50 protein-coding genes, 1 tRNA gene, 1 pseudogene and 1 riboswitch (1 of these 53 running past the window's edge) are annotated in these 57,671 nt (G+C 47.1%); of the genes and pseudogenes, 28 read left to right on the plus strand and 24 right to left on the minus strand.

The annotated features are described in order from the left end of the window. From BLQ17_RS16785 to BLQ17_RS16825, 9 genes are all read left to right on the plus strand, one after another. Positions 1 to 159 (plus strand): ATP-binding protein (locus BLQ17_RS16785; protein ID WP_176761282.1); only part of this gene is annotated, 159 nt, incomplete at its 5' end. A gap of 194 nt (positions 160 to 353) precedes the next feature. Further along, positions 354 to 704, plus strand: coding sequence for a PaaI family thioesterase (locus tag BLQ17_RS16790; RefSeq protein ID WP_092224944.1), 351 nt, complete (start codon positions 354 to 356; stop codon positions 702 to 704). Positions 705 to 1,022: 318 nt separating this feature from the next. Beyond that, entirely contained in the window at positions 1,023 to 2,108 is a 1,086-nt protein-coding gene (gene rsgA / locus BLQ17_RS16795) for a ribosome small subunit-dependent GTPase A (RefSeq protein ID WP_092224946.1), read from the plus strand. An 83-nt stretch (positions 2,109 to 2,191) separates the two neighbouring features. After that, a complete protein-coding gene (locus tag BLQ17_RS16800; RefSeq protein WP_092224948.1) occupies positions 2,192 to 2,995 on the plus strand; it encodes a tetratricopeptide repeat protein in 804 nt (267 codons plus the stop codon). Positions 2,996 to 3,069: 74 nt separating this feature from the next. Beyond that, complete coding sequence (locus tag BLQ17_RS16805) at positions 3,070 to 3,459, plus strand: hypothetical protein (RefSeq protein ID WP_092224950.1); 390 nt, start codon at positions 3,070 to 3,072, stop codon at positions 3,457 to 3,459. A 370-nt stretch (positions 3,460 to 3,829) separates the two neighbouring features. Further along, complete coding sequence (locus BLQ17_RS16810) at positions 3,830 to 5,029, plus strand: phospholipase D family protein (RefSeq protein WP_092224952.1); 1,200 nt, start codon at positions 3,830 to 3,832, stop codon at positions 5,027 to 5,029. 85 nt (positions 5,030 to 5,114) lie between these two features. Then, a complete protein-coding gene (locus BLQ17_RS16815; RefSeq protein WP_092225043.1) occupies positions 5,115 to 5,582 on the plus strand; it encodes a DUF1643 domain-containing protein in 468 nt (155 codons plus the stop codon). Positions 5,583 to 5,716: 134 nt separating this feature from the next. Then, positions 5,717 to 6,076 carry a DUF6157 family protein gene (locus BLQ17_RS16820; RefSeq protein WP_092224954.1) on the plus strand — a complete coding sequence of 120 codons (360 nt, stop codon included), beginning with the start codon at positions 5,717 to 5,719 and terminating at the stop codon, positions 6,074 to 6,076. Between the two features lie 64 nt (positions 6,077 to 6,140). After that, positions 6,141 to 6,743 carry a PIN domain-containing protein gene (locus tag BLQ17_RS16825; RefSeq protein WP_092224956.1) on the plus strand — a complete coding sequence of 201 codons (603 nt, stop codon included), beginning with the start codon at positions 6,141 to 6,143 and terminating at the stop codon, positions 6,741 to 6,743. A 579-nt stretch (positions 6,744 to 7,322) separates the two neighbouring features. Here the strand turns inward: BLQ17_RS16825 and BLQ17_RS16830 are convergent. After that, on the minus strand, positions 7,323 to 7,688 hold the full coding sequence (locus BLQ17_RS16830) for a cupin domain-containing protein (protein ID WP_092224958.1): 366 nt from the start codon (positions 7,686 to 7,688) through the stop codon (positions 7,323 to 7,325). 646 nt (positions 7,689 to 8,334) lie between these two features. Here BLQ17_RS16830 and BLQ17_RS16835 point away from each other — a divergent pair. Beyond that, positions 8,335 to 8,562: a hypothetical protein gene (locus BLQ17_RS16835; RefSeq protein ID WP_092224960.1), complete on the plus strand. Its 228-nt coding sequence runs from the start codon at positions 8,335 to 8,337 to the stop codon at positions 8,560 to 8,562. 33 nt (positions 8,563 to 8,595) lie between these two features. Here BLQ17_RS16835 and BLQ17_RS16840 read toward each other — a convergent pair whose 3' ends face one another. The 5 genes from BLQ17_RS16840 to BLQ17_RS16860 are packed head-to-tail and all read right to left on the minus strand — an operon-like array spanning position 8,596 to position 18,398. Further along, complete coding sequence (locus BLQ17_RS16840) at positions 8,596 to 9,714, minus strand: DNA cytosine methyltransferase (RefSeq protein ID WP_092224962.1); 1,119 nt, start codon at positions 9,712 to 9,714, stop codon at positions 8,596 to 8,598. A gap of 4 nt (positions 9,715 to 9,718) precedes the next feature. Beyond that, a complete protein-coding gene (locus BLQ17_RS23555) occupies positions 9,719 to 10,126 on the minus strand; it encodes a very short patch repair endonuclease (RefSeq protein ID WP_092224963.1) in 408 nt (135 codons plus the stop codon). A gap of 10 nt (positions 10,127 to 10,136) precedes the next feature. Next, positions 10,137 to 15,179 carry an FtsK/SpoIIIE domain-containing protein gene (locus BLQ17_RS16850; RefSeq protein WP_176761283.1) on the minus strand — a complete coding sequence of 1,681 codons (5,043 nt, stop codon included), beginning with the start codon at positions 15,177 to 15,179 and terminating at the stop codon, positions 10,137 to 10,139. Position 15,180: 1 nt separating this feature from the next. Then, positions 15,181 to 16,521 carry a hypothetical protein gene (locus BLQ17_RS16855; protein WP_092224966.1) on the minus strand — a complete coding sequence of 447 codons (1,341 nt, stop codon included), beginning with the start codon at positions 16,519 to 16,521 and terminating at the stop codon, positions 15,181 to 15,183. Next, positions 16,518 to 18,398 carry a hypothetical protein gene (locus BLQ17_RS16860; RefSeq protein WP_092224968.1) on the minus strand — a complete coding sequence of 627 codons (1,881 nt, stop codon included), beginning with the start codon at positions 18,396 to 18,398 and terminating at the stop codon, positions 16,518 to 16,520. Before BLQ17_RS16860 ends, BLQ17_RS16855 begins: the two co-directional genes overlap by 4 nt. Positions 18,399 to 19,039: 641 nt before the next feature. Between BLQ17_RS16860 and BLQ17_RS16865 the strand changes: the two genes are divergently transcribed. Next, the gene (locus BLQ17_RS16865; RefSeq protein ID WP_092224970.1) at positions 19,040 to 19,426 is read left to right on the plus strand and encodes a PaaI family thioesterase; all 387 of its coding nucleotides are present in this window, start codon (positions 19,040 to 19,042) and stop codon (positions 19,424 to 19,426) included. A 102-nt stretch (positions 19,427 to 19,528) separates the two neighbouring features. Here BLQ17_RS16865 and BLQ17_RS16870 read toward each other — a convergent pair. Then, positions 19,529 to 19,604: transfer RNA gene (locus tag BLQ17_RS16870), tRNA-Thr, on the minus strand. Positions 19,605 to 19,798: 194 nt separating this feature from the next. Here BLQ17_RS16870 and BLQ17_RS16875 point away from each other — a divergent pair. Both BLQ17_RS16875 and BLQ17_RS23445 read left to right on the plus strand, forming a co-directional pair. Beyond that, positions 19,799 to 21,238: a hypothetical protein gene (locus BLQ17_RS16875; RefSeq protein ID WP_092224972.1), complete on the plus strand. Its 1,440-nt coding sequence runs from the start codon at positions 19,799 to 19,801 to the stop codon at positions 21,236 to 21,238. A gap of 102 nt (positions 21,239 to 21,340) precedes the next feature. Continuing rightward, entirely contained in the window at positions 21,341 to 21,994 is a 654-nt protein-coding gene (locus BLQ17_RS23445; protein ID WP_092224974.1) for a septal ring lytic transglycosylase RlpA family protein, read from the plus strand. Between the two features lie 16 nt (positions 21,995 to 22,010). Here BLQ17_RS23445 and BLQ17_RS16885 read toward each other — a convergent pair whose 3' ends face one another. From BLQ17_RS16885 to BLQ17_RS16935, 11 genes and pseudogenes are all read right to left on the minus strand, one after another. After that, positions 22,011 to 22,667, minus strand: coding sequence for a phosphoribosylanthranilate isomerase (locus BLQ17_RS16885; RefSeq protein ID WP_092224976.1), 657 nt, complete (start codon positions 22,665 to 22,667; stop codon positions 22,011 to 22,013). Positions 22,668 to 22,683: 16 nt separating this feature from the next. After that, the gene (gene trpC, locus BLQ17_RS16890) at positions 22,684 to 23,460 is read right to left on the minus strand and encodes an indole-3-glycerol phosphate synthase TrpC (protein ID WP_092224978.1); all 777 of its coding nucleotides are present in this window, start codon (positions 23,458 to 23,460) and stop codon (positions 22,684 to 22,686) included. A gap of 21 nt (positions 23,461 to 23,481) precedes the next feature. Then, positions 23,482 to 24,525, minus strand: a complete 1,044-nt coding sequence (trpD, locus tag BLQ17_RS16895) for an anthranilate phosphoribosyltransferase (RefSeq protein WP_092224980.1) — start codon at positions 24,523 to 24,525, stop codon at positions 23,482 to 23,484. Positions 24,526 to 24,598: 73 nt separating this feature from the next. Beyond that, entirely contained in the window at positions 24,599 to 25,204 is a 606-nt protein-coding gene (locus tag BLQ17_RS16900) for an anthranilate synthase component II (RefSeq protein ID WP_092224982.1), read from the minus strand. 2 nt (positions 25,205 to 25,206) lie between these two features. Then, entirely contained in the window at positions 25,207 to 26,667 is a 1,461-nt protein-coding gene (gene trpE / locus BLQ17_RS16905) for an anthranilate synthase component I (protein WP_245695209.1), read from the minus strand. Between the two features lie 270 nt (positions 26,668 to 26,937). After that, complete coding sequence (gene rpsT / locus BLQ17_RS16910; protein ID WP_092224986.1) at positions 26,938 to 27,210, minus strand: 30S ribosomal protein S20; 273 nt, start codon at positions 27,208 to 27,210, stop codon at positions 26,938 to 26,940. Between the two features lie 300 nt (positions 27,211 to 27,510). Next, the gene (locus BLQ17_RS16915; RefSeq protein WP_092224988.1) at positions 27,511 to 29,700 is read right to left on the minus strand and encodes a peptidase U32 family protein; all 2,190 of its coding nucleotides are present in this window, start codon (positions 29,698 to 29,700) and stop codon (positions 27,511 to 27,513) included. Next, positions 29,700 to 30,236, minus strand: a complete 537-nt coding sequence (gene pyrR / locus BLQ17_RS16920) for a bifunctional pyr operon transcriptional regulator/uracil phosphoribosyltransferase PyrR (RefSeq protein ID WP_245695210.1) — start codon at positions 30,234 to 30,236, stop codon at positions 29,700 to 29,702. The genes BLQ17_RS16915 and pyrR overlap by 1 nt, the downstream gene beginning before the upstream one ends. Continuing rightward, positions 30,233 to 30,814, minus strand: coding sequence for a phosphoribosylglycinamide formyltransferase (gene purN / locus BLQ17_RS16925; protein ID WP_092224990.1), 582 nt, complete (start codon positions 30,812 to 30,814; stop codon positions 30,233 to 30,235). Before purN ends, pyrR begins: the two co-directional genes overlap by 4 nt. 48 nt (positions 30,815 to 30,862) lie before the next feature. Then, positions 30,863 to 31,438 (minus strand): annotated as a pseudogene (locus BLQ17_RS16930) (IMP cyclohydrolase); the annotation flags it as partial. A gap of 18 nt (positions 31,439 to 31,456) precedes the next feature. Further along, a complete protein-coding gene (locus BLQ17_RS16935; protein ID WP_092224994.1) occupies positions 31,457 to 31,858 on the minus strand; it encodes an RNA-binding S4 domain-containing protein in 402 nt (133 codons plus the stop codon). 191 nt (positions 31,859 to 32,049) lie between these two features. On the opposite strand from BLQ17_RS16935, the gene folE2 reads away from it, so the two are divergent. Then, positions 32,050 to 32,850 (plus strand): GTP cyclohydrolase FolE2, encoded by an 801-nt coding sequence (gene folE2 / locus BLQ17_RS16940; protein WP_281180551.1) that lies wholly within the window; start codon positions 32,050 to 32,052, stop codon positions 32,848 to 32,850. 38 nt (positions 32,851 to 32,888) lie between these two features. Here the strand turns inward: folE2 and BLQ17_RS16945 are convergent, their stop codons facing one another. The 3 genes from BLQ17_RS16945 to gpmI form a co-directional block, all read right to left on the minus strand. Beyond that, positions 32,889 to 33,116: a hypothetical protein gene (locus BLQ17_RS16945; protein ID WP_143005536.1), complete on the minus strand. Its 228-nt coding sequence runs from the start codon at positions 33,114 to 33,116 to the stop codon at positions 32,889 to 32,891. 72 nt (positions 33,117 to 33,188) lie between these two features. Beyond that, positions 33,189 to 33,737: a dual-action ribosomal maturation protein DarP gene (locus tag BLQ17_RS16950; protein ID WP_092225000.1), complete on the minus strand. Its 549-nt coding sequence runs from the start codon at positions 33,735 to 33,737 to the stop codon at positions 33,189 to 33,191. 19 nt (positions 33,738 to 33,756) lie between these two features. Then, the gene (gpmI, locus tag BLQ17_RS16955) at positions 33,757 to 35,394 is read right to left on the minus strand and encodes a 2,3-bisphosphoglycerate-independent phosphoglycerate mutase (protein WP_092225002.1); all 1,638 of its coding nucleotides are present in this window, start codon (positions 35,392 to 35,394) and stop codon (positions 33,757 to 33,759) included. A 176-nt stretch (positions 35,395 to 35,570) separates the two neighbouring features. On the opposite strand from gpmI, the gene BLQ17_RS16960 reads away from it, so the two are divergent. From BLQ17_RS16960 to BLQ17_RS16980, 5 genes are all read left to right on the plus strand, one after another. Then, positions 35,571 to 36,176 (plus strand): hypothetical protein, encoded by a 606-nt coding sequence (locus BLQ17_RS16960; protein WP_092225004.1) that lies wholly within the window; start codon positions 35,571 to 35,573, stop codon positions 36,174 to 36,176. Further along, positions 36,169 to 37,443 carry a molybdopterin molybdotransferase MoeA gene (locus tag BLQ17_RS16965; protein WP_092225006.1) on the plus strand — a complete coding sequence of 425 codons (1,275 nt, stop codon included), beginning with the start codon at positions 36,169 to 36,171 and terminating at the stop codon, positions 37,441 to 37,443. The genes BLQ17_RS16960 and BLQ17_RS16965 overlap by 8 nt, the downstream gene beginning before the upstream one ends. Beyond that, positions 37,440 to 39,365 carry a molybdopterin biosynthesis protein gene (locus BLQ17_RS16970; protein WP_092225008.1) on the plus strand — a complete coding sequence of 642 codons (1,926 nt, stop codon included), beginning with the start codon at positions 37,440 to 37,442 and terminating at the stop codon, positions 39,363 to 39,365. Before BLQ17_RS16965 ends, BLQ17_RS16970 begins: the two co-directional genes overlap by 4 nt. Before the next feature lie 67 nt (positions 39,366 to 39,432). After that, a complete protein-coding gene (locus BLQ17_RS16975) occupies positions 39,433 to 41,160 on the plus strand; it encodes an aldehyde ferredoxin oxidoreductase family protein (RefSeq protein WP_092225010.1) in 1,728 nt (575 codons plus the stop codon). A gap of 174 nt (positions 41,161 to 41,334) precedes the next feature. Then, positions 41,335 to 41,568: a MoaD/ThiS family protein gene (locus BLQ17_RS16980; protein ID WP_245695211.1), complete on the plus strand. Its 234-nt coding sequence runs from the start codon at positions 41,335 to 41,337 to the stop codon at positions 41,566 to 41,568. Positions 41,569 to 41,632: 64 nt separating this feature from the next. On the opposite strand, the gene BLQ17_RS16985 is transcribed toward BLQ17_RS16980, so the two are convergent. Next, on the minus strand, positions 41,633 to 42,238 hold the full coding sequence (locus BLQ17_RS16985; RefSeq protein ID WP_092225012.1) for a DNA-3-methyladenine glycosylase I: 606 nt from the start codon (positions 42,236 to 42,238) through the stop codon (positions 41,633 to 41,635). 263 nt (positions 42,239 to 42,501) lie between these two features. Between BLQ17_RS16985 and BLQ17_RS16990 the strand changes: the two genes are divergently transcribed. From BLQ17_RS16990 to BLQ17_RS17000, 3 genes are all read left to right on the plus strand, one after another. Next, on the plus strand, positions 42,502 to 43,395 hold the full coding sequence (locus BLQ17_RS16990) for a GGDEF domain-containing protein (protein WP_092225014.1): 894 nt from the start codon (positions 42,502 to 42,504) through the stop codon (positions 43,393 to 43,395). A 209-nt stretch (positions 43,396 to 43,604) separates the two neighbouring features. Continuing rightward, positions 43,605 to 43,877, plus strand: a complete 273-nt coding sequence (locus BLQ17_RS16995; RefSeq protein WP_092225015.1) for an acylphosphatase — start codon at positions 43,605 to 43,607, stop codon at positions 43,875 to 43,877. Positions 43,878 to 43,883: 6 nt separating this feature from the next. Continuing rightward, the gene (locus BLQ17_RS17000) at positions 43,884 to 45,530 is read left to right on the plus strand and encodes an ABC transporter ATP-binding protein (protein ID WP_092225017.1); all 1,647 of its coding nucleotides are present in this window, start codon (positions 43,884 to 43,886) and stop codon (positions 45,528 to 45,530) included. A gap of 34 nt (positions 45,531 to 45,564) precedes the next feature. Here BLQ17_RS17000 and thiC read toward each other — a convergent pair whose 3' ends face one another. Further along, positions 45,565 to 46,902 carry a phosphomethylpyrimidine synthase ThiC gene (gene thiC / locus BLQ17_RS17005; RefSeq protein WP_092225019.1) on the minus strand — a complete coding sequence of 446 codons (1,338 nt, stop codon included), beginning with the start codon at positions 46,900 to 46,902 and terminating at the stop codon, positions 45,565 to 45,567. 93 nt (positions 46,903 to 46,995) lie between these two features. Continuing rightward, positions 46,996 to 47,210, minus strand: a riboswitch (cobalamin riboswitch). A gap of 145 nt (positions 47,211 to 47,355) precedes the next feature. Between thiC and uvrC the strand changes: the two genes are divergently transcribed. From uvrC to BLQ17_RS17030, 5 genes are all read left to right on the plus strand, one after another. Beyond that, the gene (gene uvrC, locus BLQ17_RS17010) at positions 47,356 to 49,164 is read left to right on the plus strand and encodes an excinuclease ABC subunit UvrC (RefSeq protein WP_092225021.1); all 1,809 of its coding nucleotides are present in this window, start codon (positions 47,356 to 47,358) and stop codon (positions 49,162 to 49,164) included. 220 nt (positions 49,165 to 49,384) lie between these two features. Beyond that, on the plus strand, positions 49,385 to 50,917 hold the full coding sequence (amaB, locus tag BLQ17_RS17015; protein ID WP_092225023.1) for an L-piperidine-6-carboxylate dehydrogenase: 1,533 nt from the start codon (positions 49,385 to 49,387) through the stop codon (positions 50,915 to 50,917). A 24-nt stretch (positions 50,918 to 50,941) separates the two neighbouring features. Beyond that, the gene (lat, locus tag BLQ17_RS17020; protein ID WP_092225025.1) at positions 50,942 to 52,252 is read left to right on the plus strand and encodes an L-lysine 6-transaminase; all 1,311 of its coding nucleotides are present in this window, start codon (positions 50,942 to 50,944) and stop codon (positions 52,250 to 52,252) included. 578 nt (positions 52,253 to 52,830) lie between these two features. Next, positions 52,831 to 53,601 (plus strand): class I SAM-dependent methyltransferase, encoded by a 771-nt coding sequence (locus tag BLQ17_RS17025; RefSeq protein ID WP_245695212.1) that lies wholly within the window; start codon positions 52,831 to 52,833, stop codon positions 53,599 to 53,601. Positions 53,602 to 53,767: 166 nt separating this feature from the next. Beyond that, the gene (locus BLQ17_RS17030) at positions 53,768 to 55,780 is read left to right on the plus strand and encodes a monovalent cation:proton antiporter family protein (protein ID WP_092225027.1); all 2,013 of its coding nucleotides are present in this window, start codon (positions 53,768 to 53,770) and stop codon (positions 55,778 to 55,780) included. Between the two features lie 7 nt (positions 55,781 to 55,787). Here the strand turns inward: BLQ17_RS17030 and BLQ17_RS17035 are convergent, their stop codons facing one another. Next, a complete protein-coding gene (locus tag BLQ17_RS17035) occupies positions 55,788 to 56,552 on the minus strand; it encodes a 16S rRNA (uracil(1498)-N(3))-methyltransferase (RefSeq protein ID WP_092225029.1) in 765 nt (254 codons plus the stop codon). Between the two features lie 105 nt (positions 56,553 to 56,657). Between BLQ17_RS17035 and BLQ17_RS17040 the strand changes: the two genes are divergently transcribed. After that, on the plus strand, positions 56,658 to 57,671 hold the 5' portion of the coding sequence (locus BLQ17_RS17040; RefSeq protein WP_092225031.1) for a 3-deoxy-D-manno-octulosonic acid transferase. 285 nt of this gene lie beyond the right edge of the window; the window shows 1,014 of its 1,299 coding nt (coding positions 1-1,014); its start codon is at positions 56,658 to 56,660; its stop codon lies beyond the right edge, outside the window.

The raw sequence follows: 57,671 nt of genomic DNA on the forward strand, positions 1-57,671 counted from the left end.
CGAACCTCGATCATCGTGACCACAAATCTCAGCTTTAGAGAGTGGTCACAGGTTTTTGGGGATGCGAAGATGACGACTGCACTACTTGATCGTTTGACACATCATTGCGACATCGTAGAAACCGGCAATGAGAGTTATCGGCTGAAAAATAGAAAATAAGTTCATCATTTACTATCCGCCCCAGTTGAGTTCTGCCGCTCCGACGAGCATTTTGGTGGGCCCATTCTCGCGCCAGAACTCAATTGGGGCTACCTTGAGATGAAAGCTTTAAAATAACAGGATTAATGGAACCCCCTTTTTACTTTTTGGGGGTCATTTTTGGACGCTGACAGGGGGTCAATTTTGAATGCTGATTGACAATATTTGCTCAATATTTAGGTATCCAACTCGTTGAGGCTGGAAGAGGCCACTGCAAAGTCTGTCTGCCACTTAAAAAACATTTTCTGAATGCTGCTAACGTTGTTCACGGTGGTGTGATTTTCGCGTTAGCCGATGTGCCCTTCGCAATTGCATTAAATAGTCATGGAAAGTTGGCATTGGCAATAAATGCTCATATTTCTTTTTTAAAGAGTAAATCTGATGGCACTCTCTACGCAGAAGCCAAAGAGATTAACGAACCGCATCGATTAGGTGCTTATGATGTTCTGGTGGAAAAAGGAGAAGTAATCGCCAAGTTTAGTGGAATGGTCTACCGGAAAAAATAACGTATTCTCTTAAACAACAATATCTACTGTCCTATAGCTGTCCTGGAAGCAAAACAGCCACTCAGAGAAAAGTCTCTAAGTGGCTGTTTTTATTGGAGCCAGCAAGCGGGATCGAACCGCTGGCCTGCGCTTTGCGAGAGAATAGCACCGTCAAGATTAAAAGACTTGTCAGGCAAGGTGGAAAGTTGTTAATACGATCTCAGGACCGAGAAAATTACCCTGACTACGAGGCTGAGGAAGACTTCTATCTGATCGGTCGGGTTATATGGCTAGGCCATGAGGTGAAATGAAGCATTTTTTCAATCTTTCTGCATCGCTATGGATAATGAATCGAATAATTTAGAAAAAATTGGCTTTGACAAGTGGTTGCTGGAACGAGTTCCTGCTGAAAGCCTCGAACAATTCGAAATAGCAAGAGTGGTCGCTGTTCACAAAGATAGCTATACCATAAGCAATGGAGAAGTTGAGGTTTTATCGGAGTTGATAGGTAAAATATTATTTAGTGCTAACTCACCAGTTGAATATCCAGCGGTGGGAGATTGGGTTCTTGCCAATTTTTATGACAACAATACATTCGCAATAATCCACAAAATCTTGCCTCGCAAGTCTTTATTAAAAAGAAAAACACCAGGAAAAAAAGTCGACTTTCAGTTAATTGCCGCAAATATCGATGTTGCATTTATTGTCCAGTCTCTAAATGAAAATTTCAACCTCCGGCGCCTGGAACGTTATTTGGTGATGGCTAACGAGAGTCAAATTCAACCAATTGTACTTTTGAGTAAGAGTGATCTGCTTGATAACGAAGTTATAACAGGGATAACAGAAGATATTAATAAGATTATGCCAAACTTACGAGTTATCCCTTTTAGCAATAAAAATGATTCCTGTTTAGACAATGTAAAAGGAATTATGCAAGCAGGTCTAACATATTGCCTACTGGGATCATCTGGAGTAGGCAAAACAACCTTAATCAACAATTTATTAGGTGAAGAAAAATATATTACTAAAACAGTTAGTAAAAAAGAGAGTAAAGGAAAACATGCTACAACGCATAGGCAACTGATCAAACTGGATTCTGGAGCACTAGTAGTAGACACACCAGGAATGCGTGAACTCGGAAATTTATCGGTAGCTTCAGGACTTGAAGAAACTTTTTCCGATATTTTCGAACTTTCAGAAAAATGTCGGTTTAGGAATTGTAAGCATGTTAACGAAAAAGGATGCGCAGTATTAAATGCTGTGGAAGATGGACAACTATCTGCGAAGAGGTACCAGAATTATATAAAAATGACTAAAGAATCTACTTTCAATGAAATGTCATATTTTGAAAAAAAGAAAAAAAATAAACAGTTTGGAAAATTCGTTAAAACTGTCATGAAACATAAGAAAAGTCGTGGATATTAATTTGGTCGGTAAACAGTAGCTTTTAGTCCACGGATTTCACAAAAACACATAGTAATTTTTAGCCATATATTAAAATATATTGTATGCTTAAGATAGATAAAATACATAAAAACGAGTGGTGTTTTTCTGAGCCATATGACAGCAGAAGCTCATTTGAAGAGTTTGAAGTTGTATTGGAATTAATGGATGCTGGAAAATTAGAGCAATCAGAGAAAAAACTAAAACATTTTATAAAAAAACACCCTTATCACATTGATGCATGGCATCATCTTTCTCTCATATATGCATGGCAGGGTTTTGAACTCGAAGCATACCTAGCAGCCAGGGAAGCAGTCAGAATCGGTGTTGAAGCACTACCAACAACATTCAAATGGAAATCAAGCAAAATAGAATGGGGACATTTAGAAAATAGACCTTTCTTAAGAGCATGTCATCACTTAGGCTTAATTCTTCATGAGAGAAAAGAAACTGAAAAGGCGATTGAAATATTTGAAAAAATATTATCTGTATGTCCGAACGACAATATCGGCATAAGGCTTTATTTGCCCTTACTTTGGTTTGAATCCAACGATATAGACTCAATAATAAGCCATTGTAAAAAACATAACGATACATACATGCCAGAAATAGCTTACAATCTTCCTTTAGCCTTAATGATGAAGGGTGATTTTGAGGCTGCAGAATCCCTCATTAAAGAAGCAATTGATAATTTGCCCTTAGTTGCAAAGGAGCTTCTTAAAAAAAGACATACCAAACCTAAGAGTAACGCTTTTGGAGGTATCACGCTAGGGGGTACCGATCAAGCTTATGAATACTGGAAAAACTATGGTTTGTTTTGGAAAGGTAAAAAAGAATATTTAGAATTTATTAAGAAAATAAAGGTGTAACCAAACGCTCCAGAAGTGCTCGCTGAAGCTCGTCGGCGAACTTATCGTTAGAAAATCAGAAAGGACAATTCTCTATGATCAATATTGCTTGGCATGAATTAATATCTTGGGCACTAGTAATAATTAGTAGCACTCTTTTCATTGTCGAAAAACGTTCAAACAGTCAAACAAAAAATTTCATGATGTTACAGGGGCTTTTACAAGCTTGCAGAAAAAAGGTTATGTTATATGCTCATTTACAAGGTGAAATTCAATCACATGGCCCTGAAAATATACCGAAAAGAGAATATGCTCTATTGGTTAAAACATTATATTCAGATCATGAATCACTGATGCAAAACATTATGGGGTGCATGCGCGCAATAGAGCCTAAAAAAGGTGAGTCGTTCAACGTTGATGAGTTTTTGAATAGATCTAGTTATATTCCTACAACTGAGAATGTAAGTAACCACGAACAGCAATAAGCAAAAATATATAAGAAAAATATTTGGGAGCAATCTTTCACCATCTCTGAAGTTCGCCGTTGAACTCTACGTATGACTATGATGCAGAGGAAGACTTCTATCTGATCGGCCGGGTGATCTGGCTGGGGCATGAGGTTAAATAGAACAACGAGATAACAATTAGCCAAGAAAACAAACTAAGTGTAATTTGTTTTTTTCATCAATTGCAGGATTTCTGGAAATGCTCACACCTAACATATTAAAAAAAACTGGGAAGTCTATAATCAATGAAGTATATTAAATAATATTATTATAAAATTATACACAATTAATCCATAAACAATTATCCGCTTAAGATTTCCTGCAAACTAAAAGTTATGCAATAGAAAACATGAAAATAATAACTAATCCAATTGAAATTGATCAGGCTTTAGTTGGTATGATTAAAAAATATAAAAACTACTTCATAGCTACCGCCTGGGCATCATTAGGATCAAAAGCTTCATTAGCATTATTAAAAAACCGAAATCGTATAAAAAAAATGGTTGTAGGCATTCACTTTTATCAAACACACCCTAACTTCATAAAGGAATTTATAAACAGCGAAAGCGTAAAGTTCATACTAAAAACAAGCGGAGTATATCACCCTAAAGCTTACCTTTTCTATAATTCACCAGAGGATTGGGAATGTATTATAGGTAGTGCGAATTTCACCGAGTCCGCACTATCAAAAAACTCAGAAATAGTTGTTCATTTAAAAAGTTCCGATCCTTACGCTACATCTGTCTACGAAACTCTTACAGCAACTATTAATAACTATTGGGAAAAATCCGAGTCAGTCGATAAAAATTTTTACAAAAATTATATTAATGTCTGGAAAAAGAATCAAAAAAAAGTCAAAAAACTTTCTGAACAATACGGAAGAAATAACAGCAATAAGCCACTTGTTAAATCAAAATTATTCACACTGACATGGGACAAATATTTTAAACAAATCAAGAATGATAAGTTTCATTCCTTCAAAGGAAGAATTGAATTACTCGATACAGTTCAAAGTTACTTTGAACATGAGAAACATTTCTATAAATTCGAGAAAATTCAAAGAAGAGAAGTAGCTGGCATAGCAACTTCCAATCAAAGTGAATCTGCCATAGAATGGGGTTGGTTTGGAAGTATGATTGGTTCAGGTAAATTCCAAAATAGAATTAACAGTAATAATGTTTACATATCCGATGCACTTGATTGCATCCCACTACACGGGGAAATTGATAAAACTAATTACAATTGCTTTGTTAATTATTTTAACCAAGCCTTCCCTGATGGTGGCTCAGGTGTCGCAATAGCCAGCAGGTTACTAGCTATGAAAAGGCCAGACTATTTTGTATGCATAGACAAACAAAACCGTACTAAATTATGTGATGAATTTGGTTTACCCAAGTCTGTATCATTCGAATCGTATTGGGATGATATTATAGAGCGCATATTAGACTCTATTTGGTGGAACTCAAAAAAACCATCAAACACATTACAAGCTAAAGCTTGGAACGGTAGAGTCGCTATGCTGGATGCTATATTTTACGAAGAAAAATAAGCATAATTATACATTAAACAGGAACTCGCCAAAGCTCGCCAGTCACTTCAAATTAAATACCAACAAAAAACAGAGAGAGTTAAAATTGAAAAATACTGCAAAATTATCGGAATGTAGAACATATCGTTATGCTTTGTGGCGCACTTGGGACAATTCAAAACCTCAAGTTATGTTTGTCGGTCTGAACCCTTCCACAGCAGATGAAACAACAGATGATCCAACATTAACCAGATGTATTAATTACGCTCAATCATGGGGCTATGGTGGTGTTTTTATGGCTAACTTGTTCGCCTTTCGTGCCACTAACCCTTTAGACATGAAAGCAGCATACGATCCTGTTGGCCCTGAAAACAACAAATGGCTTAAACACTTAGCAAAGGATGCAGCACTTGTTGTAGCTGCATGGGGTAATGATGGCTCTTATTTGGATCGTTCTAAACAAGTATTAGAACTAATACCACATATGCACTGTCTAAAGTTAAATAAATCTGGAGAGCCTGCACATCCACTGTATCTGGCTGCTAATATACATCCTGTGCCAATGGGCATTTAACAAGTCTCTAAAAAAAGCCGCCGAAAACCGCGTCTCTTTTTTTTTTGCTAGGGCATTAAGATATACTTATTTTTGCAACAAATGTCAGTCTTTTTAATATTTACCTAAAAGCAACAAGCTATCCGCCCAAAATTATGGAACAGCTGATAACAATTTCTGAAGATTCGCCCACCACTACAAGTATAATCCCAGAAAACGACGGTACCCTTCCCTACCTTAAATATGAGATACTTATAAGCAATCCATACTGCTATACAGAATTAGAATTTTTCAAAGAAGTTCATCATGTAAAGAGAAACAAGCCACACCTGAAGATCGATAGCTATCGTCTTAGGCGTATGCATTTACCGAAAAGATTTGGATGGGGTGTCCACATCAACGAGCAAAAGAAAATTGCTATTATTCCTTGTGAATCAGCACAGTATCAAAAATTATTGGAAGATGAATCGGTAAAGAAGCTAGGGGCGTATCGAAACCAGAAGAGAGAGAATTAACGACTTGTGCTATTAATAAAACGTTATGATGTGCAACACACCTGATCCCCTATAAGGAGCCAAATTGTCTACCAATTACGTGTTGATCGATCTGGAAAACGTCCAGCCTAAAAACTTGAATATCCTTCTAAATCACCCTTTTAAGATTTTTGTATTTGTTGGAGAGAACCAAGCCAAGATACCATTTGATTTAGCCTCTGTAATGCAAGAGTTTGGAGGTAACGCCCGATACCTAAAGATATCTGGTAATGGAAAAAATTCTCTGGATTTTCATCTAGCTTACTATCTTGGGAAACTTTCCACAGAAGACCCTGCCGGCTACTACCATATAATTTCCAAAGACACAGGATTTGATCCTTTAGTAAAACATCTCAAAAAAAACAAGATAAGGATCCATAGACATAGCGATCTTGCAGAGATCCCCCTTTTGCGCATTTCAAACACTACAAACATCGATGAGAAGATCGATGCAGTTATCAAGAATCTTGCTGGAAGAGGTCAATCTAGACCTAGGAAAATTAGGACTCTTTCGAACACAATAAACTCGCTATTTTCTGAAAAATTAAATGATCCTGATATGAAGATGTTTATCAAGACGCTCATTACCAGAAAATACGTCGCAATCGATGGGGAAAAAGTATCTTATCACCTTTCTAAAATCGATTAAAAGTATTTTTTCATTTTTCAATTTATTAATCCGAAGGGTAATTGGCGAACATTCTGGAACAGCCTGATCTATAACTTTAGACGGAATCTCAGACAGATAGGTTCAAGGGCACTGAACCCTATCTGACGTACTGATCAAAGTCATCTCTCTCTTTAAAAACGGCTGCAATAACTCTCATCTTTCAGCTAGTCGATCCTCCAAGAACTATGCTGAGCACTCGATTCTGCTCCAATCAGCCCCAAAATATTAAATCGAAGAGCATTTTGAAAGAAAAAATGGGATACATAGCACCAAAAGCAACGCAATATCAACCACATGATGCCGCAACAACCTATCCTATTAGCCTAGCTGGATTAATAGTAGCTTGATCAAATCGAGTAGCCTGGGGGACTCTCTCCCTCAGGCTTTCTAAGATTCAGACGTGAATCACTCGACTCATATAGCTTCTTCACTAAACTCTTTTTAATATCTCCCCTGAGGAATCCGCTTTCTCAAAAAAACTACGACTTGGTGTCCCCATTTTTCAACCTATTTTAGGGGAGGGAGAAGTTGTACCCAAAAGATTAATTTCAGTCCATGTTAGTCCTTGAACTGGATGTGCAAGCTATGCAGATCAGTATTACCGAGAACTTCAACTTCATGGGTCACTCCATTGCTCCACACCAGTTTTCCGGCTGGAATACTTTTCTCAACTACTTTGCCATCAGGGGTGGTGACCTTTATTTTACAGGCGCTGAAAAAATAGGCGATATAAGCTTTATGGGAATGCATAGGAGCTAACGCTCCAGGGTGGCGTATATTTTCGACTACTTTTACTCTTTCGTTATCGAGCAGGACTTTTGCTATATTGTTGTCTTGTTCGCTAGCAGCTCCAGTATTAGGTAACAGAATAAAACCTAAAGCCATTAACGATATGCCTACAAATATTATAACGATGTTTTTCATATTTTCGCCTCGTATCTGTTTAGTCTCGCAAGTTATTTTTTACCGCTTATAGAGGAATTTAGGGCCTTTCAATAGAAGAATCATTCTTCAGAGACCCAGGATTGAGTAATTTCAGAATCTCAGCACAGCTCATAGAAACCCTCCTCTATTCATAGGTAAGTTATCGAGTTACACAAAAACTGATTTACTACCGAAGTAACAATACGTTAATTGAGTATAGCACACTATCAAGTGGTATTTTCAATACAATACTACTGTGATCATTTATCCATGAACATTGTGTCTTGATAGTCGATTCTGCTCCAATCTCGCCCAAAATTATCATCCCACACAACAGGCGAAAGCCTTCTGCAACAATTGAGAAATTTTCTCAACACATTGATATTTAATGATATTAATTCTCACATGCACCCTTTTCATTGACAGCCCCATACCGCAGGTGTAGCCTAGACCCCTGACAATGTTTAAGTAAATTGAAGTATAGCTTCTTGTTCAACGCACTCGGGACCGCACACTATGACTCCGGAGCAGCTAGAAGACCTCTTTGAAGAATGGAGTCTATACAGTTCCAAACAGCAGAGAGCTATCTTAGCTGACTTTCTGGAACTGAAGGATTAATTCATTTACGTTTAAAGGAGACTGCCTTATGGCTCTAATCAGGAAACTTGACAAGATCGAACTGGAAAAAGATATTAAGCACTCCGAAGTAGATTCGACTTTTACCATAATCAAAAATCAGGACGGAAAGTTCCTTCAAATCGATACTTATGGTTCAAAAAAACGCCAAATTCGTGGTAAAAAAAGTCAATCAATTCGTTTTTCGGCAGAGGCTATAGAACAGTTGAAAGAAATTATAGAAAAATATAAATTTTGACAGACAGTCAGCATATATAAATAATACCATCTGCTATGTTAGAATTAGCATTATCTGATTAGCAACAGCTTTTGCCAGTAAAGGAGGTACGGCATTGGCGACCTGTTGCTGCTGAGATCCAATTCTACCTTTAAAAACAAAATGATCAGGAAACGACTGGAGGCGCGCTGCTTCCCTGACCGAAAGTCCACGGTGCTCGCGGGGATGAATTAACATGCTTTTCCTGAAGTGGGTTATTGTTACTGAAGGTAAATCTTCCTTTAGTCTAAGGTAAATCCAGCTGTGACAGCGGTTCTTATCTTTATAATTACCCATCAATTCATCAGGAATGTCCCTCCAATTTCCGCCTGGAGGAATATGTTTATATCTTTGCAGTATCAAGTCACTGTTACGTGTAACTAGATTGTTCGAAACTCTGCCGTTCGTTTTGGACCTCATCACCTCCTGATACGAATTTTCAGGTTCTGTATTTGCATAGCTTAATTCATCAACAGACGCACCATTGCTCAGAACAGGCAGATCGGAGATTGCATCCCATACAGTTGTTGTTTTAATTCCACCATCTTTTTCTATAAACGGTTCAGGAAACTTAATCTCAAGGTTTGAGTTCTTCCTCACACCTATAAGAAATATCCTATTCCGACTCTGCGGGACACCAAAATTTATTGCATTTAATACTTTAGAATCACAATAATAACCAATTTCATCAAAAGTAACTTTAATATCCTTCAAAACACTACCGCCGGCAAATCGCTCAAGATCACCGACATTTTCCATAACAAACACCTTTGGCTGATAATGCTCAACCAAATCTGCATAATAAAAGAATAAAGAGTTTAGTGGGTTGTCTTTTGTAGCGGTTTGGCGATTAGCTCTCGTAAACCCTTGACAAGGGGGGCCGCCTATAATCACGTCAACCTCATTAATCCCAATACTTTCCAATCGGCTAATTACTTTCTCTGGCTCTCTTAAATCTTCTTGAATGATTTCGGTCTTGCAGCCTTCACTGTTAAAGGAATGGTTCGCCCGCTGAGTCTCCACAGCATTCTTATCTTTTTCTACAGAAGCAACAACATGGAACCCTGCCTGAATGAAACCTTCAGACAAACCTCCTGCGCCAGAAAACAAATCTAAAACTCTTGGTTTACTCATTGACTTACTTCATCCTCTCACGAATAATTTGGGTCAAAGTCTCAATACTTTTGGTTTCACACTCCCAAATTATGATCACTCTCCACCCTTGTGTTTCCAATTCTCTTTTATTTATTTTAAATCTTTTTACATTATTTAGCAGCTTATTTTCCCAATAATCTGTATTCGTCTTTGGTTTTGCAGCCCTTTTACACTCTAAATGCTGGTGCCAAAAACATCCATGGCAAAAAATTACAATTTTATGCTTAGGTAGTACAATATCCGGCGTACCCGGCAGATCCCTGCGATGTAAACGAAACCTATACCCCATCCTATGTAACAATGATCTGACAATCATTTCCGGTTTAGTATTTTTAGACCTAATCCGGCTCATGTTCCAGCTACGCTTGTCTTTTGATAGATGATCTGCCATATTTTCACTACTAGGAGCTCATAGCACATTGAACTCTTATCGTTCTGCCGGCACCATCTTTATACAAAGCATCTCCTGCACCAATCAGTGCTTCTGCTCCGTCACTATCAAGAATTACTCTAGAATCAGTGACAGTTTTCACCTTGAGAGCAATGGTTGCTGGCAAGTTAGCTTTAATTGTAGAACTGACAATCTCAGCTAATGGTTTTTGAGTAGCAATAATCACATGAATCCCGGCAGCTCTTGCTTTAGCACATAATCTCTTTACTAATTTCTCAATTGCTTTTTTATCATCATTATCTGCTACCAAATCTGCGTATTCGTCTAAAACAACTATCCATCTAGGCATTAGCTCTGGTGATTTTTTATTAAAATCGCTTATGTTTTTTGCTGCTTTTCCTGTTAATGTCTTCTGAGCGCGGAATTTTTTATACCTTATTTCCATTTCACTAACGCATTCTTCCAGCAACTCTATAGCATCTTCGGGCTCACTCTTTACATCATCAGGGACATGTTCATAATCCTCAAAGTCAATTAGTTCATTACCTTTTGGATCTATTAGTTTAATTACTAGTTCCTCACTGCTATATAATTGTATTGCACTGTTTAAAATTGTTTCTAGAGTGACAGACTTACCAGAGCCAGTGGTACCTCCAATTAAAAGATGGGGAGACGATGATGAAGAAAATGTTATACATTGTAACTTGCCGGAAATATCTACACCAAATGGCAGTGAAAATGATTCTTCATCTTTTTTGAAATTTTCCAATATATGATTGAGAGTAACTGGAACACGATATTCATATTTTTTGGGAGCTTCTAGCCAAATTTTACCAGTATCTGAAAAAATTCTTATTTTTTCAGCTTCGGGTAGTTCTAACGCTATCTTTAGCTCTTCATCAGCGTTTCGTATGCTTTTCAATTTGGTTGAGCTGGCTGGTTTTAGTAGCATACGCATGAAAGCAGGTCCTTCGAGAAACCATTCACTTTCAGAACCAGGATCAAGCATATTTATGTTAAGATTATGAAATTTATCGAGAATTCTTTGATAAACTTCTTTCCTGTATTCTATAGGTATCCGGTCATACCCCGCAGTTTTCTCACTCAGATTCGTCCTTTCTGGCTCTGTGGATTCGCCTTTATTTTTAGTGAAAATGTTCTGATCCGCCGGGGGGTGAGAAACACTTCCATTATCTATGCATAAGCTGGTATTACCAACAGTTGCGTATGATTTTTCTTTAGAGCTTTCATTACACAAACTCTTTACAATAGTTTCAAAACTTGTTGTTATGACTTTCTCCGTTCCCAAATCGCTGATAGAATCCTCTTCTTCATTCACAGAATGACAAAAAACTAAAGGCTTGGATTTTACAACATCAAAATGCCCTAAGCTAATTAATTCCCGTATCTCCCCAGGAAGCCTTCTTGCTCCCATCGATCCGTCTATTGTAAGAGATGGTGAGTTTTCAATAGCCTGCAACAGGTTCTCCCGCCAAATCCTTCCATCATAATTTTGCTCTTCTTTTGAAGCAAAAACTTGTTGAATTAATTTTAGAGTGTTGTTTACTTGAAATAATCCTTTCTCAATTAAATTTTTATCACCAAATTTTGATTCAACAACAGTTAGTTCCAGCGTTATTTTTTGTGCATCATCTTCTGGCTGACAGATCTTGATCCACAAAAGATCCGCCCTTTTCTGTTGAGTTGCGCCACCAAACCATTTAAGTTGCTGATCAAGAGCAATCCAAGCATGTAAAATTATTTTTTGTTTTCCACTTCCTGAAAGATTTTCCTCGGCATATCTCTTTGAACAAATTAAACCGAGCAATTCATTTAAAGTCCAGCCTCCACCCAATGACTTCAAAACAACTCCCGGGGCCAACAAACAACTCTCATCGTAAATTTGCTTAGATAATGTAGATACGTCTTTTCCAATTATTTTACCTGCAAAAATATCTTTTATTTTTTTTTCTAATCTGGGAATTACAAAATGTTCTCCCATTTTCGATGATATAATCAAATTGTACAGGCCATTCTTGCCTATATTATCTCTAAACGTAATAACATCTGGTTTTTCAGGTAATGATTCAATATGCTGACGGGATATATATGAATCAAGTGTAATTACCCATAATGAAAGACTATGTAGTATAGAAAAAAGCTCCTCTGATTTTTTTACCTCAACCCTCAATCTAAAGTGCTCAATATCATCTTTACTATTTGAAAGCGCCATAGACAGTTTAAACATCACGCTCAGGCTAGACCATTGAAATAAGGCCTGATCATCATACTCAGGAAGCAAGTCAATTTGAACATTTACAGCGCCTCTTTGTGAAGGAACCATTCTCACAGGTCTGCTTATTGTGGGTTCGTAACTTTCAAAAGATCTATCTTCAAATGATTCTTCACTAAATATTTTTGGATATATATGCAAATTTTTTTCAAAAATATTTGGAACTAGAGCGATATCAGTTTTTAATAACTTTACCTCTTCCGGCAAATCATTTTGCTCCTTCCAAGGGTAAACATTTAGTTCAACTCTCGGAAACAATTGATATTCATCGTGAGCATCCAGCAACTTGTAACAATCAGGGCCCAAAAATTCAGTCCCTTTAAGCACTTCCTCTGGAGCACACACATGCAGTCTAACATTTAACAGACCAGAATTTTTATATTTCTTAAAAAGCTTAATGATAAACCTTTCAATGAAATTTGATTTACCATACTGCAAAATTAGAATATCAAGCCCGCTCTTCTTATAAGGATGAAACTCCAGATAACGATGACATTCAAGCGTCATTGCCTCAATGGCTTCTTCATCCACTAAAGACAGCCAATCTTCTTTTGGGGCTCCCTGCTTTGAAATCAGTCGATATTCTTCAACCCATCCATATTCCTCTACTGACTTAAAGAATTTTTCATCTTTTCCAATATAATAGGGAGGATGCTGGTGCGGTGACAAGTCATTAAGGTAATTAAAGAAATACTCTTCATTTTGCCCTGATAATTTAAGATCAGAGTTCATTGCAAGCAGAATAGTTTTTTCCATTAACTGCAGATATGCTCCGATCCACCTTGCCCGAAACGGGTGCAGAGGAAGCAAACAAACAGCGTCATCTTTTTTTATTGCATCAAACTGCATAAAAACATCAAATTCAGCAACAGATGTTCCCTGCAATTCAAACTCTTTTACTGCAAGTGCCAAGGACTCGTCCTGCCACCTTTTAAAAAAATCAATACATAAGCTACTGGATACTCCTAGTTCCCTTGTCTCTAAAATAAAACTTTTGCGCAACTCATACCAGTTCCTGCTCGCGCCAAATAAAGATTTCTCATCTAGTTTATAATCAACAATAAAATCAGATGCTGCTTCTGCATATTTGGCAAAAAATTCTTCAAAGCTATCCCGTCCCGGAATAGACATGGTTACTACTGAGTGATATTCTTCGGTTGAAATATAGATAAGCCAAAAAATTAAAGCCTTAATTCCTTTTGGGGCCCAATTTACATATTTAATATCTTCAACGACATATTCTTCAGTATTTGATTCTTTCTGTATTTCTAAAACAAGAGGCAAAGAGGGCCATAGTTCATCAATTTTTTCTTCGGACACTTCTATTTTGTTGACCCATTCCCTGAGTTTTTCAACACTAAATTCAAAATTATCAGTCAGCTCCGGCTGAATTTCCAGTTTACATTCGTCCGGGCTCTCTTCTACCAGGGAAAGCAGCAAATCTTTATGCAGAAAAGAAAATAGTTTTACAGTCTTCGGCAGTTCATCTCCTATAGTATTTCCAAGTTTAAGAAACAGCTTATAATTGTTGTCTCCCCCAAGAGGAAGCTGATAGACCTCCTCTAAAAACCATTGCAAAAATTTATCAACAATTGAAGCTCTTGAGGCCAGTCTCACAACCCGTTTTAAAGTTTTCTCTTCAATTAGATCCTGTAGTGCAAAGCCGCTTCCCTCAAACGGCTCATTCTCCAAAAACATCCTTGCTGCAGCAGATCTATTTCTATCAAGACCATCTTCAATATCTAACGAATCAAAAATATCGACTGCTTCAGGATCTCTGCTATCTAATATTTCAGTTCTAATTTGCGCTCCAAGTTTCAAAGCTTTTTTGTTCTCTAAAACTTGTGAAAAAATTGTCCAAGGTATCTTCTTTAGGAGCGTTTTTTCTTCTAGCACACAGTAGTCATGGCAAAGTTTTCGCCAAGCCTGATTCTCAATAGTAGTATATTCAGTACCTGTATTGACATTTACAAAAGCATGGTTTTTCGTTTTTTGCGCTATTTTCTCCCTATCAACTTCTTGATTGTTTTGTTTCAAAAACGCTGCTGCATAATAGTTTTTTTTCAGTCTATTCGGTATAATCGAAATTAATTCTTCAGCTCCCTCTTCGTCCTGAAACAAGTCCAGCTCAGGCAGGTTTTTCAAAGCTGCTTTTAGAGCATCCTTTTCTGCAACTAACTGTTTACCTGATAAGCTTTTTACAGTTGAATTCACAAATGAGGCTATACCTCTAACAGAGAGCGGAACTACCTTTTCATGAAGATTCTGAACGACTAAATTAATGGATGAAACCAGGGTATCTGGCAAGCTATTTCCAGGGTTACAGATGTTCCAGCTAATTTTTATAAGATTTTTTAATCCAAAATTTTCATGCAGATATAACAAGTCTCTATCTTTTATAGAATCTATTTGACCAAAACTCTGACGATCCGACTGTTCACCTAACACAAACAACAGATATTTGTTCGAATCATCACTATTTCTAAATGTTGTTGGCTTCGTGTTGCTGTCTAGAATCAAATCATTTTCTATCGATTGTTCCAAAAGTCTACTCGGTTCCCGCGATGGTATAACAGAAATTAGCGGACCTTTCATGGGATCCCTGCCATCGACTTCATGAAGCTCATTTAGAGATTTGATAGCTGATACGACTTCCTCTGTAGAAAAGCCTTCGACCAAAATTATTTGCTTTCTATCTTCTTTTGAAAAATTTTGAAGACTTCTTAAAGCAATCAATCGACCAATTATTTCTGATATCATATTAGAATCCATATCTCACAAATACTGTCATATCACTGTAATCATGAAGGAACCCAAGCCTCTTCAGATGATCCGAAAAAAATTTAGAATTATCGTCAAAGATCGATCCATCAAGTCTACTTAAAAGCTGAGCTTTTTGAGCAGAATGAATATCAATTACAAGCCCCCATGTATCGTAAAGCCAGCTACAAAAATTTTTGTATGTTAATTCTTTACCTCCGCCTGTTGCAGCTAAAACTAACGCTTCAATTATTGAATCTTTCAGCACATAATGACGAACACCAGTATGGGCATTAAGAAGTCCTACTGCAGAAGCGGTTCTAGTGTAATAGGCAGCAAAATGCTCTTTTAGAGTTTTCCTCGGATTTTTATAATCTTCGTCATCATCTTTTCGAAACAGCTCCTCATCAATTTGTAATAAAGCCTGCAGTATTAAACTTTGTGCGTTATCAAGCGATTTTTTGGATTGATTTCTTAATTGTCCAGGTTTGAATCCGCAGTCAACAAGTACAATGGGACCATTTCCATTTCCAATTCGATTGAATGCTCGCCCATGCTGTAGACGTAGCATAGCAAACGGAAGAAAATAAAGAAGAGCATCAATTTTTGTTGTCCTGGGAGCCTCATCATGGGAAAGTATATTAAAAGCACACTGCCTTATATTCTCCTCGTACTTGTCACCAATGATAAATGAGTGGTTTTTCTCTTTTTCATTTACTTGCAAACTCTGGTCATCCCCTTTTGCTAAATCATGATTTGCAAGTTCCCCTACAATGGTCGTTAGAGCATCTAATCCATCTCCACCCATAATTTTCTCCAAACCTTCCCGAATATTATTCAACCGTTTTTTATTAGGGTCAGAGCGAAGAATTTTAAAAATCAACGCGCCAGTTCCGCGAAAATAAATCTCACGAATGCTCACTTTGTTGGTTTTACCCTGTGGTCTGGCATCCCAATGAGTCAGCACCTCACCGTAAGGCAAGAAGTGGCTACTCTGCCAGTGAGCCTCTTTGCGGCGGCCTGGTACCGGAACAGCAATTGCTTTGAGCATATTCGAAACTGTTTTGATTGTATCCTGAGTCTCTGAATCAAATTTAAAACAGTCTTTATAATCGAGCTCTTCATACTCGTTCTGAGGCGGCCAGGCAATTTTTCTTGCATAATCCAATGATCTGTGAAGACAGGTAATTTCTTCTTTTTCATCCATACTCGGCAGAAATCCATCCCCAGCTCGGCTGCAAGCTGTCAAAATGCTAAAAAACTCAAGAGCTGTATAAAATCCGTTGGAATCTTTATGCAAAATTCCGCCAAAAGCATTTCTACTCACTAAAGTTTTACTCACTGAATCAACCCTTCAGAAATTGCTAATTGATATTGTTTTTCAGGCGTACTGATAATGATATTATTAGAATCATCCTTCTGTTCAATTTTTACAGCGACTTTAGCCAGAAAGTTTAGAATTCTTCTGATATCAGTTTGAAAAAACACTCTTGATAAATAACCGAGTCCTGCTTTTCTCAAATATTCAAACCTCTCCAAATTTAGAGGCAATTCTTCATCCTCAACTGACAAGACAACTTCTCTCTCTATGTAATCTACAGTGTCATCCACACCAATCAACCCGAGTCTATCACTCGCTAATTTTCTCTCCCATACTTCACATCTCTTAAGAAACTTAATTTTATCTGCAGTTACAGTTCCGTTAATTAAGTTGACTTTCCTCTGCAGACGTGCAAAAGCTGGATGAGTAACTAGTAAATTAGTCTTCTCATTCCAAGGTGATAGACCTTGAATAGCATGCAGACCAGCAACTATATCGTTTTTGATCCTTACCAGACGCTGTTTGTCTTCATCTTTTGATCGAGTGGTAAGCCAGACCATATCTGCTAGCGAGCTGTAGCCTATCCGTTTTGCTCTCTCTTTAAGTTCTTGAACTTCAGATAACGACTCCAGCGTCCACAGGTCAAAAAAATCTCTCCTTCTTAACCTTTTAATAGCCTGGAGCATTAAATCTGCTTCCTCGCTTCCAGCTTCGGAGCCAGAAGACGTTACCAACAGTCCAGTTCCCTGCTCTAATGCGTTGTAGCAATCATCTTTGTATATAAAAAAGAGATCAGATTGTTTTGTATCTATATCAAAACCAAGAATGAACCGATCATCCACTTCACGCCTCGCGATTCGTGAAGGATCGAATTTCCTAAAACATCTTAATAACGGTACTTTATCAAGCTGACTTTCCTGCAAATTTTCAGCAAAAACATTATGGTAAAAAGCAAATTCTGACTGCCATCCTTGTTTTTTCTGCTTGTTGAACCTCTCGTGGACCTTAGAACAATCCAGATGGCCGGTAACAATATAGGCTAAGACAATCAGCATCTCTCGAACTGTAATCGTCTGCCCGAAAAGCTCTGCCATTTTGAATAGATGGATTATTCCTCTAGCACGTTTTTCCCCAATCGCCCCAGATTCTCCCGAAGCTTTCATTGTGAGAAGGTTTCGATTGTTATAGATTGGACATCCTTGTGCCATTGCAATGCAGTCTTTGCAAGAGCTCCATGAACGTTCATCGTTAAGCCAACTCTGAAAAGCTTCTTCCAAGAATGATTTTTTACTGTTGCGGCCATTAGCAACGACTGACTGAAAGTTCAAGTTTACGAAAAATAGCTCGTCTTCAAAACCTGTGAATCCCTCATCAACACAACTAGCCAAAGCACAATTTATTTTGTTTAAATTTGGATACTCATCAGCATTATCAATACTTAAAATTTCTCTTAACTTACCCTCGTTGACACATGCAATTGTTACACATCGATTCTGATCTAATGATTCATGTAAACAAAGAGCAGCTGTCTTACTATCCAGCTCACTCATGTCTTTAAATATCCTAATGGTATCGCAAGAGCTTGTTGGGCTTTCAAGCCCACGATCACCTAAATGTTGATTTCTTAAAGCTTTTTTAGCATCCTGGTCGGACATTCCCAAAACGCTCATTAAGATCTTCTGGCAAATGTAGGTTTTTCCATGTCCTGCATTCCCAGTCAAAACGATAAGTGCCTTTGATTTCTCTTTAACTATTTTGGTTACAAAATCTATAGCCTGAGTTTTAATATCCAGTTTCTGGGTTTCCTTTTGCAGCTCAGTAACAATTTCAGATATTCCTGGGCCGAAAGGTATGAAATTCACTAATCGCTCAACATGGCTGTTTTTTTTTATTTCCATCGCAAATAGATTTTCTTAATTTAAGAGCTGTTTTTTTGTCCACGCCAAACACTATTATATACCAATAACATCCTGATATTTTGCAAATTATCAAGAAGGTACCAGAATAAACAGTTTTTTGCAATCGCTACAAATTTCTGTCATGATCTAAACCCAATATTTCTCCAATTATCCAGGTGAACTGAACGACTATTGACTTCAAGCCTGAAGTCAATTGGTTAGCTATTCGGCTAAAGCCGAGGGGGTTAAACCATCCCCGAAGGGGACACTAAACCATGAGACGTTTACTTAAAACCTTGTCCTATCATCAATAAACAAATCTACTATACATGAACAGGGGTATCATATAGTGATACCCCTAAATTATTTTTTCTGGAAAGTAGAGAAAGTACAAGGAAGGAAAGAACAACACTACAAAAACAACTGTCCCATAGCTGTCCTGAAAGCAAAACAGCCACCCAGAGAGTTCTCTAAATGGCTGTTTTTATGTCAGCCAGAAAGCGGAACCGAACCGCTAACCTGCGTTTTACCAGAGCAAAAACATGTGAAGAAACTTGATCGCAGGCACCAAATGGTTTTGACTTATACACCCTTGTTGTATGCCTGTTCAATTATCCATATCCTGTAAGGAAGCCCTGAAAATGAACGATATTACCAACCATACATATTTAAATGATATATTTGCTCAATATTTAGGTATCGAACTCGTCGAGGCTGGAAGAGGACACTGCAAAGTATGTCTACCACTTAAAAAGCATTTTCTGAATGCTGCTAACGTTGTTCACGGTGGTGTGATTTTCGCATTAGCCGATGTGGCCTTCGCAATTGCATCAAACAGCCATGGAAAGTTAGCATTGGCAATAAATGCTCATATTTCTTTTCTAAAGAGTAAATCTGATGGCACTCTCTACGCCGAAGCCAAAGAGATTAATGAGCCGCATCGATTGGGTGCTTATGATGTTCTGGTGGAAGATGAAGAAGGAGAAGTGATCGCCAAGTTTAGTGGAATGGTCTACCGGAAAAAATAAAAATACGTGTTGTTCTCATTCAACAACACCATTTACTGTCCTATAGCTGTCCTGGAAGCAAAACAGCCACTCAGAGAAAATTCTCTAAGTGGCTGTTTTTATTGGAGCCAGCAAGCGGGATCGAACCGCTGGCCTGCGCTTTACGAGAGCGCCGCTCTACCAACTGAGCTATGCTGGCGATAGTTTGTCGGATCAGTCAGACACCGTACGCTATATATCAGGTAATTATTGAAAATTCAACAATTTTGAAATATAAGCAATAGAATAAGTTCACAGGTTGCTGCTTTTTCTTCGTAAAAACATATAACACGCTGCAATATAAGGGGTTTTTTCAGCATTTCTCCCCATAACTTTGCTTAAGTACAGTCCATCATGGTACGCCTGTTTATCATTTTCTTCGCTGTCGTTCTCACCCTCGGCGGCTGCAACACATCCCCAAACAATAGCGAAACAAAACAGGTGGGGTGCATCGACTGTCACCATTTCCAGCTCGACGACAATCACAATTTCGCCTGCACTGTCTGTCACCAAGGCTCCGACAGCGCCGCGGACAAGCAAGAGGCCCACCAGGACCTGATTGCCTTGCCGGCCCATCCGGACAACATGGCTGCAAGCTGTGGAACCTGTCACGAAAGCGCGATAAACAACATCTTGAAAAGTGCTCACTACACGCTAAAAAACAGCGTCAACCGATTCAGGAGAAGTTTTGGCGCAAAAGAAGAGCTGGTGTCACTGCTCAAGGTACCTGACGTGACGGACCCGTCTAATATTCTTGAGCTTGCCGACGATCTTCTACGGAGCAGGTGTCTCAGGTGCCACCTCTTCACCGCCGGAGACGATTATCCGGCCACCCACAGAGGCACAGGGTGCAGCGCGTGTCACCTGCGCTTTTCAGCCAACCGTCTCACCGAACACCGATTCACCTCCGCCACGGACGAAGCCTGTCTCGCCTGTCATTACGGCAATTATGTAGGCGCCGACTATTATGGTTGGTATGAACATGACTTCAGTATTGAATTCAGGACGCCCTACACCACCACAGAAGAATATTTAAGACCCTACGGGGTGGAATTTCACCAGCTCAGGCCGGATATCCACAAAATAAAAAAGCTGCAATGCCTCGACTGCCACTCAGGCGAAGAACTCATGGGCGGTGAGAGTAACGGACCGTCTTGCGGGGGCTGCCACAGCAAGGAAGAACTCGCAAGCAAAACGCAGCAAAATATCACAGCCGAGGACGGGAATTATTTTCTGCACGCAAAAGACGGTACAATTCACCCGGTTCCGTTGCTCAGGCATCCGGCCCACTACGACCGTGATCGAAAAATAAGCTGTCAGGCATGCCATGCACAATGGACATTCAACGATTTGGGCAAACATTTTCTTAGATCCGACACCGACAACTACGATATTTTTGCCAATCTCTCGGTCCAGGGAAGTTCGGAAATAGAAAAATTAGTCGACAATAACAACGACTTCGACCAACCGGAACTGCCGATCATCATGATTGATAAACTTACGGGGCAACCTCGCCAGGGGGTATGGTATAAGGGGTTTACCACTCGCCGGTGGGAAAATGTGACTCTGGGACGTGACCAGAACGGTGTGATAACCACTGTACGGCCGCTGCTCGACTACCGGTTGTCGTGGATCGATGAAAACGATGTCGTCCGTTTCAATTCCGTGGCGCCCAGAACTCCCGGCAACGGATTCTTCCCTTATGTGCCGCACACCACGGGAGCGGCCGGACTTTTTTACCAAGAGCGAATCCGAACTTTTCTAACCGAAGAATCATCCGCCACAGGAGACTAAGCCTTGCGTGTTTTATCCGTTTGCCGTTTTCACCTTTGGTGTTTTGCCGCCTTCACTCTCATCCAGATCCTCACTGCACCAGCTCCTGTACAAAGTGCAGAGATGAGAATTCATCCGACCCAGTTACCGTATACAATCAATAATAAAAGATATTTTCCCCTTCCTTCATCCATCGGATACAGCGACGTGGGAATAGCCTCCTGGTATGGTGAAGAGTTTCATGAACGCACAACATCCAACGGCGAAATATTTGATATGTTCAAGATGACGGCAGCCCATAAGACCCTGCCGATGAACACCATGCTCATGGTTGAAAATCTGCAGAACGGCCGCCGGATAGTCGTCCGGGTCAACGACAGGGGGCCATTTGTCCGTAAGAGAATAATAGATCTCAGTTACGTCGCCGCCCGGGAACTGGGAATGGTCGACAGGGGGGTAGCAAGTGTCAGGATAGCTGCCCTGGCGGAAGAAAAAGGCCGGTCGACAAACGGGGACCGCATAATAGACTACCGCAATCTGCGGGCGGGAAAGTTTTATGTGCAAATTGGCGCTTTTGGTGACAGGACAAACGCACTGCGACTGCAGAAGCGTTTCATTGACGCGGGACACACAACTGTTATCAACGACTATCCGGGACCGGAATCGACCTTTTACCGTGTTCAGGTCTACGCCGGAAGCAACCTTGCCAGCGCCAAGAAAGCAGAAGAAGCACTGCTGGACCGTGGGTACACCGATTGCTTTATAATCGCAAGATAACCGGCCGCAACCAGCTCTATCTGCCCCCGGCTGCCCGTTGAAAAAAGAGCTCTAATTTTTGCAGGTCTTTTATGCCGGGCAGGATTTCTACCCCGGAGTTGACGTCGAGACCGTAGGGAGTTACCGCTTTAAGCGCGGCGACAACGTTGTCCGGAGTCAACCCCCCGGCGAGAAGAAAGGGCAGCTGCAGCTTGAGCCCGTCTATTATCGACCAGTCAAATACCTTTCCGGTTCCACCGCTTGTTCCTGCAACATAAGTATCCAGGAGAAATCCCTCGACACAGTCGTTGTAGGGTGAGAACTCTTCGGCACGACTTTGTACTCCTACCCGAAACGCTTTTATTATCCTGCAAGACGGCAGCGCCTGTCTCAGCCGCCGGCAGTAGTCCGCCGATTCTTCGCCGTGTAGCTGTATGCAGGAAAGTCCTGCCTGGGTCGCGCAGGTCACCACTTCATCGACGCAACTGTTGACAAAGACCCCGACCCGATCGACAAAAATCGGTAAAGAATCGATTATTTCAGCTGCTTTTTCCCTGGTGACATACCTCTTGCTTTTTTTTACAAAGATAAACCCGAGGGCGTCGACCCCGAGCTCTGCGGCAAAGAGCGCGTCTTTGACACGGGTGGTGCCGCACATCTTTATTCTGATGCGCCTGGTTTTCGGATGAGTCATAACAAGTCCAGGACCTCTACCTCAGGGAGCTGAGCACGTTACTTTTGCTTCCCGCACGCATAAGGGTTTCCCCGACAAGGGCGGCACACACCCCTTCCTTGCGCAGTCTCATGAAATCCTCTGCACTTTTCAGCCCCGACTCGCTGACCACCGGTATTTCAGGCGGAATCATCTTTTTAAGACGAAAAGTCGTTTCAAGATCGATGGTGAAATCCTTGAGGTTCCGGTTATTGATTCCGATCAGGTCGCTTCCCGCCTGAAGCGCGGTTTCGGTCTCATACTCGTCATGTACCTCCACCAGCACGTCCATGCCAAGCTCGTTGGCAAGTGCCTGATAATCAACCAGCTGCTTGAGATCGAGTATCGCGGCGATCAGCAGGATCGCATCGGTACCGCAGGTCTTTGCCTCTTGTATCTGCACCTCGTCGATAATGAAATCTTTGCGCAGAACCGGCAATGCAACGGCGCTTCTGACCTGCATCAGATACTGCATCGATCCCTGGAAAAATTCTTCATCGGTTAAAACGGATATTGCCTGGGCACCATTGGCAACGTAGTTCTCAGCTATCGCCACAGGGTCGAAGTCTCTGCAGATAACTCCCTTTGAAGGCGACGCTTTTTTTACTTCGGCAATTACCGAAACCCCCTGGTATTCAACCAGGCAGCGCCTGAACCCTCGCGGGCGATCAATCCCGGTCTCGGCAAAGGCTGCATCAATCCTAACTCCATCTCTTTTTAAAATCCGGACTTCCGCTTTCTTTCTTTCCACAATCCTGTCTAAAATATGAGCCATCTGCGCTCTTCCTTTGCAACCTTATTTGTTATTGAATGACCGGGAATATCCAACAAGCTCTTCCAGTTTTGCCAAGGGTCCCCCTGAGGCGACGACTTCACGCGCCAGCTCGACCCCCGCCGGTAAATCATCAGCTTTACCAGCGGCAAGCAGGGCCGCACCGGCGTTGAGCAGAACCATATCCAGTTTTGCTCCGGCAACGCCGCTTAAAACTTCCCGCACCATCTCCGCCGACTCGTCAGCACTCTCCCCTCCGCGGATGGCTTCAACGGGTGCCGTTTTCAGACCTACCTGCTCGGGTTCGACGGTATAAGTGGTTATCTCCCCGTCATGGGCATCAGCCACATGGGAGATACCGGTTACGGTCATCTCGTCCATGTTGCCTTCCCCCCAGACCGCCAGGGTTCTTTTCATTCCCAGCCGCAGAAGAACCTCGGCAAACACATAGGTCAATTTCCTGTCAAACACGCCGGTCAGCTGGACATTGGCTCCCGCCGGATTGGTCATCGGGCCAAGCAGGTTGAAAATTGAACGGATACCGATCTCGCGGCGGGGTCCGATGGCGTACTTCATTGCACCGTGGAGCATGGGCGCGAACAGAAAGCCGATGCCTATTTTCCGTATGCAGGCCGACACCGCCTCCGGTGGCAGAGTCAGGTTAACCCCAAGAGCTTCCAGAACATCGGCGCTGCCGCATTTGGACGAGACAGCCCGATTGCCGTGTTTGGCAACTGTCACCCCAGCTGCGGCAACAACAAAGGAAGTTGTCGTTGAAACGTTGAAAGTACCCGAAGCATCGCCGCCGGTGCCGACGATATCCATCAAGATGTCCCCGGCCGAGGTATCCACGCCGGTATCGATATAAGTGGCTTTGTCGCGCATTACCCTCACGGCACCTACTATCTCCTCAACAGTCTCCCCCTTCATCCGGAGCGCGGTGATAAAAGCGGCAATCTGGGCATCGGTCGCCTGACCTTCCATGATTTCGTTCATCACCACCACCATTTCCTGTTCACTGAGATCAGTTCCGGACACTACTCTGGATATGGCCTCTCTTATATTCATGACCTTTTTCCCTGGGCAATTGGTTTGATTTTGTAATTTACTTTTTTATGGAGACGTTAATGAAATATCCGGATCAGGATCTTAACATCTCCGGATAATCAGGGTCCATAAAATTTTCAAGCAGCGTAATCCCTGCCGGAGTCATGATAGACTCCGGGTGGAACTGCACCCCCTCGATAGCCATCTCTCTGTGCCTGACCCCCATAAGCTCTCCCCTGTCGCTTCGACAGGTAATTTCGAGACAATCCGGGAGATCGCTCTCCTGGACAATCAGCGAATGATACCTCATGCCGTCAAAAGGGTTGGGCAGCCCGGTGAACACGCCCTTCCCGTCATGTTCCATGGGGCTGGTTTTACCATGCATGATCCTGTCGGCACGGATTACCGTCCCACCGAAAGCCTCTCCGATAGCCTGGTGTCCGAGACAGACACCAAGAAGCGGTATTTTCCCACCGAAATATTTTATCGCTTCTATTGAAATTCCGGCCTCTTTCGGCGTGCAGGGTCCAGGCGAGACAAGAAGACGGTCCGGCCTTAACTCCTCTATTGCGGCGATGCTTATCTTGTCGTTGCGGAACACCCTGATGTCTTCGACACGACCGGCTTTCAGGCCGTTGGCGGCAACGGTCTGCACGATATTATAAGTAAATGAATCGTAATTATCTATTATTACAAGCATGTTCAGAACCCCTTTTCTACGAGTTCGACGGCACGGCGCAGGCCAAGCGATTTATTGACAGTTTCCTCAAACTCCTTTTCCGGATCGGAGTCGGCCACAATTCCGGCACCGGCCTGGATCCAGAGGTCGTCGTCTTTCATGACAAACGTTCTGATAGTTATACAGAAATCCATATTTCCGGAAAAACCAAAATAGCCAACGGAACCGGCATACGCACCTCTTTTGTCGGGTTCGAGTTCGTCTATTATCTCCATTGCCCTGATTTTCGGGGCCCCGCTGACCGTTCCTGCCGGAAAGCACGCGGCCATGACGTCGAACTGGTCCTTTCCTTCATCTATTTCACCATGTACCCCGGACACAATATGCATCACGTGGCTGTACCTCTCTATGACGAGAAGGTCCTCAACCCAGACGCAACCGCCTTTTGCGACCCTTCCGACATCATTTCTTCCCAGGTCGACAAGCATCAGGTGCTCGGCGGTCTCTTTCGGGTCGGCCAGGAGTTCTTGCTCCAGGGCAAGATCCTCCTCCACCGTTTTTCCCCGGACCCTGGTGCCGGCGATGGGACGAAGCTCAATTCTCTCACCGTCCTTGCGGACAAGTATTTCCGGAGAGGACCCGATCTGGATGATATCTCCAAGTTTCAGGAAAAACAGATAGGGGCTGGGGTTGATATGTCGCAGCGCCCGATACAGCACCAGAGGTGAAATATCGGTCTTGGTATGGAACCGCTGGGATAAAACAACCTGAATGATATCGCCTGCGCGGATATATTCCTTGGCCTTCTCGACCATATCTGTAAAACGGCTTTTCTCCATATTGGAGGTAAACTGGTGCTCTTTTTCCGTTCCCCGGCCGCTTGCCAGAAACAGTTCCTCACCAACCGGCTGTTTCAGCCTTGAGACGACCTCTTCAATCTGCGCAATTGCCTCACCATAGAGTCTTTCGCCGTCATCCGTCGTCCCAGTCGTCCGCACCCAGCACACGACGGTGATCTTCTGCTTGAAGCTGTCATGCACGAGGACGATGCGTGGCACCATGAACGATGAATCGGGAAGGTCCGTGGCTGTTCTCTCGTCGGGGAGATCCTCAATAAACCGGACAATATCATATCCTAAAAAACCCACCGCCCCTCCGCAGAATCTGGGCAACTCCTCATATTCCGCGGCACCGAGATCTTCAATCAGCTTTTTAAGAGCTTCCAGCGGATCGGACGTAAAGGTCAAACTTTCATCACCACCGTTGTGCAATTCTTCAATCGTCACCTCTTTTTCCCTGGAACAGAACGTCACCAGGGGATCAAAGCCGATAAACGAAAAACGTCCCCATTTTTCACCGCCTTCCATACTCTCGAACAGGAATGCGTGATCCCGTCCTGCGGCGACCTTTGCATAAAGAGTCAACGGGGTATCAAGGTCCGCAACTATTTCGGTACAGACCGGAACAAGCCGAGACGATTGCATATCGTTCGTAAATTTTTCGCGATCAGGAAAGTATCTGCAAGCGACCATAACTATTTATAAAGATGCTGTTGGAAGAAGTTGGTGTTAAGAGCAGAGCGTTGCAGTCTGCCCATGTATAAGTCACCATACCAGTGGAGAACGTTTTTTGTCCAGTCCTCGAAAAATCAAAAAAAAAGCCATGGAGTTGTTACATTCCATGGCTTCTCTTTTTTTCAGTCGCTTTTCATGAGCTGAGAGCGGCTGCGAATATGATTGCAGTCAGGAGATGTATTAAGCAGCACCTTCCATCGCATTTACCCGTTTTGCCAGGCGGGAAATTTTTCTGGAGGCGTTCTTCTTGTGGATGGTGCCTTTACGTGCGGTCCTGGCAATTACGATAGTTGCTTCCCTCAGGGCGTCCTTGGCCGAATCAACCGATCCGGTTTCCATTGCTTCTTCAAAGCTGCGGATAGAGGTCTTCATCCGTTTCCTGTTTATTTTGTTGCGCACCCGACGAATCTGAGCTTGACGATTCCTTTTTTCAGCGGATTTATGATTTGCCACGTAGATATTCCTCCTGAGTTTATCTATTTACTTCAATCACTTAGATGATTCTTTATGTTTACAGCCCATCCACACCGGCTATCTGAGTAGCGATTTTTCTGCGTTGGAGCCTGATTATCAATATGTCCAAACCGGAAATTTATAATTCAATATAAGGGTAAAGTCAATAGATTTAGTACAGTTCGATACGATACTATCCTTTACTCCGATTTTTTGTTGCCCTGCAGGAGAACCGGTCCACCACCCTTCCTCCACCCTGTTGAGATACAACCCGGAAATTGGTGTTCTTCAACCGCTGCTTCACTCAAGCCGACCCAGATAATTAAAAGTCGGCAGCTTGGAATACCTGCCGCTGTTTATCAGCCTCTCGTGGACTTCGTCCAGATCTTTCGGGGACATCCGACCGCAACAGTCGACGACGACATAGCTTATGCCGGCCGCTCTGAGTTCTTCCAGATACGGCAGCAGCGAAAAGGGTTTGTCGGGAAAAGTCTGGGTAAACCCCTCTTTTTTGCTGATAAAATATTTTTCTTTTTTCGGGCTCAGGATCTGCTGGCCGTAACTGAAATGATCGGCGCCAAGCCTTGCCGTAAAAAGGGGCGGTGCACCATAACCGTACACTCCGTAGGAACAGTTCCTGGTGAGTCTTGCACCCGCCCCGACGAGTTCTCCCAGCGCACTCCTGTCAAGCTCAATGGAGGCAACCATTGACTCGACCCCGAGCTCTCCACAGAAAACCGCCGCCTGACTGTTCATGATATTGCAGGTATAGTCGCCGAAAAGATGTACTTTTTCCCCGCCAAACAGCCCAACCTGGCTGATATTTGCCAACTGAAAACTTCTGAAACCTGATCTTATGAGCACAGCTATCTGCTTTTTCACCCGGCCAAGATCGTTTTCCATAATAACCGGAGGCAGCACCCAGCTCACCAGCCTCGAACGTTTTCCCAGACTGCTCTTGATTGCACCCACCTGGCTGAGCAGCTGTTTTTCAAAAACAAGCAGATAGCGGTTGGGGACAAACGGAAGCTTTTTCATTATGGCGTTGATAGAGTCGACTTTAAACCATATCTCAACGCCTGGTTTCTTTCTTCCCCCCTTCCTCCAGCCCCCCGGACCGACTGACCCGCCGCCGGGTTCGGTTTCCCCGGTTATGCAGACTTCTGTCGTTACCTGGTCTATTTTTTTGTATCGCTCCTTTTCGGTTTTTCGCAGAACGTCGACAATAGATTTCCCGTCCAGCTCCCAGTCGGAAGTCCTGACGGAGGCTGCCCCGTCGGTTTTATATACATCGACATGACCTTGCGGCAGTGGTCTGAACCCGTCGGGAAGCTCAATGGACACCCGAGAGCCGGCGAAAGCCTTTTTCTCCTGATTCCCTCCAACAAACAGGGTTTTCAGCCGAAAAGCAGTTCGCTCCCCGGATGGCTCCTGATGCAGCCGCAACCGGTCTCCTTGTTCCAGTTCGTCCTTCAGGATAAATCTGCAGGTATACCGCTCGCCAAACTTCTTGACATTATTAAAACGCCCCAGATGAATGCCGGTGTTGCCTGAGTGGTACGGAGTGATTGCATCAGGTGGCTGGGGAGAGAAAAAATATCCTGCAGACGTTTTCCTGCCCATCGCCCTGGCGATCAGCTTTTCGGCTTTTGCATACTCCTCTTCACGATTATCGACATTGCTGTCAAGCATCGTCCTGTAGGCTGAAACAATATTTTTCACGTAGTGTGCCGACCGCAGCCTGCCTTCTATTTTCAAGGAACTGATACCAAGAGCCCGGAGCTGCTCAATCGCCTTGACGGAGCACAAATCGTTCATTGAAAAGAGATAGCGCGAACTCGGTGTCCCCTTTTTCTCTCGGCTCCTCCTGCTTGCTCCGGCTACCCCGTATCCCCGGCGGCACGGCTGTACACACCGCCCTCGGACGCTGCTTTTACCGCCCAGATAAGACGAGAACAGGCAGAGACCGGAAAACGAAAAACACATCGCCCCGTGAATGAAGACTTCAAGCTCCACCCCTTGCACCCTGGCCCTGATCGTCTCAATTTCCTTGAGTGTCAATTCCCTGGCCAGAACAACCCTGTCACACCCCATGTCGCCAAGGAAACGGACACTGTCTGAGTTGTGGGCGGTCATCAGGGTGGAACCGTGCAGCCTGAGCCGGGGAAAGTGATTTTTAACCAGCCTGATCAAGCCAAGATCCTGAACTATCAGCGCATCCGGCTGAAGCTCGTCGATCATTGCAAGGGTGGCGACCACCTGTTCCAGCTCACGCTCAAGTATCAGGCTGTTGGCGGCGAGGTACAGTTTTTTGCCCAGACTGCGGCACTTTGCGATCATCGCCCCGATCTCTTCCATCCCCAGATCCCGGGCAAGATTCCGGGCATTGAACCCAGGTGCCCCTACATATACCGCGTCGGCCCCGGAATCAAGTGCTACCCGGAAATTTTCAAGAGACCCCACCGGCGCCAGAAGTTCGATATCCACCATCAGCTTTCTATAACCACCCTGCCACCGGACGGTCCCTGATCAAGTAACACTTTTATCCGTTCGTCAGCAAGCACCGATGTTTTCAGGCCGTTAAAGTCGGGCTGAATCGGCAATTCCCTCCCGCCCCTGTCGACCAGCGATACGAGCTGAACGGAAGTGGGCCTGCCATAATCCATTATCGCATCCATGGCCGCACGAATAGTTCGACCGGTAAAGATGACATCGTCCACGAGCACCAGGGTGATGTTGTCCACATCAAAGGGAAGATCGGTGGTCTTCACCACCGGGTTCTGACTCACCAGGGACCAGTCGTCACGATAGAGGTTAATGTCCAAGGTGCCGAAAAGAACCTCTTTCTTCATCTGTTTTTCGATAAAGGCATGAATACGTTCGGCCACGTACACCCCGCAGGTATGGATTCCTACAATGGCCAGGCGTTCCACTGCGTGGTTTCTCTCAAGAACCTGCAGAGAGATCCGCTGGATCGCCAGATCAACATCTTCCGCCGACATGATTACCCGTTTCTTTCCGCTCACCGGCCTACCCTCTTCCAAAAAAATTCTATCCCTTTCTCATCTACCCGATTGATTGCTTCGGGAAATGTTTCGCACTCAATGGCAAAGACCTTATCGGCAATGGTATCGGCGTCATCGTCATATTCGAGATCGACGCTTTTCTGCAGGATAATCGGCCCTTCATCGTAACGTTCATTGGCAAAATGAACCGTACAGCCGCTCACGGTGCAACCTTTTGCCCTGACCGCGCTGTGGACGTGATGACCGTAGAAGCCTTTGCCGCAGAAGCTTGGAATAAGCGCCGGGTGAATATTTATCACCGCTTTTTTCAAATCGTCAGGGGGGGTGTAGAGTTTCAGGTAACCGGCAAGCACTATGATATCGACATCATAATCTTTGAGGATCCGGTTCGTTTCCGCGCTGGTTGGTGCATGAAATGCCGGATACCCGTAATTAGCCGCTTTTTCAAGACCGAGAGCTTCTTTAACATCGGAAACCACCACCTCAATGGCCGCCGCCAGCCTGCCATCTGTTATTCGTTCATGAAAATTATCCAGAGTCCGGCCGCTTCCGGACAGCAACACCGCCATTTTCAACATGGTTTATTCTCCTGAAAAATAACTGTTTGAATCCATATCGACCTTCTCAAGCCATGCCGAAATAGCCGTGTCGTACGCTGCGGTCAGCGCGTACACCTTGCGCATCAGGTAAAACCTTGTCTTCAGTGTGGTGTTGCCGTAACGCTTCAGCTCTTCCAGGACCACGGGATAATCCGCCGGATCGACGATCACCGTCACATCATGGAAATTTTTCGCCGCCGCACGGAGCATGGTCGGCCCGCCGATATCGATATTCTCAATCGCGTCGGCAAGAGAGCAGTCCGGATCGGCAACGGTTTTCTCAAAGGCGTACAGGTTGACTGCGATAATGTCGATGTTTTTAATGTCCTGCTGTTCACACTGCTGCCGATGGACAGAATTCCCCCTCTGGTTGAGTATGCCCCCGTGTACCTTCGGATGAAGGGTCTTCACCCTGCCATCGAGCATCTCGGGAAATCCCGTATACTCGGAGACATCCATAACCTTCAGCCCACCATCACGAAGTTTTTTGGCGGTGCCTCCGGTGGAAAGAAGTTCAATCCCCAGGTTCGTCAGCTCAGTGGCAAAACCTTCTATTCCCGATTTATCCGTCAAGCTTATCAGCGCTCTTTCTGCCTTTATCATTCCTTGCTCCTTAAAATGTCAATCGTCTTTTCTGGTGAAAGATTTTATTTTTCTTCTATCTCTTTTGCTCGGTTTATGCGACGGCGCAGTGAACCCTGCGTTGAACATTTTCCTTGTTTCACGCTGCTCCTCACGGTTTTTGATACTCTCCTCGGACTCCACGTAGAGTTGCCGGGCCTCTTTTGCCGGCCGTCGGTATTGGCAAAGGCCGAGCACCGTAACATGAAATTCGGCAACCCCAACCGTTATTGTCAGGTTGTCACCCTCGGCAACGTTTCTCGCCGCCTTAACCCTGCTGCCGTTGAGATGAACCTTTCCGCCATTGACCGCCTTGGCCGCCATTGAGCGGGTTTTAAAAAACCGTGCCGCCCACAACCATTTGTCCAGTCGCAATCCATTGTCTTCACTATTTTGGGCCATACCTTACCTGGAATCTATCCATAGATATTTTGTCAATTGGGGTAAACAGTTAGAATACACCGATTCAGGCAGAAACGCATGAAAAATTGAGAACGATAGCCTCTGCCGGAGAAAAGGAGGTTGTCGAACCTTGACAAAAAGGGTATGAAAGAAGCGATTTTAATATCGGTGCATTATTATTTGCCGGGAAAATAGTAGAGAATTACCAACCTGTTTTTCGCACAGAAAAGTTATCAAGTGAGTCAAGTAAGCCCATGCATATCCGGACGGTAGGTTTAAAAGGTCTGAAAACTCCCATCAGGGTAAAAGAAAAAAACGGCGGTCTCCAGAACACCATCGCAACAATTTCCATGCAGGCGCAATTGTGTGAAGGCAACCACGAAAACTGTGTTGCCGCTTTTACCTCGATTCTCGACGACTATCTGGGAGAATTTTCCGTTGCAAGCTTTTCGTCGATCCTGCCACGGCTGCAAAAAGATCTCCAGGCGACTAGCGTCCGGCTGGAAATGACATTTCCCTACTTCATAGACAAAAAAGCTCCGGTAAGCGACACCCATAGCCTGATGGAGTATGAGTGCACTTTTTCCGGCGGCATCGGGGACGACGACGGTTTTATCCTTTCGGTGTCCGCCCCCGTTACCACACTTTGCCCCTGCTCCAAGGAGATCAGCTCCGGCGGTGCGCACAACCAGCGGGGGGAAGTGACCCTCAATGTCAAATTCAAGAACTTCGTCTGGGTCGAAGATCTGATCGAGATTATCGAACAATCGGCTTCCTGCGAGGTATATGCCCTGCTCAAGAGGCCTGATGAAAAATATGTCACGGAAAAGGCCTTTAACAATCCCATGTTTGTTGAAGACGTCGTGCGCAAAGTTGCACTGCTTTCACTTGAACATCCTGATATAACATGGTTTTCAGCAGGAGTGGAAAGTTTTGAATCGATCCACAAGCATAGCGCCTACGCCTACGTGGACAGCGACGAGGTAAGGTAGTTGCCCAAGACAACAGCGACAGGCAGCAGAGGTCGCTGTTACGAATTTTTAGTAGAGCCAAACCCGGCAAACTTCTTTCTGAAGGGACCGCTCTGCTTTTCGCCATCAAGCATTTTTCTCAACAGCGCCAGCTCCTTTTCGGCGCCCTGCAATTCCCTCTTGATGCGGTCTTTTTCCTGCGCAGTGCAGGTATCGTATAGTTTCCGGAGTCTGTCTACATTCTGCTGCGCCCTGTACACATCCCGGGCCAATAAACGTATGGACATAAGATCCCTGGTTCTCAAATAGTTTTCACAACCCATGCGGCGACAGCCGACCATCCCGGCTGCGCCGCACCGTTAATCTTCCAGCCGCCGCTCCAGCTCTTCTTTTTCGAGCACCGCTTTTATTATACGGTAAGTCTCCTTGTAAAAAGTGTGCTTACGGCTCCTTACGTACTGGTGTACGGCACGCATGAGATCGCCCGAGACGGCCTGGCACCGCCTTGCCAGCTGGTCGGTAATTTCCCCGGGCCAGTCAAGCTCCAGGACCATATCGTGGGCAAGGCAGTCCTGCTGATGGGCGATTGCTTCGTTGACAATAGCGTCGCGCAGCCGTTCAGCCTCGTGATGGATCCGGTCCTGCTTGAGCTTTGAGCCTTTTTTCTCCGCAAGAAAATCAAGGATGGCGTCAATCGGCTCTTCCCGTATCAACTTCGCCAGGTATTTGACCTGTCTTTTGCGGGCTCCCCCCTTCACGTCCCGGCAATTTTTTATCTCTGTTTTTACCTGGTCGCCGGCAGGAAGTCTTTTCAACTCAGCATCGCTTAACAGGGCCAGCTCCGCCGCAGCCTCCTCAACTCTTTTAAACTGCCGTTTCAACTCGGATTTACTCACTCTCTCACTCATATTTTCCCTTCGTGCTAAATTACCCGACAAGTTCCACCAGGGGCGGAAAATAGTCTTCAGGGGGCTGGTAGCCCAGCAGTACGCAAAGAGTTGCAGCCACGTTTGCCAGGCCGGGATCAGCCACCCCGGTCAGCCTGAAGTTGTTAGCGCCGTTATAATCCTTGACAATAAACGGTACGGGGTTGAGTGTGTGGGCGACCATCGGCACTCGCTTGCCGTTCTTTTCGGTCCACATGCAGTCTGCGTTGCCATGATCCGCGGTAACCACCGCAATGCCACGCGCTTTTTTCACCGCACCCAGCACCCTGCCCAGGCTTATATCAACACATTCAACACCTACCCGCACAGCCTGCTCCACCCCGGTATGTCCCACCATATCGCCGTTGGCAAAATTGAGGCGGATAAACTTGTAACGGCCGCTCTCGATAGCCTCGACAACCTTGTCGGCGATCTCCCCCGCCTTCATCCAGGGTTTCAGGTCAAAAGTGATTCTATCGGATGCGACTTCCTCATATCGTTCCAGGTCCCTGTCAATGTAGCCCGATCTGTTGCCGTTCCAGAAATAGGTTACATGGCCGAATTTCTGGGTCTCGGAAACGGCGTAGGAGGTGATCCCTGTAGCGCAGAGATATTCACCGAGGGTGGCGTTTATCGCCGGAGGCTGAACGAGAAATTTTTTCGGGATGAGCGCGTCTCCATCGTACTGCATCATGCCTGCATAAAACAGTTCGGGGACTCTCTTGCGGTCAAACTCGTTAAAGTCGGTCTCGTCAAAGGCCCGGGAAATCTCGATAGCACGGTCGCCGCGAAAATTAAAGAAAACGGCGCTGTCGCCGTCCTCCATGGTGCCGACCGGCTTATCATCTTTGATCACCACAAAGCTCGGCATATACTGATCGGTCATCGCCGGGTCTTCTGCATAATAGGTCCGTACAGCTTCCGATGCCGAAACAAAGCTTCGTCCTTCACCGAGTACATGAGCCTTCCAGCCCCGCTCCACCACCGACCAGTTGGCGTTATAACGATCCATGGTGGTGACCATCCGACCGCCGCCGGAGGCTATCCGGTAATCGAAACTTTCCCCGCAACACTTGGCCAGCTTGCGCTCAAGCGGCTCTATATAGTCAAGAGCGCTCTTCTGCTCTACATCACGGCCGTCAAGAAGGGCGTGCACCCTGACCCTTTCAATACCGTCTGCTACACACTGGTCGAGCAACCGGTAGAGCTGGTCGATATGGCTATGAACGTTGCCGTCGGATACCAGCCCGATAAAGTGCACCGTGCCGCCACCGTGTCCTCGCTTTTTCAGCTCCTGCCAGACCTCACCATTGAACACCTCTTTCGACTCCAGCGCCTCATTGACAAGCTTGGCTCCCTGGGAAAAAACCCGGCCGGCGCCAAGGGCGTTATGGCCCACCTCCGAATTTCCCATATCCTTGTCAGAAGGCAGACCAACGGCCAGGCCGTGCGCCTTGACCGCAACCATCAGTTGTTCCTTGAACAAGGTATCCAAAAGCTCGGTATTGGCCATAAACACGCCATCTTGCTCATCCCGGCTTCCGATCCCGATCCCGTCCATCACGACGGTAACCAGCGGCCCTTCATACTGTCTAAATCCTGCAAGGGGGGCCAGGGGTGGGGATTGTCTTTTTGTCATTATTTATCCTTTTAAGGAATTTAAAGTAGAATTTTCTGTTATTATTTGTATATCTGATCTTAAAAAAAATGGTACATTACATTATAATTTCTCTATCTTATCTTCGAAAGCTGCCGTATCGCGCAGGTTAACCGCGGATAACAATCGAACACAAAAGATCTACTACTATTCTGGTCATGACCGATCAACCTGAAGAAAAAGAACTTCATCTCGAAGTTTTGCAAGAGCGCATGCCCCTTTTTACCACGATCCTCCAGTCCGGTATAGAAGTAAAAACCAAAAACAACATTGCAACAGGACATTTTCTCTGCAATCTAGAGGGGTTTGACAGCGACTATCTGGCACAGGCGGTGGAAACGATTTTTTTAAACGGTATGCCGGTCGACAGCTTTGACACACCTCTGTGCGGCGACAACCCGGTCCTGGCTCTTTCGGCGGCAATGCCGGGACTGGCAGGAGCAATATTCCGCAAAAACAGTTTCCATTCGGCCCTGCGTACCGATACCGGGAAAAAAACCGCCAGTTCACGGACAGACGACACCATCCTGGTCACGTTAAAACTGTTCAACACCATCGCCAAGCAGCGCGGAGAGACGCTGCTGCAGCGGGGAGTGCTTATAAAAGGCCACAAGATATTGAAGTTTTTCGAGAACAGGAGAACTTTTTTCAATTATATCTGCAAGCTATCGTTTCAGCACCAGGAGTTCACGCCTGACTCTTTGTTGCAAGTTGTTCCAGGTGGGGAAACGATAAAACTCTTCATTACCCGAAACAATGACTGACCACAAAGAAACTAAAGATATGCTCGGCCGCGGCGGCCTCATCTCGGTGAGCCGGGCGCAACAGCTGCTGCGCGAGAACCTCAGGGCGCCTGTTGCCAGCAGTGAGGAGGTTCTGCTTGCAGAAGCGCTCGACAGGGTTCTTGCAACCGACGTTGTTGCCCCGGAGAATCTTCCCGCCGCCCCGAGGTCGACCATGGACGGTTTTGCCGTTCGTGCCGCCGACACTTACGGCGCCAGCGAATCGATGCCATGTTACCTTTCCGTAACCGGAGAGGTGCTCATGGGTAAACCCTGCGAGGGTGACGTAAACGTGGGATGCTGCCATAAAGTCCCCACCGGAGGTCTTATTCCCGCCGGTGCCGACAGCGTGGTGATGTTTGAGCACACCGTACCGGTAGACGAAACAATGATAGAAGTGGTCAAGGGGGTCGGAACGGGCACCAACCTGATCCAGAGCGGAGAGGACATCCGCAAGGACGCCAAAGCACTTCCAGCCGGACACAGGATACGCCCCCAGGACCTTGGTCTGCTCGCCGGACTTGGCATAGACCGGGTCAAGGTTGTCGCCCCGGTGAGGGTTGGCATACTCTCAACCGGGGACGAAATAATTCCCCACACCCAAGTTCCAAAACCGGGACAAATACGCAATATCAACAGCATAGCTCTTGCTGGAGCCGTGACTAGAGCGCACGGCATCTATACCGATTACGGAATCGTCTCCGACCGCAAGGAGATTTTTCTTCCGGCCGTTGAAAAGGCGATTGCGGAAAACGATATCGTTCTCTTTTCAGGAGGAAGTTCGGTAGGCGTTCGCGATCTTGGCCAGCAGGTGGTCGAAGAGGTCGGCCCGCCTGGAATTCTGGTCCACGGCGTCACCCTCAAGCCCGGCAAGCCGGTGCTCATCGGTATGAGCGGAGCAACCCCTGTGTTCGGACTTCCCGGCCATCCGGTAAGCGCAATGGTCTGTTTTGATCTGTTCGTACAACCGACAATCGCAGCACTCTCCGGACTCCCCCCTGAATACGGCCTCCCCCGCCCATCGATTACGGCACGGCTGACCCGCAACATAAACTCCGCCCCCGGCAGGCTGGACGTGGTCAGAGTACAGTTACAACAAACAGACAGCAAGACATGGAAAGCCGAGCCGGTGCTCGGCAAGTCGGGTTCCATTTCGACCCTCTCCAGAGCCCATGGATATTTTCTCATCGACGAGGCCAGCCAGGGTGTCCAGGAGAATTCAACTATCAAGGTATTTCTTTACATATGAACAAGCGCGACGTTTATTTAAGCAACATGCCGCTGGACCAGGCGAAAGTCCTCTGGCGGAACGCCCTGGAAGAACGCGGATTTTTTTCCGACCATACCTCCGAAGACATTGCCGTTGACGACAGCCTGGGCAAGATCACAGCAGAGCCGGTTTTTGCCAGGCGAAGCTCCCCTTCATACAACGCTGCGGCAATGGACGGCATCGCCGTTCACTTCAGTGACCTTGTCGGGGCCAGTGAAGCGTCGCCGATCCGGCTAAAAAAAGACAGGTTCCAGCCGGTAAACACCGGCAACGCCATCCCGGAAAACTGTAATGCGGTAGTCATGATCGAGGACGTCCATTATGTGTCCGATGACGAAGTCGAGCTTCACACCCCTGCCCCCCCATGGCAGCATATCAGGACCATCGGCGAAGACATTGTGGCAACGGAGCTGATTCTGCCTGAAGGTCATGTGGTCAGACCCATTGACCAGGGCGCGATGCTTGCAACCGGCGTCACCGCAATCCGGGTCCGCCGAAATCCCAAAGCTCATGTGATTCCTACCGGAAGCGAGCTGATCCAGCCGGAAGAAGAACCACGGGCCGGACAGATAATCGAATTCAATTCACGAATTCTAGCGGGTTACCTGAGGGAATGGGGGGCCGACGCCAGCCGCGGACTGCCGGTTATCGACGATCCGGATAAACTGGAAAAGGCGCTGGTTGAGGCGGCCGGGAAAAACGACCTGGTTGTCATGAACGCCGGAGCGTCCGCCGGGACAAGAGACTACAGCGCCAAGGTCCTGGCCAAGGTAGGTGAAGTGATCGTCCACGGGGTGGCGATAAAACCGGGCAAGCCGGTAATCCTCGCCATGATCGGCAAGACCCCTGTCATCGGACTGCCGGGCTACCCGGTTTCTGCCCTGCTGACCATGAGGCTTTTTGTCCGCGAGATGATCTCGCAATTTCTGGGTCTTGGAAAACCTGCCTGCGACCACGTATCGGCAACCCTGTCACGCCCTGTGCACTCTGCCATGGGTGTCGACCAGATGGTAAGGATAACCCTGGGCCGTGTGGGGGAAACCCTGATGGCGACACCGTCGGGGAAAGGTGCCGGAGCGGTCATGTCGCTTGTCCGGGCGGACGGTCTTTTGACGATCCCATCCGGGAAAGAAGGCATTGGCGCCGGAGAAAAGGTGAAAGTGGAGCTGCTGAGACCGCAAGCCGAAGTTGACGCCACCCTGGTCACCATAGGCAGCCATGACAACATTCTCGACCTGCTCGCCAACCGGCTTCATCGGATGCGGCCGATCGTCCGTATCGCCTCAGCCCATGTCGGTTCCATGGGGGGGATCATGGCGATCAGACGAGAGGAAGCCCATATCGCCGGAACCCACCTGCTCGATGAAGAAACCGGCGAATACAACGTGGCTTTCATCAAAAGGTTTCTGGGCTCGATCCCCCTGCAGCTGATAAACCTGTGCTACCGGGAACAGGGATTCATCGTCCCCAGGGGCAACCCGAAAAAGATAAAAAACTTCAGAACCATTGCCGAAAACGGCAATACCTTTATCAACAGGCAGAAAGGCGCCGGGACCAGGCTTTTGACCGATAAGATCCTGCGCGATGAAAATATCAAACCGCAACAGATCATAGGGTACGACCACGAGGAGTATACTCATATGAACATCGGCGCCGCCGTGGCCAACGGCAGTGTCGATACGGGAATGGGCATCAGGGCGGCGGCAAACGCCCTGGGGCTCGACTTTGTACCCATTGCCGAAGAGCGTTACGATCTCATTGTCCCGGCTGAGCATCTCAAGGATAATAAGGTCTCCAGTGTCCTGCAACTCATCCGTACAGACGAGTCCTTCAAAGCTTCCATTACCGCGCTTGGAGGATACAACCTTCGTGACTGTGGTGTCGTCATGTACGAACAGTAACACATGGACAACACAAAGGAAATGGTCTGAACTGCCATTTTCGCTCAACCTCAACAAGGAGAACATGATGGCTGAGAAAATCTACAGGGTAAATATGACCGACCTTACCAGTTCCATAGAAGACGTGCCCGCAGCCTGGGCCGCCCATGGAGGAAGGGGGCTTACCTCGACCATTGTCGCCGCCGAGGTGATACCCACCTGCCACCCGCTGGGACCAAACAACAAACTTGTGCTCGCACCGGGCCTGCTGTCAGGCACCGTAGCGGCCAATTCAGGACGTCTTTCCATCGGCGCCAAGAGCCCGCTTACCGGCACTATCAAGGAATCCAACGCCGGGGGCACCGCCGCACAGCTTTTTGCCCGTACCGGGGTAAAGGCGATGATCATCGAGGGACAGCCCAAAGAGGACAAGTGGTATTCAATTGCTATAACACCTGACGAGATAACTATTACGGAAGAGACCGAGCTCATTGGCAGAGGCAATTTCGCAACCATTGAAGCGGTCGAGGCAAGGTCCGAGGAAAAGCGTGCGATTCTCACCATCGGTCCCGCCGGTGAGATGAGAATGGCATCGGCAAACGTATCGGTAAAAGACCCGGACGGCGGACTGCGCTCTAACGGCCGGGGCGGTCTCGGGGCGGTCATGGGATCCAAGAAAATCAAGTTTATCACCGTTGATCCCAAAGGTGGTAAGGTCGAGATCGCCAACCCTGATGGTTTCAGGGAAGCAAACAAGACCTTTGCCAAGGCCCTGGTCGACCATCCGGTAAGCCAGGCCCTCGGACAGTACGGCACCAACGTTCTGGTCAATATAGTCAACGAGTCGGGCGGACTGCCGACGAAAAACTTTACCCTGGGCCAGTTTGATGGCCACGACGCTATTTCCGGGGAGACAATGGCCGACACCATCACCCAGAGGGGCGGAAAAATAAAACATAACTGTCACCCGGGCTGTGTCATTCAATGTTCACAGGTATACAACGATGCCGACGGCAACAAGCTGACTTCTGGTTTTGAATACGAATCGATATGGGCCATGGGGGCCGACTGCTGCGTGGACAACCTCGATCATATCGCCGAGGCCGACCGGATCATGGATGACATCGGCGTCGACACCATCGAGACCTCGGTTGCCATGGCTGTTGCCATGGAGGCCGGCGTGCTCGAGTTTGGCGACGGTGCCGGCGTATGCCGGATTCTCAAGGAAGAAGTGGGTAAAGGGACCTCCCTCGGACGGATCATAGGCAACGGGACAGGGTCTGTCGGCAAGGCATTTGGCATGACCAGGGTTCCCGTTGTAAAGAACCAGGCCATTCCCGCCTACGACCCAAGGGCAATCAAAGGCATTGGTATCACCTATGCGACGTCCACCCAGGGAGCAGACCACACCATGGGTTACACCATCGCGACCAATATCCTCAACGTAGGCGGCAAACTCGATCCGCTCACCAAGGAGGGACAAGTCGAGCTGTCGCGTAACCTGCAGATCGCCACCGCGGCGATCGACTCAACCGGCATGTGTCTCTTTATCGCCTTTGCCGCACTGGATGACGAGAAATGTCTGCCGGCACTGATCGACCTGATCAATGCGCGTTTTGATCTTTCGCTGACCGGCGACGATGTGGTAAACCTCGGCAAGCATATCCTGAAGACGGAAAGGGAATTCAACATGAAGGCCGGATTCACTTCCATTGACGATCGTCTGCCGGAATTCTTCTACACTGAACCGCTGCCGCCGCACAACGTGGTGTTTGACTTCAGCGATGAAGAAATAAATACCTTCTGGGATTTTTGATTTGTAATTCTCAAATCCTGACTGTTTCCGGCTAAGGTTGCAGGGTACCGGAACTCATACCATCCCCTTGGCGGTCGACGCCAAGGGGATGGATCACCTCCACAAATAACTGTTACGTATCAGGACCGACTGTTACACAAACATAACCAGTTCACATTTTCAGGGAGAAACAGGTTGGCCAGAATAAATGTTACCGTAAAACTTTTCGCCTATTTCCGGGAAAATCGTTTCAAGATTTCGGAACAGGAAATAGCCCCGGGCACCACAGTAGGAGATATAGTCGATTCTCTTGATATAGACCGTGAAGAAGTTGGCGTACTGATGATCAACTCCCGCCACACAACCTTTGAAACGCCACTTGAAGAGGCAAACGTCCTGGCCATCTTTCCGGTGGTCGGCGGAGGCTGACCAGCCCGGAGACCAAAAACCCCGGGCAACGTGGGAAAACTGAACAAAGATTTTTCCTCTTTTTTTATGGCTGCAGGTTGTTCCCTTTATTTTGGTGCTGGGACAGGCGCTGTATCTCCTGATGGCGAAAACAGTTGACCAGGTGATCGTTTACCATCCCCACCGATTGCATAAGGGAGTAACATATTGTCGGTCCGACAAAGCTCATCCCCCTTTTTTTCAGATCCCTGCTCAACCGCCGGGAAAGCTCGGTCTGACTGGGAACCTCCTGCATTGACCGCCACTTGTTCTGCAGCGGTACGCCGTCTACATAGTCCCACAAAAAAGAGGAAAAATTTCCTTTTTCTTCTATAATATCGATCACCACCGCAGCGTTTTTCACCACGGCGTTTATTTTCAGCCTGTTTTTCACGATCCCCGGATGGGTCATCAGCGCTGCGATATCCCGCTCGGTATAGCTTGCTATGCTGGTAAAATCGAAGTTACTGAAAACCTCTTGGTAGCTCTTTCTTTTCCTGAGAATGGTCAGCCAACTCAACCCTGCCTGGGCACCTTCCAGACAGAGCATCTCGAACAACTTGAAGTCATCATGCTCGGGAACTCCCCACTGGTGATCGTGGTAATCCCGATAAAGAGGGTCGTTGCCGCACCATTCACATCTGTTTTTCATCCTTTATCTCCCTGATTGTGCCATAAAACCTTTTAAAACCATCTACTTGAAGTGACTATACTGCAATTTTGAGCTGCCGCCCTCCATTCCTCGTGCAGCCACGCCTATTGATCTGCGACAAACTTTGTCGACAGAAAATTGCGATCTGGGGGGTACCTTTTTCCAGACAGCGCAGCCGGGAAGCTAATCGTTGTTGCTATTCTTCTATTATTTCAGTATGAAACAGAATCGATTAAATGTAAATTCCCGTTGCAAAAAGCTTCATGAAAATGTTAGTTTTAGGTAAATTTATCGATACCAACAATCAGCTGCCAGCGCCTATGACGGAAATACCGAGAAATATACACAGGATAATTCTGGAAACGAAAATTTCTGCGAGAAATGATGATGAATTTATCCAGACAATTGACGAACTTGTCAACACCAACGGGCAGACGACACTAGTCCACACCTTTAACCTGCTGGCCGGACTCTATATACCCGCGGCCACCTGCAAAGACCTCTGGAGCAAAGTCAAACAGCACAGGCAGACGATAATAGAAAAGCTGGGAAGAGAAGTCGACCTGACCACTTCACTGTCGGACTATTTCCACAACTGTACCAAGATGATGTGCCACCCCCGGTTGGTTGAGGCGACAGAATTTGAAAATATTCTCTATCACTCAAACCACGACAGGCTGACGAAATTATACAACAGGCGCTATTTTGAGGATATATACAATCGCCAGATAATGCTTTCAAACAGGTACCGGGAAGAATTCTCGGTACTCTTTTTCGATCTGGACAATTTCGGCATCGTCAACAACTCCCACGGACATCTGGCCGGCGACGCGGTGCTGGAAAAAATCGGTGCCATTTTCCTTGAGGAAAAACGAGACAGCGATATCGCCGCCAGATACGGTGGAGAAGAGTTCGTATTACTGCTCCCTCACACCGATTACGAAAACGCCTACACGATAGCCAACCGGCTCCGAAAATATGTCGCAGAAAATTGTTTCACCTACTCCAACATCGATATCAGTATAACCATGAGCGGCGGGGTGGCATCCTACCCGAGCAACTGTCCAGACCCCGGCCTACTACTCCAGATGGCGGACAATGCCATGTACAAGGCCAAGGACGAAGGGAAAAACAGGATTTCCCACTACAGAGAATAAACTTATCCTGTTTCCTGTTCCTCACTTTCTGGTACAATCCAGTATCTACTTGTCATTTACCAAACAATAAATGGCGGCATGCGCAGGGACCCTGCCCATTGCAGCCGATGGCGCTGTCTGTTCCATCAGCTGGCTACCGGCAGATCAGGCTCACCCTGCTGAAAAGTTCAGCTGCATCCATGTCAACTCAAGCGACAGGGACAGAACCCATGGAAACCATACGAGTGATCGTCACTGGACGTGTTCAGGGTGTCTTTTTCAGGGATTACACCCAAAAACAAGCCGCAAGGCTCGGGTTGTGCGGATGGGTCCGCAACCTCCCGGACGGAACGGTTGAGGCATTGATCCAGGGCAAAGCAACGGATATCCGAAAGATGCTCAACTGGCTCAATACCGGGTCGCCTCTGGCGACCGTGACCGGTATCAAGACCTGGAAAACAGCCGAATCAGCCGTTTTTTCATCCTTTCAGATAAGATATTGAGCAATAATGCTACTTGATATACAAAATTTAAATCTCTGGTTCCGGGGATACGATCAGTCGGGTGCTCCACACTCGGAACAGGTGCTGTTTGATATTTCCCTCCGGGTGAAAGAATCAACAACGGTTGCCCTGGTCGGCGAATCGGGTTCGGGAAAATCGGTCACCGCGCTTTCTATTCTGCGCCTGCTCGAATCAACCTCAGAAGTTGCAGCAGACGGAGCCATCTATTTTGAGGGCAAGAACCTGCTCGCCTTTAACCAGCAACAGATGCAGGCGGTGCGGGGAAACCGGATCGGCATGATTTTCCAGGAACCGATGACGTCGCTGAATCCGGTCTTCACCGTAGGCAATCAACTATGCGAACCGCTGACCCTACATCGCGGCCTCAAGGGAAAACGGGCAAGACAAGAAGCTGTCAGGCTGCTGGGAAGAACCGGTCTGGACAATCCCGAACACAGGATGAATCAGTATCCGCACCAGCTTTCAGGCGGACAACGCCAGCGGGTGGTCATTGCCATGGCCCTGGCATGCAGTCCGTCGCTGCTGATAGCCGACGAGCCAACCACAGCCCTGGACGTGACGGTTCAGGCGCAGATCCTCGAGTTGATGGCGCATCTGCAAATGGAGAGTTCCATGGGGGTACTACTCATCACCCATGATCTTGAACTCGTGAAAAAACATGCCGACTACATTTATATAATGAAGGATGGCGTTATTGTTGAACATGGCCAGCCCCGGAAGATATTCACCGCTCCCTCCCACAGTTATACCAGATCACTGCTCGGCGCCATACCGGACAAGATAAAACCATTCAACAACCAGGCGGATATTCTGCTGAAAGCGGAAAACGTGAACTGCACCTTCGAGTTACCGGGCGAATGGGTTCACCCGTTCAAAAGAAAAAAACGGCAGATCGAAGCGGTCAAGGAAGTTAATCTCGAGATCAGGACCGGCACCACCTGCGGTATCGTGGGAGAGTCAGGATCGGGAAAAACAACCCTGGGCATGGCGTTTTTGCAACTTGTGCACAACAGCGGCAATATTGTCTTCAAGGGCAACGAGTTGACCGGGCTTTCCTTTCGCAGCATGAAACATCTTCGCAGCGAGATTCAGGTGGTATTTCAGGACCCCTTCTCCTCACTTTCGCCAAGATTCAGCATTCGCAAGATAGTTGAAGAGGGTCTGCGCATCCATCACCCGGAAATGAACCGGGAAGAACGTTATCAACGAGTGGTTGCTACGCTGCGCGAAGTCGGCATGACGGAACGGATCATCGATCGCTATCCCCACGAATTTTCCGGCGGCCAACGCCAACGGATAGCGATCGCGCGGGCGATCATTCTTCAACCGAAATTTCTTATCCTCGATGAACCCACCTCGGCACTGGATGTTACCATACAGGGACAGATAATAGATTTACTGCTGAAGCTGCAACAACAATATCAGATGAGCTATATGTTCATTTCCCACGACCTGCGGGTGGTAAGGGCCATATCGGATTACGTGGCGGTGATGCAGAACGGCAGGATAGTGGAACAGGGGGAGGCGGATCGGATTTTTACCAATCCGACGCACGAATACACCAGGACCCTGCTGAAGGCATCGCTGAGTTCCGCTTCCGCTTCCCCGTTGATGGGAAGCGGAAGCGGTTAATGACTACCGAAAAAACGAAACTTGAAACGTCGTTTTAAACAGTCTCTTTTTTCTTTTCCGGATGGCGGCATTTATCACCCGCTATATCATCCTTGAACAGAGAGAACCCTCTTTCCATTGCACAGAAATCGCCACACATTGTGCAGGTGGACTCGTTTTCCGGTTTTCTGCTGTTACGGACTTCCCTCATTTTTTCCGGAAACATGGAGAGATTAAAATATTCTTCAAAATCGCTGTCCCTCCTGGCAAGAGCAACCCTCTTTTCAAGTTCCCGGCGCTCGGGATATTTGGCGATATCACCGATCCTGGTTGCAAGACGGGTAGCCCTCAACCCTTCACGGACATCGTTTTCATTGGGCAGCGCGAGATGTTCCGCCGGAGTAATATAACAGATGAGATCCGCTCCGTGCCAGGCTGAGTGCGAGGCGCCTATGGCGGCGGTAAGATGGTCGTATCCTGCTCCGGAATCGGCGGGCAGGGGCCCGAGCACATAATACGGGGCTCCGCCGCTCATCGCCTTTTCAAGCATGATGTTGCCTTGGATTTCATCAAGAGGCACATGTCCAGGGCCCTCGACCATCATCTGGCACCCCATGTTTCTGCCAAGCTCGGCAAGCTCACAGTTAATGATCATTTCAGCCATTTGCGCCCGGTCATGGCTGTCATGGATCGCTCCCGCCCTTATGCCGTTGCCAAGGGAGAGTACGGCATCGTACTTCTTCATCAGTGCGCAGACCCGATCAAACTGTTCGTAAAGGGGATTTTCCCGGTTATTGTATTCCATCCAGGAGACCATGAAAGTTCCTCCCTTCGACACCAGTCCACCATAACGGAACCCCTGATTTCTCATTCTTTCAATGGAAAACCGGTTGATTCCGCAGTGGATGGCCATAAAGCTCAACCCGTCCTCAAGCTGTCTCTCAATAAGTTCGAACAGGTATTCAGGATCGAGCTTGTTAGGGTTATGATATTTTCTGCTGGCTTCCGCGAACGCCTGGTACAGGGGAACGTTACCGACAGGAAGCGAGCAGTTGTCAAGAACCTTGCGGCGGATTGCATCGAGATCGCCTCCGGTTGAGAGTTCCATCAAGGTATCGGCTTTTTCTTCCTCGGCAATTTTTGCCTTGCGTATCTCAAGGTCGACATCGGAGATATCCGATGAAGTACCGATGGAAGCGTTTACTTTAGTCCGCAATCCTTTCCCTATGCCGCAGATTTTCTGATCTTTCCGGCCGGGATTGGCCGGGATCACTATATGTCCAGCCGCCACTCCCTGGCGGATTTTTTCCCCGGTAAAACCTTCCGCCGCTGCTACCTTTTCCATTTCGGGTGAGACCACACCCTCTCTTGCCAACTCGAGCTGGGTTTTCATTTACTTCTTCTCCTTAAGTTGTCTTCCTTCCGGCGGGCAATAAAAAAGTCCGTACCACGGTTTTCACCACGGCACGGACTTGTTTTGGACAGGAAAGTCTTGTTCTTCCAGGCAGGTCTTCTGACTTACGGATCGCTCTCTGGTTGCCCCTTCCCGCTTTAGCTCGAGTTTATCTCAAGAAAAAAGCAGTGGATATGGCAACCGTCGTCCCCGCTTACAGCGCTGGCCCAACGTTACGGATTTTCACCGTATTCCCTTTTCAGCAGAGGTTGACACAACCTCTTGCCACCTGAAAGATATGATATTGGAGCGACAGCCTACAGGATTTTAAAGAAAATGTAAACGGACTATTTTCCCACCGCCCGTGATGACGATTCACTTGCGCTGTTGTATGGTATGGGTATATTGTTTACCGCGTTTACCCTCAACCAACAGGAATCATCGATCCACGTTATGTTTTGGCAATCAGTTCTCTCCTCCGCTCCGCACTCGCCAGGCGTCTACCTGATGCTAGACGCGAAAAACTGTGTCCTCTATGTCGGCAAGGCCAAGGACCTGTTCAAACGCCTTTCGTCATACGCCAGGTTTTCCGGATCACCCCACTCCAAGACCGGAGTGATGCTGCAGAAGACCCATAAAGTAGACACGATACTCACCACAACCGAGAAAGAAGCTCTCATTCTCGAAGCGTCGCTCATAAAAAAACACAAGCCCAAATACAACATCATATTGCGCGATGACAAAAGCTACCCCTACATCAAAGTCACGGTCCAGGAGGAGTGGCCCAGGGTCTTCATGACCAGGAGGAAGACAAAGGACGATGCCCGCTATTTCGGACCCTACTCGTCCTCTGCCAACATGTGGGCCACCCTTCACCTTATCTCCAGGCTGTTTCCTTTGCGCAACTGCAAGGGATCGCAGTTGAAAAAACGCAAAAGGCCCTGTCTCAACCGACAGATAGGCAAATGTCTGGCTCCCTGTACGGGCAATACCGACAAAGAGAAATATCTACAGCATGTAGAAAACATCCTTATGCTGCTTGAAGGCCGCAACAATGAACTGCTCGAGAATCTTAAAAAAGAAATGGGCGAGGCGGCGAAAAATCTTGAATATGAAAAAGCGGCAAAACTCAGAGACCAGATATTTGCGGTAACCAGAACCACGGAAAAGCAGGTAATCTCCGCAAGCCACAGCAAGGATCAGGATGTGTTCGGCTTTGCCAGAAAAGACGCCGCAATTACCATCGCCCTGCTCTATATCCGCAACGGCCTCATAAACGGCAGCAGAACTTTTTTTCTCGCCGACCCCTACGGGGAGGACCGGGCCATCCTCTCCCAGGTTTTAAGCCAGCTCTACGATAGATTCAGCCAGATCCCCGGGGAAATCCTGCTGCCTTTTGCCCCGTCAGACATGGAACTCCACGAAGAACACCTCAACGAAGACAGAGGTTCCAGGGTCTATCTGAAAATACCCCGGCGCGGCGACGGCCATAAACTCATAGAGATGGCCAACACCAACGCCAGACAGGTTTTTGCCGATCAGGAAAAGAAAAAGAATTCCTGGGAAAATCTATCCGACGCGCTTTGTAAGACGTTACATCTTGACCGTCCGCCGGCCAGGATCGAGTGTCTCGACATCTCAAACACTTCCGGCAAACAGGCGATAGGCTCGCTGGTCTGTTTTCGTGCAGGGGAACCCGATAAAGGCAACTTCAGGCATTATAAAATCCGCACCATCGACACCCCTGACGACTACACCATGATGAAGGAGGTACTGCAGCGGAGGTTGTCTAGGGGGGTAGAGGAAGACAATCTTCCCGACCTGTTCGTGGTTGACGGCGGAAAAGGCCAGCTCAATGTCGCCGTCTCGGTTGCAGGCGAGCTTGGGGTTGAAGACCGGATAAACTGGATCGGCATCGCCAAAGAGCGTGAAGACGAAGGAGAAAAACTCTACAAGCCGGGGCGCAAGAACCCGATTATTTTACCGGGTCACAATCCGGTCCTGCTCTATCTTATGAGGATCAGGGACGAATCCCACCGCTACGGGGTCACCTTTCACAGAAAACTTCGCAACCGGGCCACCCTCGCCTCGGAACTGGACCAAATTCCCGGTATCGGAAGCAACAAGAAAAGGCAGTTATTGCGTCATATGGGCAGTCTCAAACGTATCAAAAATGCACAAGTCGATGAACTGCAAGAGGTCCAGGGTATCGGCCCGGAGCTCGCCTCGGCAGTTTTTGATTATTTTCACAAAATCATCTGATCCGTTTTTGCCAGTGCCAATAGCGTCGGCTGGTTGCCGCGTTTCTTCCTAACACGTACCTTTCCCGGGACAGGGCTCATTATTGTTCATTTTCCTCCTCTTTTTTTAAAAGATTACCGTTTTTTACACAACCATTGCACGGTTCGCAGTTTCCTTGACTCTCGTCCTGTTTAGTAGGATAATATACGAAAATGCAACCTTTATTAACTGGGGAGGAATTATGAATTTTTTACGGGCTCTTTATCTTGAGGACGAAATGTCCGGGGTCTGCTCCGGAACTCAATGGCCAAGCACCGGGAAAGGGAAAAAATTACAGTTGAGCTCCCCCGTCGACGGCCATGTTTTCGGCAATTTATCCATGGCCACCAGCGACAATTACGATGAACTAGTCGAGTGCGCCAGGGAAGGTTTTGTATTCTGGAGAGCGGTGCCGGCGCCCGAGCGGGGAGAGATAATCCGGCAGATCGGGCTGAAGCTACGCGAATTCAAGCATCCCCTGGGAACCCTGATCTCCTACGAAACCGGCAAACCCCTCCAGGAGGGACTGGGAGAAGTGCAGGAAGTTATCGATATCTGCGACTACTGTGTCGGCCAGTCAAGAATGCTCTACGGCATGACAACGGTTTCAGAACGCCGTTCCCACCGGCTTCTTGAACAGTATCATCCCCTTGGCATTGTGGCGATCATAACCGCTTTTAACTTTCCTATGGCGGTCTGGGGCTGGAATGCAATGATTGGTGCAATATGCGGCAACGTTTCCATCTGGAAACCGTCTTCCAAGGCCGCCGCCTCCGCCGTTGCCATGCAGAAGATCATCGGCAAGGTGCTCGCCCTGAACGGCCTGCCGGAGGGGATCTTTTCCCTCGTTATCGGCGAGCGGGACAGGGTTGGCAAAAAAATTCTGAAGGACAGGCGCATCCCCCTCGTTTCTTTTACTGGTTCTGTCGCCTCCGGCAGGAAAGCGGCGAAAAAAGTGGCGAAACGACTGGGCCGGACGATCCTCGAACTTGGCGGCAACAATGGCATCATCCTCACCGCAAATACTGACCTGAAACTGGCCGTGCCGGCCATTGTCTTCGGTGCTGTCGGCACCACCGGGCAAAGATGCACCACAACCCGGAGGCTTATTATCCACGAGTCGATTTACGACGAGGTAAAAAGACGGCTGGTAGCCGCCTATCAGAGCCTCAAGATCGGCGATCCATTGCAGGAAACAAACCATGTGGGCCCTTTGATTGACAGGGATGCGGTGGCGACTTTTACTCAAACCGTACAAACAATAACCGACCAGGGGGGAACCATCCTCTTTGGCGGCAACCAGCTGACAGGAGAAGATTATTCTTCAGGTTGTTATGTGGAACCCACCCTGGCCGAGGTTGACCATGATCTTGAGATTGTCCACCAGGAGACATTTGCGCCCATTCTCTACCTGATCAGATACGAAGGTGAGGTGGAAACCGCAATCGCAATTAACAACGAGGTCAGCCAGGGGCTCTCTTCGGCCATTTTCAGCACCAGCCAGCGAGAGACTGAACTGTTTATCTCTGCTCAGGGATCTGACTGCGGCCTGGCAAACGTCAACATCGGGACCTCGGGTGCTGAAATAGGCGGCGCTTTTGGCGGAGAAAAAGATACCGGCGGCGGCAGAGAATCCGGCTCCGACGCCTGGAAAGGGTACATGCGCAGACAGACAGTTACGATCAATTACGGCACAGATCTGCCGCTGGCGCAGGGAGTACGCTTTGAGATTTAGACCGGACAGTTTCAGGGTGCGCCTATGGCTTATGAACACAATATAAAACAGAAAATAGCAACCCATCTTCTCGCCGACGGAATGGATATTGTAGTCGATTTCGAACATTCCGAAGGATCCTGGCTGGTCGATCTCAGAAACGGCGACCGCTATCTCGACTGTTTTTCCATGTTCGCGTCCATGGCCGTAGGCTTCAACCACCCTGAACTCCTCGCCATCCAGCACTATCTTGGCCGAATGGCAGTGCAGAAGCCGGCTAATTCCGATTGTTATTCGGCCCCCATGGCCGAATTTGTCGAGACGTTCTCCAGATATGCTGTTCCTCAGTATCTTCCCCACGCTTTTTTCATCGAAGGCGGCGCCCTCGGTGTGGAAAACTGTCTCAAGGCCGCCTTCGACTGGAAGGTGCAGAAAAATTTCGCCAACGGGATCGGCCGGGAAAAAGGCCAGAAAATTATTCATTTTCAACAGGCATTTCACGGCCGTACCGGCTACACCCTGTCCCTTACCAACACCTCTGACCCCAGAAAAACCCAATATTTCCCAAAGTTTGACTGGCCCAGGATCATCAACCCCAAACTCTCTTTCCCGCTGACCCGCCAGAAACTGCAAAAAACAGAGGAACAGGAGCAGCAGGCCGTCGCCGACATTTATCAATGGTTGGAAAAAGATCCCCATGACATTGCGGCAATTATCATTGAACCGATACAAGGCGAAGGAGGAGACAACCACTTCCGCCACGAATTTTTCAAAAAACTACGCAGAATCTGCGATGAACACGAACTGTTGCTCATATTCGACGAAGTACAGACCGGAATAGGGCTGACCGGAAAGTTCTGGGCCCATGAACATTGCGCAGTCAAGCCGGATCTTCTTGCCTTTGGCAAAAAAACTCAGGTCTGCGGAGCGCTGGGGGGAACAAGAATTGATGAAGTGGAGCGAAATGTCTTTACCGAGCCGACCCGCATCAACTCAACTTTCGGCGGCAACCTGATTGATATGATCCGCTGCTCGACAATTCTTAAAATTATCGCAAAAGAACAACTGGTTGACAACGCCAGGCTGCGGGGCAATGAACTGTTGCAGGGGTTAAAGCAGCTGGCTCTTGAGTTTCCGTCGCTTGTCAGCAACGTGAGAGGACTTGGCCTGATGTGCGCTTTTGACCTTCCGGACGGGAAGATCAGGAACGATTTTATCGGCAAAGCTCTTGCGGAAAAAATTCTCCTGATAGGGTGCGGCGAAAAAAGCATCAGGTTCCGTCCGCATCTGATCATCTCCGCAAACGAAGTCAAACTGCTGCTTGAAAGGCTTGCTAAAGCTCTGCACCGTTGTTGATTGTGCATTCAAACAAGGACCCGGCCCCGGTTTCAGACGTGTAAAACCCAAAAAAATGCCTTGACAATACCCAGGCCCCAAACGTGGTGCTCTGCCAGGTCAAGTGGCTATAATCGTCGTCTTTGTGCGCGAATTTTAACAAGCAAAATATTATCGGCAATGTTATACAACATGTAGTTTTCCTAACAACATGCGCTCATCCATTCACCCCTGTTTAGTTTTTTACAGATCTGCGCAACCAGATGGAATTTTCTTGGGCCATGGCCAATCATGGCGATAAAAACGGGGATGATTGTTGTGATTCCCCGGCAGATGGTAAGAAAGAACTTATAGGATTTCAGAGGCCGCTCACGGAGCTGATGATATCGACAAAATGTAGTGACTGGTTGCCAGCCCCGGAACAACTGGGGTTTTCCAGGGGTGCCGGCCAGAAGCCTTTCAGGTGTCATATTTATAGAACAAATACAATCAATAACAAGGCAATGTTTACCAAGCTGACACAAATAAATTCACGCCCGGCGCCATTTCAATTTTATACTGCCGACGATCTGTGGACGAATGAGCATACCGCAAATCAGATGCTCCAATACCACCTGAACGATTCAATCGATGTCTCATCACGAAACAAGGATTTTATCGAACGTTCGATCGACTGGATTGTTTCTCACTTTACAGTCGGCAGTAAAACCTCAATTATCGATTTTGGCTGCGGCCCTGGCCTCTACACGACCGGACTGGCCGAGAAGGGAGCAACAGTCACAGGCATTGATTTTTCAAAAAACTCGCTGCACCATGCAGAACAAGTTGCCAGGCGAAAAGGACTGAAAATCGATTACGTCCACACCAACTATCTCGATTTCGAGTCCAGTTACAAATTTGATCTTATCACCATGATCATGTGCGACTATTGCGCGCTGAGTCCGGAGCAGCGAGCTATATTGCTGACAAAGTTCTCTTCACTCCTGAATCCAGGCGGAGCCGTGTTGCTTGATGTCTATTCCCACACCAGCTTTAATCAAAAAGAGGAATCCGCGACATACGAACTCAATCAACTGCACGGTTTCTGGTCACCGCAGGACTACTACTGTTTCGTGAACACCTTCAAGTACGAGAGAGAAAAAGTAACGTTGGATAAATACACGATAATCGAACAGGCGAAAACTCGGACCGTATACAACTGGCTGCAGCATTTCAGCACAGCATCCATGCAAGAGGAATTTAATCGAAATGGTTTTGAGATCGATGAATTCTACGCAAATGTTGCCGGCGAGACGTTTACCCCTGAATCCGCTGAATTCGCCGTTGTCGCTCGGAAATCACCCGATACGGAAAACAACGCTGGCAGGTAGAGCGGGTAGTAAAAAGACGGGTCTAAGAGAATAGTTCCAACCTGTGCCGGCCCAATCGGTCCAGCCAGGTTCGATTGCAGGTTCCAGGCGCGACCGCCACCGTTGCCAAGCTACCGGTTTCAAGTTTTTATACAATATTTTTCGACAATGAGGTCATCATATTATCATGGGCATCACCACTGACATCGTTATCCTGGTCGTTACCGCTTTTTTTTGCGGTCTGCTTGCCCAGCGGCTGCACCAGCCGCTCATTTTGGGTTACATCCTGGCCGGCGTCATCCTCGGTCCATATACCGGTGGTCTCACCATTACCGAAGTACACGACATTGAGCTGCTGGCGGAAATAGGCGTTGCCCTTCTGCTCTTTGGTTTGGGCCTTGAATTTTCACTCAAGGACCTTAAACCGGTCAAGTATGTCGCTCTTATCGGAGCGCCTCTGCAGATGGCGCTCACCATCGCATTTGGGGTGATCGTCGGCCGCATGCTGCAGTGGCCGTGGTCAACTTCTCTCTGGTTCGGTTCTCTCATCTCCCTTTCCTCAACCATGGTTATCCTGAAAACATTGATGAACCAGGGGTGGCTGGGGACTCTTTCCAGCAAGGTGATGATCGGCATGCTGATCGTCCAGGATCTGGCCGTAGTGCCGCTCATGATCATACTGCCGCAGATGAACGATCCGGCCTCGGGGTTCGGCGCTCTCGGCCCGGCATTCGTCAAGGCGGTGCTGTTTCTGGTAACGATGTTTTTTTTCGGCACCCGCTTTCTCCCCTTCCTGCTGAAACGTATAGCCAGGCTGGGGTCGCGCGAGCTGTTCATTCTTGCAATCACCGCCATCGGACTGGGGATCGGTTTTCTCACCTATCTGGTCGGCCTGAGCTTTGCGTTCGGAGCCTTTATCTCGGGAATGGTACTAAGTGAATCAGACTATGGGCACCAGGCCCTGAGCGATATCATCCCGCTCAGGGATCTTTTCGGGTTGCTCTTTTTCGCCTCTGTCGGGATGTTGCTCGACCCTCGTTTTCTTGTAAGCCATTTTGGCATCATATTGTTTCTGGTAACCGTGGTCAGCCTTTTTAAAGGCTGCCTGTTCGCGGCCATTGCATGGATCTTTCGTTACCGTAACGTGGTCCCCCTGGCGATCGGACTCGGCCTGTTTCAGGTCGGCGAATTCTCCTTCGTACTTGCAAGATTGGGAGTTTCCACCGAATCCATAAGCAGCGAGTTCTACAACATGTTCCTCACCATGGCGGTGGTCACCATGTTGCTTACTCCTTTCGTCTCCTCTCAGACGTCCAGACTATACTGCCTGAAAAAGCGCTGGCTTCGCCACGAACCTCTGGAGACGCACAACTTCCCCGAGGACGAGTTCAACAACCACGTGGTCATCGCCGGATGCGGTCACATCGGTTTCCAGATCGCCGGAGTACTCAAGCGGTTGTCTATCCCGTTCGTGGTGGTGGAAATGGATCAGCATCGGATCGAACGGGCAAAAGAGGCCGGATATTCGATTGTTTACGGTGACGCCAGTCAGGAGGTGGTCCAGGAAGCGTTGCACATGGAGCGCGCGGCTCTTTTGGTGTTGACCATCCCGGGGATCGTGGTGGCGCGTTCCATCATCACCCACGCAAGAAGAGTGAACAGCGGCGTTCGAGTTGTCGCACGCATGGCAAACCCTGACTTCTACAACGTTTTCAAAGAACTTGACGTTGTCGACCTGGTCCATCCAGAATTTGAGGCAGCGCTGGAGATGATCAGAAATGTGCTTCTCTACCTGCGCATTCCTGCCCCCGAGATCCAGAATTACACGGAAAATCTTAGGCACCAGATGCTTGCCAAGACCGGCTCCCACAATGGTGGGTACGCTACCCTGAGCCAGATGAGAAGAGGGGATCAGCAGTTTGACCTGCAATGGATTGAACTCAATTCCGACAACCCGCTTACCGGTATGACTATCGCCGAGGCGGAAATTCGCAAGACAACGGGTGTCTCCGTTGTCGGCATCATTCGCGACGACAAGCTGGAGACGAATCCGTCTCCAGCCTATCGGTTCCGTTCGGGTGATCTGGCGGCCATTATAGGTTCCGCCGAGGCAAGGCACAGATTCTACTGTTTTCTTAATCCGTTATCAGAAAAATGTATCATAGGTCCGCAGGATGAAGAGAGTGAGTCGACCTTTTAACTCCCGGTCAACGAGAGGTTTGGTTCCCCGCCGCCTCAAGCAGTGCGGAAATTCTTGAATGGACAGCAATAACCGCGGTGTCCACCTTGAGTATCCGGTGACCAATGGTGCAGCAGGCAAAGCCCTGGCGACAAAACTTGTCAACTTCAAAATCGACCCATCCGCCCTCCGGTCCTATTGCCAGCAAGACCCGCCCCGCCCCGGCTGCACTAAACCGCCCGCTCAAGGTATGGTGCCCCGCGGGATGGGCACAGACAAGGTGGCCATAGTCTTGAACTGTTTCCGCAACGAAGTCCTCGATAAACGGCCTGAACCTGCGGTGTAAAAAAACCTCCGGCAACCTGGTATCCACAGCCTGCTCCAACCCCTGCACCAGGTTCGCCCTCAGCTCCAGTGGGTCAAGAACTGTCGCTTCCCAGAAACTTTTTTCCACCCTGTTGGCGTTTATCAGATGGATTTTGCCTACCCCGAGCGCGGTTACCTGGCGCAAAATGCGTTTGAGCATAATGGGCCGCGGCAGGGCCAGCACCAGATCGATGGGAGCAACGGGGGGCGGGGCAATAGTTAACGTTAGCCTTATCTCTACTGTGAATGGATATTTTCGGCCGACAGAAAGGATCTCGCCGGTCCCCATGTTCCCCCCGACAACGCCTATTTTAATCGTTTCTCCGACTGCCGAACGCAGGATTTTAACGATGTGCTCGGCCCTGTGATCCGTTAAAATTACAGAGTTTTCCTGTATTTCTTCCTTTTCAACGAGTATTATGTTCATTTTCTGCGTAAATGATATCGATGTTTAACCGAAGGCCTGGCAAAGCGAGATCCCCTGTTTGCCGCCCCGTGATCTTTTTTTAGCATTCTTCCAAGGTACTGTACCATGCTGCTTGGCTACAACATAATTCAATCTATTCTCTTGTTGCCGCTGTTTCCCTTTATAGCCCTTTACATCCTGTTTACACCTAAATATAGATCCAGGATCCGGTCCAGGCTGGGAATCGGCCTGAAGAGGAAATTGTCAACCGTCTTAACCGGCAACAGAGAAGAAAACAAGATAATCTGGCTGCACGCGCTCTCGGTAGGCGAAGTAACCTCATCGGTGCCCCTGGTTCAGGGCTTGAGAAACCGTTACCCCGAAGCAAAGATCATCTTTTCGGCGACCACTGCGTCGGGCAGACGGGTCGCAGATTCCCTGCTGTCCCGAACCGTCGACGTGATCCTTGACGGCCCTGTCGATCTTCTGCCAGTTGCAGCTCATTTTATCCGGAGCATAAAACCGGACTGTTTTATCCTGGTCGAGACCGATTTCTGGCCGAATTTACTGTTGCTCCTGACCAGAAAATCCGTTCCGACAGTGCTTGTAAACGGCAGGGTTTCGCAAAAATCGTTTGTCGGCTATCAGAGAATGAAGTGGTTTTTCACGCCGATGTTCATGAGTTTTGCCGCTCTCTGCATGCAGACAGAAAACGACCGGCAAAAAATGCTCACCATGGGGGTCTGTTCCGGCAGACTGCATACTCTTGGAAATCTCAAATTCGACACCCCCGCCTTCCTTGATGGCGGAAATAGTACCGTGGCGAAAACCATAAAAAAACAACTTCCCGAAGGAAAAACAATATTCATAGCCGGCTCAACCCATCCCGGGGAAGAAGAGCTCCTATTGCAGAGCTACTGCATGCTGAAAAAACAATATCCCGATTTTTTCATGGTCATCGCCCCCCGGGATCCGAAAAGAAGTACTGAGATAGCCGCCGCCGCACGCAGTCATGACCTCACCGTATCACTTCGCACCGAAAACTCAGCAATCAAAGACAAGGTGGATCTCTTCATACTCAACACCATTGGCGAACTTGCCGCCTGTTACTCCCTTGGCGATATCGGATTTGTAGGCGGC

Source organism: Desulforhopalus singaporensis (assembly GCF_900104445.1).
In the GTDB taxonomy this organism is placed as follows: Bacteria; Desulfobacterota; Desulfobulbia; order Desulfobulbales; family Desulfocapsaceae; genus Desulforhopalus_A; species Desulforhopalus_A singaporensis.

Coding starts and splice junctions, on each gene's coding strand:
- BLQ17_RS16830 (WP_092224958.1), bottom strand. CDS start 7,688: ATGAAAAACATCGTTATAATATTTGTAGGCATATCGTTAATGGCTTTA.
- BLQ17_RS16900 (WP_092224982.1), bottom strand. CDS start 25,204: ATGCTTGTAATAATAGATAATTACGATTCATTTACTTATAATATCGTG.
- BLQ17_RS16960 (WP_092225004.1), top strand. CDS start 35,571: ATGACCGATCAACCTGAAGAAAAAGAACTTCATCTCGAAGTTTTGCAA.
- BLQ17_RS16965 (WP_092225006.1), top strand. CDS start 36,169: ATGACTGACCACAAAGAAACTAAAGATATGCTCGGCCGCGGCGGCCTC.
- lat (WP_092225025.1), top strand. CDS start 50,942: ATGGCTTATGAACACAATATAAAACAGAAAATAGCAACCCATCTTCTC.
- BLQ17_RS17025 (WP_245695212.1), top strand. CDS start 52,831: ATGCTCCAATACCACCTGAACGATTCAATCGATGTCTCATCACGAAAC.
- trpC (WP_092224978.1), bottom strand. CDS start 23,460: ATGGCTCATATTTTAGACAGGATTGTGGAAAGAAAGAAAGCGGAAGTC.
- BLQ17_RS17030 (WP_092225027.1), top strand. CDS start 53,768: ATGGGCATCACCACTGACATCGTTATCCTGGTCGTTACCGCTTTTTTT.
- BLQ17_RS16810 (WP_092224952.1), top strand. CDS start 3,830: ATGAAAATAATAACTAATCCAATTGAAATTGATCAGGCTTTAGTTGGT.
- BLQ17_RS16885 (WP_092224976.1), bottom strand. CDS start 22,667: ATGACTCATCCGAAAACCAGGCGCATCAGAATAAAGATGTGCGGCACC.
- BLQ17_RS16975 (WP_092225010.1), top strand. CDS start 39,433: ATGGCTGAGAAAATCTACAGGGTAAATATGACCGACCTTACCAGTTCC.
- BLQ17_RS16915 (WP_092224988.1), bottom strand. CDS start 29,700: ATGGTGGATATCGAACTTCTGGCGCCGGTGGGGTCTCTTGAAAATTTC.
- BLQ17_RS16820 (WP_092224954.1), top strand. CDS start 5,717: ATGGAACAGCTGATAACAATTTCTGAAGATTCGCCCACCACTACAAGT.
- rsgA (WP_092224946.1), top strand. CDS start 1,023: ATGGATAATGAATCGAATAATTTAGAAAAAATTGGCTTTGACAAGTGG.
- gpmI (WP_092225002.1), bottom strand. CDS start 35,394: ATGACAAAAAGACAATCCCCACCCCTGGCCCCCCTTGCAGGATTTAGA.
- trpD (WP_092224980.1), bottom strand. CDS start 24,525: ATGAATATAAGAGAGGCCATATCCAGAGTAGTGTCCGGAACTGATCTC.
- BLQ17_RS23445 (WP_092224974.1), top strand. CDS start 21,341: ATGAGAATTCATCCGACCCAGTTACCGTATACAATCAATAATAAAAGA.
- BLQ17_RS16990 (WP_092225014.1), top strand. CDS start 42,502: ATGAAAATGTTAGTTTTAGGTAAATTTATCGATACCAACAATCAGCTG.
- thiC (WP_092225019.1), bottom strand. CDS start 46,902: ATGAAAACCCAGCTCGAGTTGGCAAGAGAGGGTGTGGTCTCACCCGAA.
- BLQ17_RS16860 (WP_092224968.1), bottom strand. CDS start 18,398: ATGGAAATAAAAAAAAACAGCCATGTTGAGCGATTAGTGAATTTCATA.
- BLQ17_RS16995 (WP_092225015.1), top strand. CDS start 43,605: ATGGAAACCATACGAGTGATCGTCACTGGACGTGTTCAGGGTGTCTTT.
- BLQ17_RS16805 (WP_092224950.1), top strand. CDS start 3,070: ATGATCAATATTGCTTGGCATGAATTAATATCTTGGGCACTAGTAATA.
- BLQ17_RS23555 (WP_092224963.1), bottom strand. CDS start 10,126: ATGGCAGATCATCTATCAAAAGACAAGCGTAGCTGGAACATGAGCCGG.
- BLQ17_RS16800 (WP_092224948.1), top strand. CDS start 2,192: ATGCTTAAGATAGATAAAATACATAAAAACGAGTGGTGTTTTTCTGAG.
- BLQ17_RS16835 (WP_092224960.1), top strand. CDS start 8,335: ATGGCTCTAATCAGGAAACTTGACAAGATCGAACTGGAAAAAGATATT.
- BLQ17_RS16875 (WP_092224972.1), top strand. CDS start 19,799: ATGGTACGCCTGTTTATCATTTTCTTCGCTGTCGTTCTCACCCTCGGC.
- trpE (WP_245695209.1), bottom strand. CDS start 26,667: ATGCAATCGTCTCGGCTTGTTCCGGTCTGTACCGAAATAGTTGCGGAC.
- BLQ17_RS17000 (WP_092225017.1), top strand. CDS start 43,884: ATGCTACTTGATATACAAAATTTAAATCTCTGGTTCCGGGGATACGAT.
- BLQ17_RS16865 (WP_092224970.1), top strand. CDS start 19,040: ATGAACGATATTACCAACCATACATATTTAAATGATATATTTGCTCAA.
- uvrC (WP_092225021.1), top strand. CDS start 47,356: ATGTTTTGGCAATCAGTTCTCTCCTCCGCTCCGCACTCGCCAGGCGTC.
- amaB (WP_092225023.1), top strand. CDS start 49,385: ATGAATTTTTTACGGGCTCTTTATCTTGAGGACGAAATGTCCGGGGTC.
- BLQ17_RS16850 (WP_176761283.1), bottom strand. CDS start 15,179: ATGATATCAGAAATAATTGGTCGATTGATTGCTTTAAGAAGTCTTCAA.
- BLQ17_RS16970 (WP_092225008.1), top strand. CDS start 37,440: ATGAACAAGCGCGACGTTTATTTAAGCAACATGCCGCTGGACCAGGCG.
- purN (WP_092224990.1), bottom strand. CDS start 30,814: ATGTTGAAAATGGCGGTGTTGCTGTCCGGAAGCGGCCGGACTCTGGAT.
- BLQ17_RS16945 (WP_143005536.1), bottom strand. CDS start 33,116: ATGTCCATACGTTTATTGGCCCGGGATGTGTACAGGGCGCAGCAGAAT.
- BLQ17_RS16935 (WP_092224994.1), bottom strand. CDS start 31,858: ATGGCCCAAAATAGTGAAGACAATGGATTGCGACTGGACAAATGGTTG.
- BLQ17_RS17035 (WP_092225029.1), bottom strand. CDS start 56,552: ATGAACATAATACTCGTTGAAAAGGAAGAAATACAGGAAAACTCTGTA.
- BLQ17_RS16840 (WP_092224962.1), bottom strand. CDS start 9,714: ATGAGTAAACCAAGAGTTTTAGATTTGTTTTCTGGCGCAGGAGGTTTG.
- BLQ17_RS16985 (WP_092225012.1), bottom strand. CDS start 42,238: ATGAAAAACAGATGTGAATGGTGCGGCAACGACCCTCTTTATCGGGAT.
- BLQ17_RS16950 (WP_092225000.1), bottom strand. CDS start 33,737: ATGAGTGAGAGAGTGAGTAAATCCGAGTTGAAACGGCAGTTTAAAAGA.